The 56,601-nt window shown below is 58.8% G+C and carries 51 protein-coding genes, 5 tRNA genes and 2 riboswitches (1 of these 58 only partly in view); of the genes, 32 read left to right on the top strand and 24 right to left on the bottom strand.

Annotation, left to right across the window (positions count from 1 at the left end; genetic code table 11):
- Window positions 1-527, bottom strand: partial view of an amino acid ABC transporter ATP-binding protein gene (locus HMPREF2708_RS05350; protein ID WP_070833588.1) — the 5' portion only. It extends 202 nt beyond the left edge of the window; only the first 527 of its 729 coding nucleotides appear in the window; the start codon lies at window positions 525-527; its stop codon lies off the left edge, out of view.
- A gap of 134 nt (window positions 528-661) precedes the next feature.
- Window positions 662-1,948 (bottom strand): MFS transporter, encoded by a 1,287-nt coding sequence (locus tag HMPREF2708_RS05345; RefSeq protein ID WP_070833225.1) that lies wholly within the window; start codon window positions 1,946-1,948, stop codon window positions 662-664.
- Between the two features lie 259 nt (window positions 1,949-2,207).
- On the opposite strand from HMPREF2708_RS05345, the gene HMPREF2708_RS05340 reads away from it, so the two are divergent.
- The 4 genes from HMPREF2708_RS05340 (at window position 2,208) to HMPREF2708_RS05325 (ending at window position 7,557) form a co-directional block, all read left to right on the top strand.
- On the top strand, window positions 2,208-2,657 hold the full coding sequence (locus HMPREF2708_RS05340; protein WP_070833222.1) for a MarR family winged helix-turn-helix transcriptional regulator: 450 nt from the start codon (window positions 2,208-2,210) through the stop codon (window positions 2,655-2,657).
- A gap of 34 nt (window positions 2,658-2,691) precedes the next feature.
- The gene (purB, locus tag HMPREF2708_RS05335) at window positions 2,692-4,122 is read left to right on the top strand and encodes an adenylosuccinate lyase (protein ID WP_070833218.1); all 1,431 of its coding nucleotides are present in this window, start codon (window positions 2,692-2,694) and stop codon (window positions 4,120-4,122) included.
- Between the two features lie 190 nt (window positions 4,123-4,312).
- Complete coding sequence (locus tag HMPREF2708_RS05330) at window positions 4,313-5,242, top strand: alpha/beta fold hydrolase (RefSeq protein ID WP_070833215.1); 930 nt, start codon at window positions 4,313-4,315, stop codon at window positions 5,240-5,242.
- A gap of 335 nt (window positions 5,243-5,577) precedes the next feature.
- On the top strand, window positions 5,578-7,557 hold the full coding sequence (locus HMPREF2708_RS05325) for a vWA domain-containing protein (RefSeq protein WP_070833212.1): 1,980 nt from the start codon (window positions 5,578-5,580) through the stop codon (window positions 7,555-7,557).
- A 2-nt stretch (window positions 7,558-7,559) separates the two neighbouring features.
- Here the strand turns inward: HMPREF2708_RS05325 and HMPREF2708_RS05320 are convergent, their stop codons facing one another.
- The 6 genes from HMPREF2708_RS05320 to HMPREF2708_RS05295 all read right to left on the bottom strand — a co-directional run bounded on the left by HMPREF2708_RS05320 (window position 7,560) and on the right by HMPREF2708_RS05295 (window position 13,924).
- A complete protein-coding gene (locus tag HMPREF2708_RS05320; protein ID WP_070833209.1) occupies window positions 7,560-8,273 on the bottom strand; it encodes a VOC family protein in 714 nt (237 codons plus the stop codon).
- Between the two features lie 74 nt (window positions 8,274-8,347).
- A complete protein-coding gene (gene nrdF, locus HMPREF2708_RS05315; protein ID WP_080971523.1) occupies window positions 8,348-9,352 on the bottom strand; it encodes a class 1b ribonucleoside-diphosphate reductase subunit beta in 1,005 nt (334 codons plus the stop codon).
- Complete coding sequence (gene nrdI, locus HMPREF2708_RS05310; protein ID WP_083321880.1) at window positions 9,349-9,813, bottom strand: class Ib ribonucleoside-diphosphate reductase assembly flavoprotein NrdI; 465 nt, start codon at window positions 9,811-9,813, stop codon at window positions 9,349-9,351. The genes nrdF and nrdI overlap by 4 nt, the downstream gene beginning before the upstream one ends.
- A gap of 347 nt (window positions 9,814-10,160) precedes the next feature.
- Complete coding sequence (locus HMPREF2708_RS05305; RefSeq protein WP_070833206.1) at window positions 10,161-11,123, bottom strand: MaoC/PaaZ C-terminal domain-containing protein; 963 nt, start codon at window positions 11,121-11,123, stop codon at window positions 10,161-10,163.
- Window positions 11,124-11,176: 53 nt separating this feature from the next.
- A complete protein-coding gene (locus HMPREF2708_RS05300) occupies window positions 11,177-12,535 on the bottom strand; it encodes a 3-oxoacyl-ACP reductase (RefSeq protein WP_070833203.1) in 1,359 nt (452 codons plus the stop codon).
- 66 nt (window positions 12,536-12,601) lie between these two features.
- Window positions 12,602-13,924: an acetyl-CoA C-acetyltransferase gene (locus tag HMPREF2708_RS05295; RefSeq protein WP_016421400.1), complete on the bottom strand. Its 1,323-nt coding sequence runs from the start codon at window positions 13,922-13,924 to the stop codon at window positions 12,602-12,604.
- A 296-nt stretch (window positions 13,925-14,220) separates the two neighbouring features.
- On the opposite strand from HMPREF2708_RS05295, the gene HMPREF2708_RS05290 reads away from it, so the two are divergent.
- The 5 genes from HMPREF2708_RS05290 to HMPREF2708_RS05270 all read left to right on the top strand — a co-directional run bounded on the left by HMPREF2708_RS05290 (window position 14,221) and on the right by HMPREF2708_RS05270 (window position 19,495).
- Window positions 14,221-15,114: a phosphoribosylaminoimidazolesuccinocarboxamide synthase gene (locus HMPREF2708_RS05290; protein WP_038626496.1), complete on the top strand. Its 894-nt coding sequence runs from the start codon at window positions 14,221-14,223 to the stop codon at window positions 15,112-15,114.
- A gap of 5 nt (window positions 15,115-15,119) precedes the next feature.
- Window positions 15,120-17,339, top strand: a complete 2,220-nt coding sequence (locus tag HMPREF2708_RS05285) for a S9 family peptidase (protein WP_371326296.1) — start codon at window positions 15,120-15,122, stop codon at window positions 17,337-17,339.
- A 4-nt stretch (window positions 17,340-17,343) separates the two neighbouring features.
- Window positions 17,344-18,015 carry a 5,6-dimethylbenzimidazole synthase gene (bluB, locus tag HMPREF2708_RS05280; RefSeq protein ID WP_070833201.1) on the top strand — a complete coding sequence of 224 codons (672 nt, stop codon included), beginning with the start codon at window positions 17,344-17,346 and terminating at the stop codon, window positions 18,013-18,015.
- Between the two features lie 132 nt (window positions 18,016-18,147).
- Complete coding sequence (locus tag HMPREF2708_RS05275; protein ID WP_244262049.1) at window positions 18,148-18,957, top strand: polysaccharide deacetylase family protein; 810 nt, start codon at window positions 18,148-18,150, stop codon at window positions 18,955-18,957.
- 46 nt (window positions 18,958-19,003) lie between these two features.
- On the top strand, window positions 19,004-19,495 hold the full coding sequence (locus HMPREF2708_RS05270) for a glutathione peroxidase (protein ID WP_070833198.1): 492 nt from the start codon (window positions 19,004-19,006) through the stop codon (window positions 19,493-19,495).
- 6 nt (window positions 19,496-19,501) lie between these two features.
- Here the strand turns inward: HMPREF2708_RS05270 and HMPREF2708_RS05265 are convergent, their stop codons facing one another.
- Window positions 19,502-20,515, bottom strand: coding sequence for a hypothetical protein (locus HMPREF2708_RS05265; RefSeq protein WP_070833195.1), 1,014 nt, complete (start codon window positions 20,513-20,515; stop codon window positions 19,502-19,504).
- 119 nt (window positions 20,516-20,634) lie between these two features.
- Here HMPREF2708_RS05265 and HMPREF2708_RS05260 point away from each other — a divergent pair, with 119 nt between their 5' ends.
- Window positions 20,635-21,342, top strand: a complete 708-nt coding sequence (locus HMPREF2708_RS05260; RefSeq protein ID WP_005511551.1) for a hypothetical protein — start codon at window positions 20,635-20,637, stop codon at window positions 21,340-21,342.
- Here HMPREF2708_RS05260 and HMPREF2708_RS05255 read toward each other — a convergent pair.
- Window positions 21,339-22,346 carry an acyl-CoA thioesterase gene (locus tag HMPREF2708_RS05255; RefSeq protein ID WP_005511604.1) on the bottom strand — a complete coding sequence of 336 codons (1,008 nt, stop codon included), beginning with the start codon at window positions 22,344-22,346 and terminating at the stop codon, window positions 21,339-21,341. The genes HMPREF2708_RS05260 and HMPREF2708_RS05255 overlap by 4 nt on opposite strands.
- A gap of 29 nt (window positions 22,347-22,375) precedes the next feature.
- On the opposite strand from HMPREF2708_RS05255, the gene HMPREF2708_RS05250 reads away from it, so the two are divergent.
- From HMPREF2708_RS05250 to purM, 3 genes are all read left to right on the top strand, one after another.
- Entirely contained in the window at window positions 22,376-22,816 is a 441-nt protein-coding gene (locus HMPREF2708_RS05250; protein ID WP_070833192.1) for a sterol carrier family protein, read from the top strand.
- Between the two features lie 50 nt (window positions 22,817-22,866).
- The gene (purF, locus tag HMPREF2708_RS05245) at window positions 22,867-24,435 is read left to right on the top strand and encodes an amidophosphoribosyltransferase (protein WP_005511603.1); all 1,569 of its coding nucleotides are present in this window, start codon (window positions 22,867-22,869) and stop codon (window positions 24,433-24,435) included.
- 158 nt (window positions 24,436-24,593) lie between these two features.
- Window positions 24,594-25,658 (top strand): phosphoribosylformylglycinamidine cyclo-ligase, encoded by a 1,065-nt coding sequence (purM, locus tag HMPREF2708_RS05240; protein WP_070833189.1) that lies wholly within the window; start codon window positions 24,594-24,596, stop codon window positions 25,656-25,658.
- A 381-nt stretch (window positions 25,659-26,039) separates the two neighbouring features.
- On the opposite strand, the gene HMPREF2708_RS05235 is transcribed toward purM, so the two are convergent.
- Both HMPREF2708_RS05235 and HMPREF2708_RS05230 read right to left on the bottom strand, forming a co-directional pair.
- Window positions 26,040-26,222, bottom strand: a complete 183-nt coding sequence (locus HMPREF2708_RS05235; RefSeq protein ID WP_005511943.1) for a DUF3073 domain-containing protein — start codon at window positions 26,220-26,222, stop codon at window positions 26,040-26,042.
- Window positions 26,223-26,482: 260 nt separating this feature from the next.
- The gene (locus HMPREF2708_RS05230; protein WP_246840346.1) at window positions 26,483-27,664 is read right to left on the bottom strand and encodes a CAF17-like 4Fe-4S cluster assembly/insertion protein YgfZ; all 1,182 of its coding nucleotides are present in this window, start codon (window positions 27,662-27,664) and stop codon (window positions 26,483-26,485) included.
- Between the two features lie 53 nt (window positions 27,665-27,717).
- Here HMPREF2708_RS05230 and HMPREF2708_RS05225 point away from each other — a divergent pair, with 53 nt between their 5' ends.
- Complete coding sequence (locus tag HMPREF2708_RS05225) at window positions 27,718-28,605, top strand: aminodeoxychorismate lyase (protein WP_070833186.1); 888 nt, start codon at window positions 27,718-27,720, stop codon at window positions 28,603-28,605.
- 92 nt (window positions 28,606-28,697) lie between these two features.
- On the opposite strand, the gene HMPREF2708_RS05220 is transcribed toward HMPREF2708_RS05225, so the two are convergent.
- Together HMPREF2708_RS05220 and HMPREF2708_RS05215 are read right to left on the bottom strand one after the other, a co-directional pair.
- Window positions 28,698-29,378: a heme-binding beta-barrel domain-containing protein gene (locus tag HMPREF2708_RS05220; protein WP_005511936.1), complete on the bottom strand. Its 681-nt coding sequence runs from the start codon at window positions 29,376-29,378 to the stop codon at window positions 28,698-28,700.
- A 101-nt stretch (window positions 29,379-29,479) separates the two neighbouring features.
- Window positions 29,480-30,337 (bottom strand): LmeA family phospholipid-binding protein, encoded by an 858-nt coding sequence (locus HMPREF2708_RS05215; protein WP_070833182.1) that lies wholly within the window; start codon window positions 30,335-30,337, stop codon window positions 29,480-29,482.
- Window positions 30,338-30,418: 81 nt separating this feature from the next.
- Here HMPREF2708_RS05215 and mshD point away from each other — a divergent pair, with 81 nt between their 5' ends.
- The 5 genes from mshD (at window position 30,419) to pstB (ending at window position 35,804) form a co-directional block, all read left to right on the top strand.
- Entirely contained in the window at window positions 30,419-31,327 is a 909-nt protein-coding gene (gene mshD / locus HMPREF2708_RS05210) for a mycothiol synthase (RefSeq protein WP_070833179.1), read from the top strand.
- Between the two features lie 348 nt (window positions 31,328-31,675).
- Window positions 31,676-32,728: a phosphate ABC transporter substrate-binding protein PstS gene (pstS, locus tag HMPREF2708_RS05205; RefSeq protein ID WP_070833176.1), complete on the top strand. Its 1,053-nt coding sequence runs from the start codon at window positions 31,676-31,678 to the stop codon at window positions 32,726-32,728.
- A gap of 236 nt (window positions 32,729-32,964) precedes the next feature.
- Entirely contained in the window at window positions 32,965-34,008 is a 1,044-nt protein-coding gene (gene pstC / locus HMPREF2708_RS05200; RefSeq protein ID WP_049181149.1) for a phosphate ABC transporter permease subunit PstC, read from the top strand.
- A 77-nt stretch (window positions 34,009-34,085) separates the two neighbouring features.
- Entirely contained in the window at window positions 34,086-34,979 is an 894-nt protein-coding gene (gene pstA / locus HMPREF2708_RS05195; protein WP_070833173.1) for a phosphate ABC transporter permease PstA, read from the top strand.
- A 48-nt stretch (window positions 34,980-35,027) separates the two neighbouring features.
- The gene (gene pstB, locus HMPREF2708_RS05190) at window positions 35,028-35,804 is read left to right on the top strand and encodes a phosphate ABC transporter ATP-binding protein PstB (RefSeq protein ID WP_070833170.1); all 777 of its coding nucleotides are present in this window, start codon (window positions 35,028-35,030) and stop codon (window positions 35,802-35,804) included.
- A 466-nt stretch (window positions 35,805-36,270) separates the two neighbouring features.
- Here pstB and phoU read toward each other — a convergent pair whose 3' ends face one another.
- The 6 genes from phoU to HMPREF2708_RS05160 form a co-directional block, all read right to left on the bottom strand.
- Window positions 36,271-37,008 carry a phosphate signaling complex protein PhoU gene (gene phoU / locus HMPREF2708_RS05185; RefSeq protein ID WP_081913963.1) on the bottom strand — a complete coding sequence of 246 codons (738 nt, stop codon included), beginning with the start codon at window positions 37,006-37,008 and terminating at the stop codon, window positions 36,271-36,273.
- Between the two features lie 90 nt (window positions 37,009-37,098).
- On the bottom strand, window positions 37,099-38,256 hold the full coding sequence (dusB, locus tag HMPREF2708_RS05180; protein ID WP_070833586.1) for a tRNA dihydrouridine synthase DusB: 1,158 nt from the start codon (window positions 38,254-38,256) through the stop codon (window positions 37,099-37,101).
- Window positions 38,257-38,387: 131 nt separating this feature from the next.
- Window positions 38,388-40,175 (bottom strand): thiol reductant ABC exporter subunit CydC, encoded by a 1,788-nt coding sequence (gene cydC / locus HMPREF2708_RS05175; RefSeq protein ID WP_070833166.1) that lies wholly within the window; start codon window positions 40,173-40,175, stop codon window positions 38,388-38,390.
- Window positions 40,172-41,722 carry an ABC transporter ATP-binding protein/permease gene (locus HMPREF2708_RS05170; RefSeq protein WP_082150648.1) on the bottom strand — a complete coding sequence of 517 codons (1,551 nt, stop codon included), beginning with the start codon at window positions 41,720-41,722 and terminating at the stop codon, window positions 40,172-40,174. Before HMPREF2708_RS05170 ends, cydC begins: the two co-directional genes overlap by 4 nt.
- A 32-nt stretch (window positions 41,723-41,754) precedes the next feature.
- A complete protein-coding gene (gene cydB / locus HMPREF2708_RS05165; protein WP_048759453.1) occupies window positions 41,755-42,768 on the bottom strand; it encodes a cytochrome d ubiquinol oxidase subunit II in 1,014 nt (337 codons plus the stop codon).
- A gap of 19 nt (window positions 42,769-42,787) precedes the next feature.
- A complete protein-coding gene (locus HMPREF2708_RS05160; RefSeq protein WP_070833163.1) occupies window positions 42,788-44,377 on the bottom strand; it encodes a cytochrome ubiquinol oxidase subunit I in 1,590 nt (529 codons plus the stop codon).
- A 202-nt stretch (window positions 44,378-44,579) separates the two neighbouring features.
- Between HMPREF2708_RS05160 and HMPREF2708_RS05155 the strand changes: the two genes are divergently transcribed.
- A tRNA-Lys gene (locus HMPREF2708_RS05155) sits at window positions 44,580-44,652 on the top strand.
- Between the two features lie 249 nt (window positions 44,653-44,901).
- Here HMPREF2708_RS05155 and HMPREF2708_RS05150 read toward each other — a convergent pair.
- Window positions 44,902-45,432 carry an NUDIX hydrolase gene (locus HMPREF2708_RS05150; RefSeq protein ID WP_070833160.1) on the bottom strand — a complete coding sequence of 177 codons (531 nt, stop codon included), beginning with the start codon at window positions 45,430-45,432 and terminating at the stop codon, window positions 44,902-44,904.
- A 200-nt stretch (window positions 45,433-45,632) separates the two neighbouring features.
- On the opposite strand from HMPREF2708_RS05150, the gene HMPREF2708_RS05145 reads away from it, so the two are divergent.
- The 6 genes from HMPREF2708_RS05145 to HMPREF2708_RS05120 all read left to right on the top strand — a co-directional run bounded on the left by HMPREF2708_RS05145 (window position 45,633) and on the right by HMPREF2708_RS05120 (window position 47,484).
- Window positions 45,633-45,708: transfer RNA gene (locus HMPREF2708_RS05145), tRNA-Glu, on the top strand.
- 14 nt (window positions 45,709-45,722) lie between these two features.
- Window positions 45,723-45,796 (top strand) — tRNA-Asp (locus HMPREF2708_RS05140).
- Between the two features lie 513 nt (window positions 45,797-46,309).
- Window positions 46,310-46,386 (top strand) — tRNA-Asp (locus tag HMPREF2708_RS05135).
- 19 nt (window positions 46,387-46,405) lie between these two features.
- Window positions 46,406-46,478: transfer RNA gene (locus HMPREF2708_RS05130), tRNA-Phe, on the top strand.
- A 161-nt stretch (window positions 46,479-46,639) separates the two neighbouring features.
- The gene (locus HMPREF2708_RS05125; RefSeq protein WP_070833585.1) at window positions 46,640-47,095 is read left to right on the top strand and encodes a hypothetical protein; all 456 of its coding nucleotides are present in this window, start codon (window positions 46,640-46,642) and stop codon (window positions 47,093-47,095) included.
- Between the two features lie 107 nt (window positions 47,096-47,202).
- Window positions 47,203-47,484 (top strand): GNAT family N-acetyltransferase, encoded by a 282-nt coding sequence (locus tag HMPREF2708_RS05120; protein ID WP_042388192.1) that lies wholly within the window; start codon window positions 47,203-47,205, stop codon window positions 47,482-47,484.
- Between the two features lie 102 nt (window positions 47,485-47,586).
- Here HMPREF2708_RS05120 and epsC read toward each other — a convergent pair whose 3' ends face one another.
- On the bottom strand, window positions 47,587-48,180 hold the full coding sequence (gene epsC, locus HMPREF2708_RS05115; protein ID WP_005511963.1) for a serine O-acetyltransferase EpsC: 594 nt from the start codon (window positions 48,178-48,180) through the stop codon (window positions 47,587-47,589).
- Window positions 48,181-48,295: 115 nt separating this feature from the next.
- Window positions 48,296-49,228: a cysteine synthase A gene (cysK, locus tag HMPREF2708_RS05110; RefSeq protein ID WP_070833157.1), complete on the bottom strand. Its 933-nt coding sequence runs from the start codon at window positions 49,226-49,228 to the stop codon at window positions 48,296-48,298.
- 303 nt (window positions 49,229-49,531) lie between these two features.
- A riboswitch (cobalamin riboswitch) is annotated at window positions 49,532-49,800 on the top strand.
- Between the two features lie 66 nt (window positions 49,801-49,866).
- Between cysK and HMPREF2708_RS05105 the strand changes: the two genes are divergently transcribed.
- The 5 genes from HMPREF2708_RS05105 to ramA all read left to right on the top strand — a co-directional run bounded on the left by HMPREF2708_RS05105 (window position 49,867) and on the right by ramA (window position 54,387).
- A complete protein-coding gene (locus HMPREF2708_RS05105) occupies window positions 49,867-50,649 on the top strand; it encodes an energy-coupling factor ABC transporter permease (protein WP_070833154.1) in 783 nt (260 codons plus the stop codon).
- Between the two features lie 38 nt (window positions 50,650-50,687).
- Window positions 50,688-51,062 (top strand): energy-coupling factor ABC transporter substrate-binding protein, encoded by a 375-nt coding sequence (locus tag HMPREF2708_RS05100; RefSeq protein ID WP_070833151.1) that lies wholly within the window; start codon window positions 50,688-50,690, stop codon window positions 51,060-51,062.
- Complete coding sequence (gene cbiQ / locus HMPREF2708_RS05095; protein WP_070833149.1) at window positions 51,059-51,796, top strand: cobalt ECF transporter T component CbiQ; 738 nt, start codon at window positions 51,059-51,061, stop codon at window positions 51,794-51,796. The genes HMPREF2708_RS05100 and cbiQ overlap by 4 nt, the downstream gene beginning before the upstream one ends.
- 35 nt (window positions 51,797-51,831) lie before the next feature.
- Entirely contained in the window at window positions 51,832-52,623 is a 792-nt protein-coding gene (locus HMPREF2708_RS05090) for an energy-coupling factor ABC transporter ATP-binding protein (RefSeq protein ID WP_371326295.1), read from the top strand.
- Window positions 52,624-52,817: 194 nt separating this feature from the next.
- Window positions 52,818-53,075: riboswitch (cobalamin riboswitch) on the bottom strand.
- Between the two features lie 475 nt (window positions 53,076-53,550).
- Window positions 53,551-54,387: an acetate metabolism transcriptional regulator RamA gene (gene ramA, locus HMPREF2708_RS05085; RefSeq protein WP_005511953.1), complete on the top strand. Its 837-nt coding sequence runs from the start codon at window positions 53,551-53,553 to the stop codon at window positions 54,385-54,387.
- 93 nt (window positions 54,388-54,480) lie between these two features.
- Here the strand turns inward: ramA and HMPREF2708_RS05080 are convergent, their stop codons facing one another.
- Window positions 54,481-55,101, bottom strand: a complete 621-nt coding sequence (locus tag HMPREF2708_RS05080) for a cob(I)yrinic acid a,c-diamide adenosyltransferase (protein WP_070833142.1) — start codon at window positions 55,099-55,101, stop codon at window positions 54,481-54,483.
- Between the two features lie 47 nt (window positions 55,102-55,148).
- On the opposite strand from HMPREF2708_RS05080, the gene murA reads away from it, so the two are divergent.
- The gene (gene murA / locus HMPREF2708_RS05075; protein WP_246840345.1) at window positions 55,149-56,411 is read left to right on the top strand and encodes a UDP-N-acetylglucosamine 1-carboxyvinyltransferase; all 1,263 of its coding nucleotides are present in this window, start codon (window positions 55,149-55,151) and stop codon (window positions 56,409-56,411) included.
- Window positions 56,412-56,601: the final 190 nt, after the last annotated feature.

Below are 56,601 nucleotides of genomic sequence, written 5' to 3'. Positions count from 1 at the left end.
AGGACCTCGTTAATCATTTCCGGGTCGAGCGCGGAGGTGGGCTCGTCGAAAAGCATGACCTTCGGGTCCATGGCCAGGGCGCGGGCGATGGCGACGCGCTGCTGCTGACCGCCGGAGAGCTGTGCCGGGTACTTGTCGGCCTGTTCCGCAATGCCGACACGGGCGAGCAGCTTGTCAGCACGTTCGCGCGCCTCGGCTTTGGAGATCTTGCGGACCTTCAGCGGGGCCAGCGTGACGTTGTCCCGAATGGTCATGTGGCTGAAGAGGTTGAACTGCTGGAAAACCATGCCAACCTCGGCACGCAGACGGGTGAGTTCCTTGCCCTCTTCTGGGAGAAGCTTGCCGTTGATGCGAATTTCGCCGCTGTCAATGGTTTCCAGGCGGTTGATGGTTCGGCACAGTGTGGATTTACCAGAGCCGGAGGGGCCGAGGATAACTACGACCTGACCAGCTGGGATTTCCAGGTTGATATCACGCAAAGCGTGGTAGTCGCCGTAGTACTTATTCACCCCGGCAATCGAAATCATGCTCTGTGGTGTGGAGGATTCAGTCATGAGGAAAGTATAGGTGACTCACCGCACATAACTGTTATCGGTGTTCCTTGCCCGATATTCACCTGTAAAAAGTGACGGCACACTTATTAATAGTGACTGCACACCAATTAGTTCTGAATATCCACGCGATGGCGTTGTGCAACGGGCTTGCGGCCATGCACGAACCAGTAGAAAACGGCCGCGAGAACCACCACAACCGCCAGGCCTGCGTACATCTTGTCAAAGCCAATCGTGGCAGCTACCGAGCCCAACACGATTGGGCCGAGGCCGATGCCTGCGTCGACAAGCAAGAGCAGCGTCGAGATGCCCGTGCCCAACTTGTGCGCCGGCGCCAGGTGCACGGAGATGGTCTGGCACGCCGGCATCAGCGTGCCGTAGCCCAGGCCGCAAAGCGCGCCAGCGGCGATGACGTGCCAGTCAGTGGTTGCGAAAGCCAGAACAAGCAGTGAGATGGTGAAGCACACCAGGCCGATGGCAATTACCGGGTTGTCGCCGCGGCGATCCTGTAGGCGTCCCAGCGAGAAGCGTGCTGCCATCATCGCCACCGCATAGGCGATGAAGAAGAAGCTGGCGCCCCTAGTCAGGCCGCCCAGCTGCGAGTATCGGTTCAAAAACGTAATCACGCCCGCATACGCCAGGCCGATGAGCAGCATGAATAGGCCAATCGGTACCACTCTCGGCGTCATGATGTCATCGAAGGAAAATGTGCGCTTCGTCTCGCTTGCCGACGAATCCTCGGTGGCCTCGGCCTTGGTTGCCGCAGTGGTGGGCCCGTTGTGTTGTGGCAGACCGAGTGCCAGCACCAGTCCGACAACGGATAGGCCGAGGGCTGTGGCAAAGAGGACGCTGTAGCCGACCGAGCCAATAAGGGCTAGGCCGAGAGCTGGGCCAATCGCAGTGGCCAGGGTGGTGCCGAGCGAGATATAGCCAGTTCCTTCTGCGCGGCGCGAAGCCGGAATAGCGGTCTGGGCGGCGGCCATCACGGCGGTGGAAGCTAATGCGTAGGTCAGGCCGTGGATGATGCGGATTGCAATCAGGACCGGCAGGGATGCGGCCCAAATGTAGGCGGCACAGGCTGCCACGATGACAGCGAGCGAGCCAAGCATGATTCTGCGACCACCGAAGGTGTCCACCAAGTAGCCGGAAAAGAGACGCGCGATGGTGGCGCCGACCACGAAAGAACTGGCAGCGAAGCCACCGGCGGCATCTGAGGCGGAGAAGCGCTGGACGGCGTAGAGCGCCATGACTGTGATTGAAAGGTAGAACACCAGGTACATGCTGAAGTTAATCAGCCAGCTGATGATGAACGCGGGGGAGAAGAGCTTGTCTTGCCCGTGCTGCTCGTCCTGCTCGTTCTGTCTGCGCCTCTTCTGCGTGGTCGTATGCGTTGTCATGCTGAAAATACGGTCTCTTTTCTCGTTTGAAAACGATTGTGGAATTAGTGCTGTGGCAAAACTGCTTTCCGGCATTTGTATCGTGCAAAAATGCAGTTAGGGGTCGAATTATAACAATTGGTTTGTATGATGCAAACGCACTTTTTCGGCCTTGACCCCATCCGCGGCGCGCTAGAATAGGAGCTGTTCAGCAAACAGATACATCTCACAGGCTCATTAAAGGGCCAACATATAGGCGACAAGAGGATTGACTGCCATCGTGCGAAACGACGACCTAGCCGCGCTCGTTTACGAGAACATGCTGCTATCCCGGGTGAGCTCCAGCGGCTATCGACCACATCGCAAGGACATCCTGTTAGATCGCTCCGCCGCAGCACTACTGGCACGGCTGGAAGTGCAGCCGGATATGACAGTCGCCGAGCTTTCCGATGCGCTGGGGCTGGACATTTCTACGGTGCACCGCCAGCTGGCCGCCGCCATGCGGCAGGGGTATATCGCGAAGAGGTCTGCGCCGTCGTCAAGCGCGAAGGTGCATAGCGCGACCGACAAGGGGCTAGAGCTGCTGCACCGGGAAATCGAGGCGCGTAAGAAAACCGTCGATGACATTACGCATGACTGGGAGGACTCGGAGCTCACGGAGTTCGTGCGATTGATGCGCAAATTCAACGAAGGCGTGGAAGAAATGCGTGGTCATCCATGGCCTAGATAACCGCGGATGCCGTGGTCATGGAATACTTGAGGGCGTGGCTGAGAAAAAGAAGATTGCAAACGTCCTTGCTAACCGATATGCCTCTGCGACTCTGGCGGAGTTGTGGAGCCCTGAGTACAAGATCATTCTCGAGCGCAAGCTCTGGATCGCAGTTCTGAAAGCTCAGGTCGCCCGCGGAATTGAGGTTCCGGACGGCACTGTCGAGGCGTATGAGAAGGTCATCGACCAGGTTGACCTCGACTCCATTGCCGCCCGTGAGCGTATTACTCGCCACGATGTGAAGGCCCGCATTGAAGAGTTCTGTGAACTGGCTGGCACCGAGCACATTCACAAGGGAATGACCTCGCGTGACCTGACCGAAAACGTCGAGCAGCTGCAGGTTCTGCAGTCGCTGAAGGTCGTGCGAGACAAGGCCGTTGCCGTTGCCGCCCGCACTGCCGAGAAAGCCTCCGAGTACCAGTCGCTGGTCATGGCAGGTCGTTCCCACAACGTCGCCGCGCAGGCAACGACTCTGGGCAAGCGCTTCGCCTCCGCTGCGGACGAGATGCTGCTGGGTATCGAGCGCGTAGAAGACCTGATCTCCCGCTACCCGTTGCGCGGTATCAAGGGCCCGATGGGCACCGCCCAGGACATGCTGGATCTGCTTGACGGTGACGAGTCCGCACTGGCCTCCCTGGAAAACGAAATCGCTGAAGGCCTCGGCTTCGACCGCGTCTTTGACTCCGTCGGTCAGGTTTACCCGCGCACCCTCGACTTCGACGCTCTGTCCGCGCTGGTCGAGCTCGGTGCAGGGCCGGCATCGCTAGCCACCACCATCCGCCTGATGGCCGGTAATGAGACCGTCACCGAGGGCTTCAAGGAAGGCCAGGTCGGCTCATCCGCCATGCCGCACAAGATGAACGCCCGCTCCTGTGAGCGCGTCCACGGTTTCCAGGTCATTCTGCGTGGCTACATGACCATGCTCTCCGAGTACGCCGGTACTCAGTGGAACGAAGGCGACGTTTCCTGCTCCGTGGTCCGCCGCGTTGCGCTGCCGGACGCCTTCTTCGCCATGGACGGCATGTTTGAAACCTTCCTCACCGTCCTGTCCGAGTTCGGTGCATTCCCGGCCATGATTGACCGTGAGCTGGAGCGCTACCTGCCGTTCCTCGCCTCCACCAAGATTCTCATGGCAGCTGTCCGCGCTGGTATGGGTCGCGAGGAAGCCCACGAGATTATCAAGGAGCACGCCGTCTCCACCGCATTGGATATGCGCGAAAAGGGCGCCGAGCAGAATCTCACCGAACGTCTCGCTGCAGATGAGCGTTTCCCGCTGGATGCCGCAGGGCTTGCCGACGCTCTGGCAGACCGCCACGCTTTCATCGGTGCCGCAGAATCTCAGGTTGACCGCGTAGTTGCGCGTGTGCAGACCGTCGTGGACAAGTACCCAGAGGCCGCGGCCTACAAGCCGGGCGAGATTCTGTAGCTTCACGTGCGTCACGCGCGAATCGCGTAGCGCGAAACGCGAAACGCGCAAACGTAAGTACCTTTGAAAAACTCTGTCACGTTGGTGGCAGAGTTTTTCTTCGTTTGTTGGCGAAACCACCAGTGAGCAGCCAAGTTCCTCGGTACGATGAGCGATAAGTATCGAAACCTCTACGCGAAAGGTGCCCGACGTGACATCGGCTGTTAGGACTTCGCTTTCTCGCCCAGGTGCCACATTGAATGTGCTGCGCTGGGTCCCAGAAAATGACAAGGGCGCGCCCATTACTCCTAAGGGAGTGGTGCAGATTGTCCACGGCATGGTCGAGTACGCCAACCGCTACGCTAAATTCGCCGAGTACCTCGTATCCCAGGGCTATGCCGTCGTCGCGCATGACCATCGCGGCCACGGTATGACCAAGACGGATGCTGGCATCCCGGGCTACTTCGCTGACTACGGTGGCTGGAATCTAATTCTCGAAGACCTCCACGCAGTGCGCCAGTACGTTGATGCAGAATTCCCAGGCAGCAAGCACTATATTCTCGGCCACTCCATGGGGTCGCTTCTGACTCGTAACTACATCGCCAAGTACGGCGAGGGGCTTACCGGCGTCATTATCATGGGCACCGTGTCGTGGCCAGGAGCTAAGGGCGATGCGGGAATGAAGGTTGCAAACCTGCTGGCTAAGATTCGTCCTACCGCGCCGGGCAAGCTGCTCAACACTCTCACCTTTGCTGATTACAACAAGGGCTTTGAGCGCCGCACTAAGTTTGATTGGCTCACCCGCGACCACAAGATTGTCGATGCTTATATTGCGGACGACAAGTGCGGTTTCGTTCCCACCAATGCCTTTTTCCGCGACCTTCTCGTCGGCACGCACTACGCGAATTCGTCTGAAGCCTATGAGAAAGCGCCTGATGATCTGCCACTTTTCGTGGTTTCCGGTGCCGTTGATCCGGCGGGTGGCGCTGCCTGCGTGACTGAGGTCGTGGGCAAATACCTGAACGCGGGGAAGAAGGACGTGCGCTTTAAGGTCTACCCGGATGGTCGCCATGAGATTCTCAACGAGTTGAATAAGGAAGAGGTCTACGCCGATATTTTGGCGTGGTTGGAGTCCCACTAAGGGGAGCTGGTTAATAGGCGAAAAGTGTGCCCGCTCGGCGTGTCGACCGGCGCGTCGGCGGGTGGGCGCCTTCGATACTTACCTCAATGCGAGTTACTGACCGCGTTTATGTCAGCGACGGCGGGTCGATCCGAGTTACTGACTGCGTTTATGTCAAAAATGGCCCGAAAAATGGCCTGAAAGTGTCATAGACTCGCACAGTTTCACATTTGCAGCCCGTATTCACGTGTGGAGTCCGTAATTTTTGGTGTCTGCCCAGTCATTATCTTGAGAGTCAGACACACCTTTTGTCGGGTAACGTTCTTTTCACGCTGGAAGAAAAGGAACCGACCCACATGATCAGAACAAGACAACTCTCGGCGGTCGTGCTCACCATTTCCATGTTGCTGGTGCTCGTAGGCTCTTTTGCGGGAATCACAGCAGGGCGTGCACAGGCGCAAGAGGCTGCGAGTACTATCTCGCCAACCATGGTGATCCTGGATGCTTCAGGGTCAATGCTTGCCGACGATGCGGGTGGCCAAACCCGAATGGAGGCAGCGAAGGACGCGACGAGTAAGTTCGCGGGATCTGTGTCAGAGGATTCCGAAATTGGGTTCATGGTCTACGGCACGGAAGTCGGCAATTCGCCGGAGGAGCGGGAAGCTGGCTGTCAGGACATCACCACGCTGCTGCCCGTGCAGGCTGGCAACTCGGCGAAGATTCCTGCTGAAGTAGGAAAGATCCAAGCCTCCGGCCACACCCCGATGGGGCCTGCGCTGCGTCAGGCTGCCGATGAGTTGCCGAAAGAAGGGCAACGTTCGATTGTGTTGGTCTCCGATGGTGAGGACACCTGTGCTCCGCCACCGGTGTGCGAGGTAGCCAAAGAACTCAAGCAGCAGGGCATTGATCTGGTCATCAACACAGTTGGTTTCCTCGTTGATGCGGGCGCACGTGCTGAACTGGAGTGCATTGCTGAGGCCACAGGCGGCGAGTACCTAGACGCCCAGGACTCCGATTCGCTGACTGAGTCCATGAAGACGCTGGCGACCCGCACCGCACGCACCGCGCAATCCAGCGCGCAAGAGATACAGGGCGGCGACGCTCCTACGAGCGCTACCCAGGTGCCTGCCGACGTGGAAACGTTCTCGACCAAGCTGCGGGAAAAGACTCCTGAGTCCGAGCGCAGCATCAGTAATCAGGAAGGCGACGGTGCTGAGTACTTCTCCGTCCCGGTTGCTGAGGGAGAGCGGCTTGCAATTAGTGCGGCCACCGTGCCGGGAGCGTCGTCAGGCGCGACTTTGATGGACCTAGATGTCCGCGACTTCGCGCTCACTATGCATTTGGACGACAGCAGTTGCTTCCTTGCCAATGATTTCGGCAATGGCATCATCGACTCCAATGGCCCCTTTTTCGCATCGATAACAACCAAGCAGTCCGGAGGAGCGGAGGGGGACTGTAAGTCGGGCAATATGGTGTTCTCCGTGGCTCGAAAGGGCGGCCCCTTCGAAGGTCAGGACATTCCTGCAGAAGTGACTATTAAGCGTTTCGCCAACGAAAACCTGACCGATGTGCCGGAGGCGTTCCCGTCCGACAAGGAGAGCTTGAACCCTCCGCCCGCGACACCGGAAGCAGATCAGGCTAAGAAGGTCACCCCAGGTTCGTGGTTCGATGACGCCACGGAACTTAATGCAGACAACATCAGCAGCGTCACGGCCGACATTGTTCCTGGTGAGACGCACGTGTACAAGATCAAGTCCGAGTATGGGCAGCAGCTCCGCGGCGCCGTCAAACTCATTGACGCCCCAGAAGCGGACAAGCTTGCACAGATCTCCGGCCTGGATATCAAGACGCTGAACTCGGCACGCCAGCTCGCCGGTAGCGAGGAAACCCGTCCTGTAAATGAACACCAGATCGGCGAAGAGACAACATTTGGTAACTCGGCCCGGATTAACTACCGCAATCGGATCGGCGAAGATGGTGAAAAGTCGGGCGACTACGAGGCTGAAAGAGCCTGGTTGGATGGCGACCAGTACATCGTTGTCTTCTTCAACAACAGTTGGGGCGCCGGTAAATCCCACGATGTCGCGGATGTTCAAAACGTCCCGGTGACTTACCAGCTGACCACGGAGTTGGTCGGCGAGAAAATCCCGGGCCCAGCTTTTGAACAGGTAGCGCACAAGTCGCCAAGTAGCGAAACCCCGACTAGTAGCCAGCAGAATCCGAAGGCCACCGAAGAAAACGAGGATGACGGCTCCTCGAAGATGATGTGGTTCTCTATGGGGGCGGTGCTTCTGGTCTTGGTCGTCGGCGCGACAATCGCGTTGACCCGTAAGTAACGCTAGAGCGTCCAGTACACGCCGAATCGGTCAGGCTGAGGCTGGACTCCGGGCTTGACGACGGCTTCCGTGCCCTCGGCAACCTCAGCGCCTGTCAGGCCAAGTGCTTGGCAGGCGCTTTCGACCTCTTCGGCAGAATCGCTGGAGAGGCGCATCGCCACACCGTCGCCGAAGGTGAAATTGTGCATGCCCGGCGAGTCGAGCGTCATGAAATTCCCTGACCCGAAAAGCTGGTTGTATACCTCGGTGGCCGCGGCAGCCTGTGGTTCGTCGCCTGTCCACATGAAGTAGGGAATAACGGCGGGATTCGCTGTCTCTGTGGCAGCGTCCGTGCTTGCAGCCCCGCCGGGTGGTGGATCAACCATCAGTTGCCAGTTGACCCCATTACCGTCGACCAACCAGCCAAAGAGCGGCGAGAAATCGTAGCTGGTCAGCGGCATGAGTGCGGCACCGCCGCTAATAGTTTCATCACCCGCCATCAGATGCTCCCACAGTCTGCGCAGCTGGTTTTCCTGCCCCGGGGCAAAGCGCACCATAAAAGACACAGCAGGGGTTAGCTGGCGTTCCGCATCTTCAATGAGCTCAAAGTCCATACCGCCGATGGTGAGCGAGGTGGAATTGGACTTGATGTTGGAGTGAAAACCTTCGGCGTAAAACCGCGCAGCGGCGCGGGGGTCGTCGTTAAGCGCGATCATGGCCGAGATGGAAACAGTCATGAAAATGAGCCTAACGACGAGCGCCTAACCGTGCGAATGCTCCTCTCTTAGTATGAGTGACGAAGGAAGCGGTTTTAGAAATCCCAGTCTTCATCTGCGGTGTCTTCGGCTTTTCCGATGACATATGCGGAGCCGGAACCGGAGAAAAAGTCGTGGTTTTCATCTGACCCCGGGGTGAGGGCGGCGAGAATTTCGGGCTTGAAGGCGGTCTCTTCATGGTTAAACCGCTGCGGGTATCCCAAGTTCATGAGCGCTTTGTTGGCGTTGTATCGAATGAAGTTGGCAACGTCGTCGTAAAGCCCGAGTGGTTGGTATAGGGCTTCGGAGTACCTCAGTTCGAGCTGGTATAGATCGTCGAGAAGCTCGAAGACGAAAGCCTTCATCTGCGTTTGCGTGGCGGTGTCGTAGGTTTCTACGCCTCGCTGGAATTTGTAGCCGGAGTAATAGCCGTGAACAGCTTTGTCACGCAGAATCAGGCGCACCATGTCGGCGGTATTGGTCAGGATGCCACGTGATGCGAAGTGCAGCGGGAGGTAGAAACCGGCGTAGAGCGAGAAGGACGAAAGAAGCGTTGCTGCCGCCTTTCGCTTGAGTGGAACGTCGCCGTAATAGTGTTTGAGCACAGCTTTTGACCGAGCCTGCAGGATGTCATTGGCGACTGCCCATTGGTAGGCAGCGTCGATGTCAGGGGTATTGGACAACGTAGAAAATACTGAAGAATAGGACTTTGCATGCACTGCTTGCATGAAAGCAATATTCGTGTAGACGGCCTCTTCATGTTCGGTGCGGGCATCTTGAATTTGGGAAATCTCCCCGACAGACGCCTGGACTGTGTCGAGCATGGTCAGTCCGGTGAAGACCTTCATGGTCAGCTCGCGTTCTAAATCGGTGAGACGTCGCCAGTCTGCAAGGTCATTGGACAGCGGAACTTTTTCGGGCAGCCAAAAATTTGCTGTTAGGCGATTCCACACTTCGAGATCTTTGTCATCCTGCACTCGGTTCCAGTTGATCGGCCGAAGGCGGGCAGCTGGGTCCTTTCGAAAAGACGGTGGCGTAGTTGAATAGCTGTAGATGTTCAAGAAGTAGCGCTCCTCCAGAATTTTTCCAGGCCCTCTTTGACGTTCTCCACATCGTGGTCTGTCCCCAGTAATTCGTAGTGGTATAGCTCCGGGACCTGGCATTTTGCAGAAATGATGGCTCCGGCTATGCAAAAGTCGGTGCCGAAATTTGTGTTGCCCGAGGTGATGACACCGCGGATGAAACTCCTGTTGGTTTCGTCGTTGAGAAAAGCGATGACTTGTTTAGGTACCGCGCGGCGCCGACATCCGCCACCATAAGTCGGTGTGATCAGGACAAATGGGCTGCAAACGCGAATCATTCCGTCTTTTCGCGGATGTAACGGGATGCGTGCTGCTGGTTGAGCCAGCTTTTGGACGAACCGGTGAGTGTTTTCAGAAGCACTGGAGAAGTACACGATTCGGGGTGACTCCTCCGGTGGGAGTTCCGTGAAAGTCAGCGGCGTCTTCGATGGTGAAGACACTCAATTACCTCCTATGTTCAATGAATTGAACATAAAATAGGGGAGTGAATGGAATGTCAACAAGGTGTTGCCTACATGCGGTTGAAAAGTGCTTAGTCACGCAATTGCGAAGTAAAGCCGCGACTCTGCATTAACGGCGGAAAAACCCAGCAGCTGATCTTCAAGGCGGGAAAGCGGCGGGGTTGCCGGCCGGGGGGGAGGAGGCGGTGTCTCTCGGAGGGGGCTTCAGTCGTGTCCTGGGCAAAAGCACAACAGGGAAAATAAAACCGCCGCGCTTTGGAAAGGTCCAGTCGATGAGGAGACTGGTTTTCCAAAGCGCGGCGTTTTCTACAGCGCGTTCGCATCAACTACTTCAGCGGACGAACACTTCCGGTGAAGTGCGGACGCTTCTTCTTGCGATCCCACGCGACGATGTTGACTGCACGGCCGATGTTGGAGCTGCCCTCAGTCAGGTTGTGAGCAGCACCTGCACCGTCGCCGGTGTGGGTGAGTGCGACATTGATGGTCGTCGGCAGAACGACCGGCGCACCGAAGGAAATCTGGAACTCGTACGACTGACCTGGCAGAACCTGTGCCTCAGCCAACGCGCGGGAGGCGGTGTACATGCCGTGTGCAATCGCTGCCGGCATGCCCAGAGCCTTCGCGGAGACAGAGGTGATGTGAATCGGGTTCCAGTCACCGGAAACCTTGGCCCACTTGCGGCCAGTGTTGCCAGCCAGCTTCCACTGAGCAGTGGGGAAGGGGACCTTGAACTGCTCGCGCTTGATGGTCTCGGCGCCGGACTTGATGGCCTCGCGCTGTGCCTGGACCTCTTCGAAGCCCTCGGCATCCTTCAGGCGAACGCCCTTGGCCAGGTACACCGACTGCTCCTCGACCAAGGTGGCGCCGGATGTGGACGATACAACGGTCGACTCCAGAACAACCTCAGTGCCCGAGCGGTGAGCGCGGAATGCGGCAACCTTCACCGAGATATCAACCTTGCCACCGAGTGTGACAGGCGAGATTTCGCGGTAGGTGTTCTCGGTGTGGACCAGGCCCATCATCGGCAGCGGGAAGTCATCCGCAGCCATCAGTTCCATCTGAATGGGCATAATCAGGGCGTGGATGTGGCCGAAGAAAGCCTGCTCAGACTTCGGGGCGCCAACGACGTCGCGGAAGTCCTGGTCGCGGTCAGCGTCGACAGTGACGCCCTTGACCACTAGCTCATCGACCTTGATTTCGGTGGAGTTCGGGCGCTTCTTCGCCGAACCGGCAGCTGCCTTGGCGTAGAGCGGAACCAGATTGGGAATGGCATCCAGGGTCTTTGCCATAAGTTTTCCTCTTTCCTCCTTATCCGGAGCCTATGCGGAAGCCGTGGCTTCGCTTAGGCACCGACGATGTTCTGACCACAGACGCGCAGGACGTGGCCATTGACGCCGAGAGCGCGGTCGGAGACCAAGAAGGCGATTGCCTGGGCGACATCGCCCGGCTGGCCGCCCTGCTGCAGCGAGTTCACGCGTCGAGCAACCTGGCGGTTGACGAACGGAATAGCCGCTGTCATGTCGGTCTCGATGAAGCCCGGAGCAACAGCGTTGATGTTGCCGCCGCGCTTAGCGAATTCCTCAGCGTAAGCCTCAACCATTGCGATAACACCGGCCTTGGAGGTGGCGTAGTTGGTCTGACCGCGGTTACCGGCGATACCGGAGGTGGAAGCCATGGTGGCAATACGCGGAGCCTTCTCGAAGGCCTTGTGATTCAGCAGCTGTTCGTTCATCTTCAACTGAGACTCGATATTGACGGCGATGACCGAGCCCCACTTGGCGTCGTCCATGTTGGCGAACATCTTGTCGCGGGTGATACCTGCGTTGTGGATGACGATGTCCAGGCGGCCGTAGCGGGCCACAGCAGCATCGGCAATGGCGTTGCCGGCGTTGTCGGCAGTGATGTCCTGCTGCAGAGCCAGGCCACCGAGCTCGTTGGCAACCTTGGACAGCGCCTCGCCAGCCTGCGGAACGTCGATGACGATGACCTCTGCGCCGTCAGCCTTGAGCTGACGAGCGATAGCGGCGCCGATACCACGGGCGGAACCGGTGACAGCGGCAACCTTGCCAGCCAGCGGCTTATCCCAGTCAGCTGGGATCTCACCAGCGTCGGAGGAGACGCGGAGGAACTGGCCGTCGATGAAGGCCGAGCGGCCGGAGAGGAAGAAGTGCAGGGAGGAAATCACGGACGGTGCGGTGACTGAGACACCCGGAGCAACGAGGATGCCGTTAGCGGTGGAGCCGCCACGAACCTCGTGGCCGAGGGAGCGGATCAGGCCCTCGATACCACCGGCGACAGCGTTCTCAGCAATCTCGGCCGGAGTTGCGTTGTGGTGCGCATCCTTGGCGCGGGAGACGGTGACGATGCGGCCGCCCTTGTCCAGCTTGCGCATGTGCTTTGCAGCAGCGAGCACTGGGCCCTGCAGCTCTGCCGGGCGCTTAGCCTCGGTGGCGACGAGGACAATGGCACCAATCTTGTCGTCAGCGGCGTTGCCACGACGAACTTGCAGGCCCCACTCTGTCAGCTGAGCTGCAACTGCGTCTGCATCTGCACCCTCGCCGGTGACGAGCACCTTGTCGTTGTTCAGCAGCGGACCGCCCGGCTTGTGGCGGCGCAGGAACGGTGGCTGTGGCAGGCCAGCGGCCTTAGCCAGTCCAGTGAGCGGACCACCGTTGACGAGTTCCTGGTACTTATCGGCCATGGAAAATTCTCCTTGTCAGTAAACCTTGTAAATAAAAGTAAAAGTGTCTTTATCGGTGGTGCGCTTTTAGACGCGAGCCTCGAGAACTGCGACAACACCCTGGCCGCCTGCGGCACAGACGGAGATCAGGCCGCGAGTGGTCTTGCCGGTCTCGTCTGCCTTCTGGCGCAGCATCTTGGCGAGGGCTGCCACAATGCGGCCGCCGGTAGCGGCGAATGGGTGGCCGGCTGCCAGGGAAGAGCCCTTGACATTGAGCTTCTCGCGCGGAATGGAGCCCAGCGGGCCTTCCAATCCGAGCTTGGTGCGGCAGAACTCCTCGTCCTCCCATGCTTTCATGGTGGACAGGACGGTGCCGGCGAAAGCCTCGTGGATCTCGAAGAAGTCGAAGTCGTCGAAGGTCCAGCCGTTGCGGGCCAGCAGGCGCGGGGTGGCGTAAGCCGGAGCCATCAGCAGACCCTCATCACCGTGGACAAAGTCAACTGCGGCTGCCTCGGAATCGACGACGTCGGCAAGCACCGGCAGACCGCGCTCAGCGGCCCACTCCGGGGTGGAGACGAGGACGGCGGAGGCGCCGTCGGTAAGCGGAGTGGAGTTACCGGCGGTCATGGTCGGCTCTGCTTCCAGGCCGCGGCCGAAGACTGGCTTGAGCTTGGCCAGCTTCTCCGGGGTGGAGTCCGGGCGCATGTTGGTGTCACGGGAAACACCCTTGTACGGGGTGACGAGGTCAGTAAAGAAGCCCTCGTCGTAAGCGTTTGCCATGTTTTGGTGGGAAGCGGCGGCGAGCTCATCCTGCTCAGCTCGGGTAACGCCCCACTTGGCGGTGGTGATGGCCTGGTGTTCACCCATGGACAGGCCAGTGCGCGGCTCGCCGGTCGACGGAGTATCCGGAGCCAGGTCGGACGGACGGGCCTTCAGGAAGACCTTTGCCATGTCCAGAGTGGACTTCTGGCGGCTGGCCTCCAGCAGGATCTTGCGCAGACGGTCGTTGACAGCAATCGGAGCGTCGGAGGTGGTGTCCACACCGCCGGCGATAGCGGAGTCAATCTGGCCCAGCTTAATCATGTTGGAGACAGAGTTGAGAGCCTCCATGCCGGTGGCACATGCCATCTGAATGTCGAAAGCCGGGGTGTCCGGCGCCAGTGCGGAGCCGAGGACACACTCGCGGGTGAGGTTAAAGTCACGGGAGTGCTTCAGCACAGCGCCGGCGGAGACTGCGCCGAGGCGTTCGCCGCCGATACCGAAGCGGGCGACGAGACCGTCGATTGCAGCGGTCAGCATGTCCTGGTTCGACTCGTTAGCGTATTCCTTATTAGAACGAGCGAACGGAATGCGGTTACCGCCGACGACGACTGCGCGGCGCAGAGAGTTATTGTTGGCCTGAGCTGCCATGTGATTGTTCCCTTCAAAATCCTTGAAGTGTGACGTGAATTACTAAATTTAGACAATACTGGTATCGGTGTTTTCTGTCACGTTTTTAGAAATATTTTTGCCCAGTCATCTACCGAGCGGGGGCGGTGAGGGATAAACACCGTCGTTTACCTGTGAAAAATTCGATGGGCAGCAGTCCGGAATCTCAAAATTTTTCCCGCTTGACGACGGTAATTGCGTCAATCCCCACTAGTTGGGGTGGTGGCCGGAGGTATCAATAGAGTGCAAAGGCGTATAGGGGTTTAGACTTTATCGCCATGCGACCTGAACTTTCCTCGTATAACCATCTTTCCGCGGGCAAGGTCCGGGAAATCTACGAGATTGACCCTGAGACTCTACTGCTTGTGGTCAGTGACCGTATTTCTGCCTTCGACCACATTCTGGAGACCCCGATTCCTGACAAGGGTCGAGTGCTCACCGCGATGAGCGTGTTCTTCTTCGACGAGATCGACTTTCCGAACCATATGGCTGGCCCGGCTGACGATGAGCGCATTCCGGAAGAGTGCCTCGGCCGTGCGCTGGTGTGCAAGAAGCTGGACATGCTGCCATTCGAGTGTGTCGCACGTGGCTACCTAACCGGCTCGGGTCTCGTCGAGTACAAGGAAAACGGCACTGTCTGCGGCATTGAGCTGCCAGAGGGCCTCGTCGAGGGCTCCAAGTTGCCAGAACCGATTTTCACCCCGGCCACCAAGGCCGAACTGGGCGAGCACGACGAGAATGTCTCCTTCGACGCCGTTGTGGAGTCCCTGGGGCAGAAGCGTGCCGAAGAACTGCGCGATGCCACCCTGCGTATCTACACCCAGGCTGCTGAACTGGCTGCTAAGCGCGGCATCATCCTGGCCGACACTAAGTTCGAGTTCGGTCTCGACTCCGACGGCAACCTGGTGCTGGCCGACGAGGTTCTCACCCCGGACTCCTCCCGCTACTGGCCAGCCGACTCCTACCAGGAGGGTTCGGTTAACCCGAGCTTCGACAAGCAGTACGTCCGAAACTGGCTGACCTGCTCCAAGTCCGGCTGGAAGAAGGACGAGGGCACTCCGCCGCCGGCGCTGCCGGGTAGTGTTGTGGAAGCAACTCGCGAGCGGTACGTCGAGGCCTACGAACGACTGTCGGGCCGCCGCTTCTCGGACTGGATAGGAGAACCTGCGTGAGCGAAGTGACCTTGGACTCGGCATCCGTCGGCAAGCCTGCAAAAAAGGATTTGCCCGCACCCCGTGCACAACGGAAGCCGGTGACTCGGTCCTTCCACGGAAGGGACTTCACCGATAACTTCGAGTGGCTCCGCGATAAGGAAAACCCCGAGGTTATCGAATACCTAGAGGCTGAAAATGCCTATACGGAGGCTTTTACCTCCGATCTTGATGGCACCGCGGACGCGATTTTTAAGGAAATCAAGTCGCGTGTGCAGGAGACCGACATGTCGGTCCCAACTCGCCTTAATGGCTGGTGGTACTACTCACGCACGCAGGAGGGCAAGTCTTACGGGATGAGCTGTCGCGTGCGCGCGGAGGCCGGTGACGGTCTTGCCGCGTGGACGCCACCGACCATTGCGGACGACTCCCCGGCACCAGGAGAACAGGTCATCCTGGATGCCAACGAGCTGGCCGAAGGCCACGACTTCTTCGCCCTCGGCGCAGCGAGCGTCTCCGCGGACGGCAATCTGCTGGCCTACTCCACCGACGTCACAGGCGACGAGCGCTACACGCTGCGTGTAAAGGATTTGCGCACGGGCGAACTGCTTGACGACGAAATTGCGGGCATCGCCGCAGGTGCTACCTGGGTTGGCTCGGAATGGATCTTCTATCAGAAGGTCGACGAAGCCTGGCGGCCGGATTCCGTGTGGCGTCACCGCGTGGGCACCTCCACCGAGGATGACGTCTGTGTCTTCCATGAGCCCGATGAGGCCTACTGGGTCGGAGTCGGTACGGTACGCAGCGAAAAGTACCTGATTATTGAGAGCTCCTCGAAGATTACCTCCGAGGTTTGGTACCTGGACGCCAGTGACCCGACCAGTGAGTTCACCTGCGTGCGCCCGCGCGAGTCCGGTGTTGAATACGACATCGACCACGCCGTCATCAGGGGCCAGGATATGTGGCTGATTACACACAATATGACTGGCTCGAACTTCGCACTGGCCATGATGCCGGTGGGGTCTTTCGACAGTATTTCGGATCTCACTGAGCTGGTTGCTCACCGCGATGACGTCCGTGTCGAGGGCGTTGACTGCTTCGCTGGGCACATCGCGTTTGGATACCGTCGCGGCGGTATTGGTCGTGTGGCGCTGGCGGTATTGGCGCAGGACGAGGATGGTGCTGGCCCCGCTGAGACGGGCGATGCTGCCGACCCAGTGCCAGCCTCCGCTGTGAACTTCGTCGAGCTCGAATTCGACGAAGAGCTCTACTCCGCAGGCACTACCGGCAACGCTGAATGGGACACCCCGGTGTTGCGCTACGCCTACGGCTCCTTCACCACGCCGTCGCAGCTCTGGCAGATTGATATTGCCTCGGGCAAGCGGGTGCTGCTCAAGGAGCAGAAGATTCGCGGGGAGTTTAATCGCGGTGACTACGTCGCCAAGCGTGAATGGGTGAGTGCAAGCGATGGCGCCCAGATTCCGGTGTCGATTATTCACCGCGCGGATTTGGATTTGGATGCGCCGAATCCGACGCTGCTCTACGGCTACGGTTCCTATGAAGCCTCGATGGATCCGGGCTTTTCCATCGCCCGGCTGTCGCTGCTGGATCGTGGGATGATTTTTGTCATTGCACACGTCCGCGGTGGCGGCGAGATGGGCCGTGGCTGGTGGGAGAACGGTCGCGCAACCACGAAGAAGAACACATTCACTGACTTCGTCGCCGTCGCTGACTACCTGCTGGATTCTGGTTGGACCACGCGCGAGCAGTTGGTAGCGCTCGGCGGTTCAGCGGGTGGCATGCTGATGGGTGTGGTCGCAAACATTGCTGGCGATAGGTTCGCGGGCATTCAGGCTGTGGTCCCGTTTGTCGACTGCCTGACGTCCATGCTGATGCCAGAGCTGCCGCTGACTGTGGTGGAGTGGGATGAGTGGGGTGATCCGTACCACGACCCGGAGGTCTACGACTACATGGCCTCCTACGCGCCGTACGAGAATATCTCGGCCGATGTGAAGTACCCGAAGATTCTCGCGATTACTAGTTTGAACGACACTCGCGTGCTCTACGTGGAGCCGGCAAAGTGGATCGCCAAGCTGCGTGAGGTTGTCGGCGGCGAGCCGGGCCAGTTCCTGCTCAAGACCGAGATGTCCGCTGGTCACGGTGGTGTTTCCGGCCGTTACGAACGCTGGCGTCAGACTGCCTTCGAGTACGCCTGGATTGTCCACACTGCTGGTGCGGTGGAGTAACAGCATGGATATGCGTACCCTGCTGTCCGCGCAGGGTTTTGACACCGATTCGCTTTCCGACGATCAGTTGGCCGTCTACCACACGCTTTTTCGGCGGCGGGATGTCCGCCGCGAATTCGCCGGCGAAGTGTTGGACAGGGAGCGATTGATGCGCGTGTTGGCGGCCGCTCACGCCGCTCCTTCGGTGGGTCTGTCCCAACCATGGGACTTTCACATCATTCAGGATTCGGCTCGCCTGCAGCAGTTTGCCGACCACGTAGCCGGACGCCGCGCTGAATTCGCAGCCAAACTCGAAGGCGAGCGGCGCGAGACTTTCAATCCGATTCAGATTGAAGGAATTGTGGACTCGGGAACGGGCATCGTCGTCACCTATGATCCGACCCGTGGCGGCAAGAACATTCTCGGCCGCGACACCGTCGATGACACCGGGCTCATGTCAGTCGCGCTGGCTATTCAGAATTTGTGGCTGGCCGCTACGGCAGAGGGACTCGGCGTCGGCTGGGTCAGTTTCTACCATGAGGATTTCCTGGCCGACTTTGTCGGTGTCGAGGCGCCCGTGCGCCCGGTGGCCTGGCTGTGCATTGGTCCAGTAACGCACCTGGCAGCGGAGCGTGACTTGGAGAAGTTCGGTTGGCGCAAGGGCTTGGCGCTCGATGAGGTTGTGCACTGGGGATAATCCGTGCAGCAGACGCACAATTACGCTCACGCTGTTCCCTATATGCCCCTTACTTGAAAGGCCTCTGAGTATTCTCCAAGCTTTGTCCTCTCCGTTACCAAAAATTTACATACGCCTGTTTTTGTTGAATCCATGGCAGGCAGTGGGGTGCAAGAACAGATTCGGACGACCGACCAGGTCGTTCGTCCAGCGGGCAAAGAGCTCGTAACTGTTGACGGTGGTGTGGTCGGTTCGCCGCTTTTGGTGTCGGTGTCGGGTTTGCGCGATGGCACATTGCTCGATGTCGCTCGTTTCGTGGCAGCGATGGAACAGCGCGATATTACGCCGTCTCTGCTGGTAGCGCCGCATGCGGGTAAGAACTGGTCGTTGCGGGAAGCTCCGGCGGTGCTGGATTGGCTCCGCCGTCGTAGCGATGACGGCATCGAGATTGTTCTCGCGGGGTTCGATCAGTCGGTTCGAGGTCGAGGCGCGGAATTTGCGTCGTTAAGCGAACATGAAGCGCGCTTGCGCCTGACTGCCGCAACGCGCCAGATGCGTGCGATGGGTTTTGAAACGGATGTGTTTGCGCCGCCGAAGTGGACCATGTCGCCAGAGACCATGAACGTGCTGCCGGAGCTGGGCTTCCGTGTTGCAGCGGACCGAAATGGGGTCCGCGACCTGACCACTGGTGCTGTTGATCCAACTCGCGTGCTGGCTATCGGCGAGGGCTTCGGCGGCGCCGGTTGGTGGCGCCGTGCGGTGCGCTCCTCGGTGCAGCGCTCGCTGGGGAAGGGCCGCGCAGTGCGCATCTCCGTTAACGCTTCGAAACTGCGGGAGCACAAGCTGCGCCAGGATGTTGTCGACATCATTGACCAGGCGGTCGATGGGGGTGCGCAGCCGGTCAACCACTCTTCGGTGCCGCTGGGCCGCGAGCTGTTTGAAGGCATGGAGCAGGTCGGCTAGTCGTCACCTCTGACGGCTATCGTGGGACTGCCCTAGTGTGGGGTTTATGAGCAATCTCTTCGACATCCCCGTGACCACCATCGACGGCAACGAAGCAACGATGAGCGACTGGGCAGGCCACGTTCTGCTTATCGTCAACACCGCCTCGGAGTGCGGTTTCACGGATCAGTACGACGATCTGCAAGGACTTTTCGACGAACTCGCACCCCGCGGCTTCTTCGTCCTCGGCTTCCCCTGCAACCAGTTCGGTGGGCAAGAGCCCGGCAGTGCCGAGGAAATCAAGCAGTTCTGCCAGCGCGAATTCGGCGTTACCTTCCCGCTCTTCCAAAAGACGGAGGTCAACGGCGACAGCGCTCACCCACTGTACAAGCTGCTGAAGGAAACCCCGGACGCCGACGGCGAGGCCGGGGACGTGAAGTGGAACTTCGAAAAGTTCGTTATCTCGCCCGAAGGGGAGGTCATCGGCCGTTTCCGCTCCAATGTCTCGCCTGACGACGACGCTCTGCGCGACCTCATCGAGGAAAATCTGCCTATTTAAACTTGGCTATTTGGTGGCGTCCAGCGGTGCTTGCTCGAAGTAGCCCGTGGCGCCGTAGCCCACGATGCCACCTCGGTTGCGCAGGGTCATGCTAGCTAGACCGACCTTGCCAACCTCATCGCCACCGATGGTGACCCAGTCGCCCTGAACCGCGACAACCATGTTGGCGTGCACCCCAAGGCCTGCGGGGTAGCGGTAGAAAATTATGTCACCCACCTGAGGAGAGAAGTCCTTGTCGGTGACGAAAGCATCATGTGCCTTGTAGGCATCCATGAGCTGTTCGACATCCGTAACCAGCCATGGGTTCTCGGTTGTGACAGTGCTGTTCTGCTCTGTTCTTTTCTGCGCAGTGTTGTACTGCTCTGTGCTGTTGTTGTCGGTAGCACTATTGGCAGCCGAATTCTCGGGCGTATCAAAGACCGGAACACCCGCGGACGCGAGCAGGAATGACAAGAATGGTGCAGTCCAGGAACCGGAGCAGTCGACCGTGTCTCCGAATGCGTCAAGGTTTGGATTCAGCTTCGATGTCTGGTTCGCAGCCGCGTGTGCAGAACCCGGCCTGGTGGCAGCAGCGGCGGCGACGGCATCTGCATCAGCGGTTGGGTCTGCGTCTGAATTCGGGTGCTCGCCGACCTTGGGGATAACGCTGCGGATGTCGGCATCGGTAGCGCCACACGCCAGGCCGAAGTAAACCTCAGGGGAGGGCTGCTCCTCGTACTGATAGCGCGCAACATCCTTCAGAGCTTGCTGATAGTAGGGGCGGTCTGCCTCGGTGCGGGGGAACGTGCCACCACGCCAAGCCAGAACATTGATAGGACCGAAGAGCGTGAACCACCCGGCGAAGAGGAATATCGCCGTCAGTACCAGGATGGACACAGGCGGGATAGTGGCGCGAACACGTTGCAGCATGCTCGGTGAGGATGCGTTCTCCTGGCCGTCGTCAAGCGATGGTGAGGAAGACTCAGACCGTGCTGCGTGAGGCTGCTGTGCGGGCACAGGCGCGGGTGAATCGGTGGTCATATCTTCCCAGGATAGTAGGCGGCGCTGCGGTCGTCCTTGGCGAGTGTGCCTGAAACCGTACGTAATGGCATCGCCCGTGGCTCCTGCTGTGGAAGGAGCGTGCAGTTAAACTGTGGTTCATGACTTCATCCGACATGCGTAACGAGGCCGAGCGAGACCCTCGTGAGGATCTGCCGAGCTTCCTGCGTGAGCCGGACAAAATAGACAAGATTCTCTATGCATCGCTGATGCTTGTTGCCGTGTACGGCTTTGCAATCATTCCGTTTCGCGCGGTTTTGTTGCTCAAGTACACGTTTTTGCATACGTGGCTGACAGGCTCGAATCTGTCGGTGCTGATTCTCGCGTCGGAAAACGAGGACCGGCCGCTCTTCCTCTTCGCTGTTGTAGTGATTGCGGCGCTGTCGACCATCAAGTTCATGCCGTTCTTCTATTGGATGGGCAAGAAGTGGGGGCCGGAATTCATCACGATGAGTTTCGGCGGACACCCACCGCGATGGTTTAAGAAGATGGAGAACTTCATCTATGAACGCATCGGGCTGAGTGTACTGGCATCGTTTGTGCCGTTCTCGCCGATTCCGGCCACGATTGTGGTGGCAATTGGCGGTATTGCGAAGGCACGCGGCTGGGTAGTGGGCGTGTACCTCTTCCTCTGCGCCGCGATGCTCAAGTGCTTCTACCTGTACTTGGGGCTGACCTTCGGCCCGAGTATCCAGGGCTCCCTGCAGACGATTGACAGGTACGTCACCTACATCACCTTCGCGCTGATTGGCTGGATGTTCCTATCCATTTGGTGGAAGAACAAGAAGTCGAGCGGCCAGGTGGCTTAATCCTCTTCGTGCTCAATCAGAGGCAGCGGGCTGTACTTGTCGCGCAACGCTTTCAGCGAGAGATCGTGGGCGTGCAGACGCTTGTCCTCATCCGTGGTCGGCTGGAAGTGCGGCACCGGCTGCGGGTTGAAATCGTCGTCAATTGCGACATAAGTCATGGTCGAGTGCAGAGCCTTGCGCAGCCCGCCGACACCCTTGCGAGGCTCGCAGCAGTAGACCTGCACCGACAGGTGCATCGAGGTCGTGCCGGTGCGCAGGATGCGCGCACGCACCTCAACCAGGTCGCCAATGTGAATCGGATTGTAGAAGCGAATGCCACCGGCGTACACGGAAATAGTCTGGCGTCCCGCCCAGTTCGTGGTAACTGCCGTCGCAGCCTCATCAATCCACTCCATGGCGGTACCACCGTGGACGTTACCGCCCCAGTTGACATCCGTTGGCTTAGCCAGGAAGCGGGTGGTCAATTCGGGTGCAGAGGAATCCGCAGAGTACGTTTGCGCGCGCATGCTTGCCTCGATGTCGCGGCGGAGCTCAAAACGGGAAAGAGCGGCCTTTTCAACACGCTCTTCTTCCTCCGTTTGCGGGACCCACTTCGGAACCGGAGTCGACTTACCGTTTTCATCCATGGCCACGAAAATCACCAGGCAGTCAGCTGCGCGGGTGAACTTGCCCTCGCGCGGATCTGCCGACAGCACTTCGTTGACGATGTGCATAGAACTGCGACCGGTATGCGCAATCTTGGAGCGCACCTCAACAATGTGGCCGCTGGGAATCGGGCGAGTGAAGTGAATGTGACCGAAGTACGCAGTCACGCAGTAGCGTCCCGACCAGCCGGTCGCACAGGCGTAAGCGGCCTTGTCAATCCACTGCAACACACGGCCGCCGTGGACGGAATTGGTTCCGGCCATAATGACATCGGTCGGCGACGCCATAAAACGGAGTACAAGAGATGGTGACGCTGGAGCGTGCACCTGTTCAGCTTTTTCAGTTGACTGCGTATCCATATATGAAAGCATAACTCTAGGATGAGGTTATGGTATCCAAAATCTCGCCTTTCGACGTTCGCAGCGCTCTTTCCACCGCCGCACCCTGGGCGGCGCAACGTCTTCTCGGCCGCGAACTGCTATCTGGCCAAGAGGCTGCCTCCTTCACCGGGCCGGATAGGGTGCAGAGGCCGTCGCTAAGCCGTGCGAGCCTCGCCAAAGCGGTACGCCTGTCCGTTCGGATGCTCGCCCAAGAGGCGCCGGGGCATAGCGTCGAGGTGCGCGTGCCGCCCTTCGTCGCGGTCCAGTGCATTGAGGGGCCCAGGCACACACGCGGTACGCCGCCCAATGTCGTGGAGATGTCGCCGGAGATTTGGCTGGGACTCGCGTGCGGAATGATCACGTTAGAGCAGGTGCAGGCGCACATCGATATGTCGGGCACGCGCGCGGCGGAAATCGGGAATCATCTGCCGGTGGCGCGCATTTCTTAAAACCCGTGGGGGGATGCTGAATTGGTGCCCAGGCGGGTGGGGCTATTAGTGTGAATGTCGTGGCCGATACCAACATTTCAGGTGCACCAAAGACCAAACTTTTGCCAATTTCGCCTTACGACGATCTGGGGGAGACATCCCCGCGCGAAGAATGTGGCGTTTTTGGCGTTTGGGCACCTGGCGAAGACGTGTCCAAACTCACCTACTATGGCCTGTTTGCCCTGCAACATCGCGGTCAGGAAGCCGCCGGTATCGCAGTCGGCGACGGCGACCAAATTCTCGTATTCAAGGACCTGGGCCTTGTTTCCCAGGTCTTTGATGAGCAGACGCTCGACGCTCTGAAGGGGCACGTAGCGGTGGGGCACACGCGCTACACCACCGCTGGAGCTCCTGCGTGGGAGAATGCACAGCCGATGTTCCAGATGGCCTCCGACGGCACGGACATCGCGCTGGGGCACAACGGCAACCTGACCAACCACCTCACGCTGTTCCATGAGGCGGTGGAAAAAGGCCTGATGCGCGACGAGGGCGAGCTGCCCAGTGACTCCGCAATCATGACCACTTTGCTTGCCGACGAAACCGGCAAGATTGACCACCCCGAAGATTACGGCTGCAGCACCAATGTAGAAGCGGCCGCGATGGCACTGCTGCCACGCCTGAAGGGCGCTTTCTGTCTTACTTTCACCGATGGCGAGACGCTGTACGCCGCGCGTGACCCATACGGTGTGCGCCCGCTGTGCCTGGGCCGCCTGTCCGGTGGCTGGGTAGTCGCATCCGAGACTTGCGCGCTGGATATCGTCGGTGCATCGTTCGTCCGCGAAATCGAGCCAGGCGAGATGGTGGCCATTGATGCTTCCGGTGTGCGTTCGCAGCGTTTTGCCGAGACCACCCACGCTGGATGCATTTTTGAGTACGTCTACCTGGCGCGCCCGGACTCCAACATCCGTGGTCGCTCCGTCAACGCTGTACGTCTTGAGCTGGGCCGCCAGTTGGCCCGTGAGTTCCCGGCTGACGGTGACCTGGTGATGCCGGTTCCGGAATCCGGTACCCCGGCCGCTGTTGGCTACGCCCAGGAATCGGGCATTCCGTTTGGTCAGGGGCTGACCAAAAACGGTTACGTGGGCCGTACCTTCATTCAGCCTTCGCAGACGATTCGTCAGTTGGGCATTCGACTGAAGCTGAACCCGCTGAAGGAAGTTATCGCCGGTAAGCGCTTGGTCGTGGTCGATGACTCCATCGTCCGCGGTAACACTCAGCGTGCCCTGATTCGCATGCTGCGTGAGGCTGGTGCGAAGGAAGTGCACGTGCGCATCGCCGCACCGCCGGTGAAATGGCCGTGCTTCTACGGCATTGACTTCGCCTCTCCGGGCGAGCTGTTGGCCAACGGTGTGGATGAAAATGACATCGTCGCCGGTATCGCAACGGCGATTGGCGCCGACAGCCTGGGATTTGTCTCCATCGATGGCATGGTTGCCGCTTCCGAGCAGGCAAAGACCGAAGTCTGTTGTGCCTGCTTCGATGGCAAGTACCCGCTGGGTCTGCCGGAGGGCAATCCGAATGCGGCAGCTGTGGAGAGGATGCAGGCAGCCCAGGCTGCCAAAGCCGCAACGAGCAATTAGCCTCGAAACCTCCTTAGAATGAACTACGAGAACTGAACCGAGAACGAAGCGCAAGCGGTGCTGTGGATTGCAGCCGTTGCTTTGTTCCCGGTCCGCCAATACTCCCGGATACGGCAGTAACGCCGCCCGGGGGAGAAAGTTTAAAGCGAGAGCCTCTAATGACCGAGAACGTTTCTGGTGCTTCCTACGCTGCAGCCGGCGTCGACATCGAAGCCGGCGACCGCGCCGTTGAACTATTCGCCCCGATTGCCAAGAAGGCCACTCGCCCAGAGGTCCGTGGCGGGCTCGGCGGTTTTGCCGGCCTGTTTGCACTAGGCAACTACGAAAAGCCGCTGCTGGCCGCATCCTCCGATGGTGTGGGGACCAAGTTGGCCGTGGCGCAGGCCGTCGGCAAGCACGACACCATTGGCCTGGACCTGGTCGCCATGGTCGTCGATGACCTGGTTGTGTGCGGCGCTGAGCCGCTGTTCCTGCAGGACTACATCGCAATTGGCAAGGTCGTGCCGGAGCACGTCGCCGAGATCGTTTCCGGCATCGCCGAGGGATGCGGCCAGGCGGGTTGCGCCCTCCTGGGCGGCGAGACTGCAGAGCACCCGGGTGTGATGGAACCAGACGAGTACGATGTCTCCGCTACCGGCGTCGGTGTCGTGGAAGAGGACAAGCTTCTCGGCCCGGACCGCGTGCGTGAGGGCGATGTCATTATCGCCATGGAGTCCTCTGGACTTCACTCCAACGGCTACTCGCTGGCTCGCTACGTTCTCCTGGAGAAGGCCGGTCTGGAGCTCGACGGTTACGTCGAGGACTTCGGGCGTACCCTCGGTGAGGAGCTGCTGGAGCCAACCAAGATTTATGCGAAGGACTGCCTGGCTCTCATGAACGAGGCAGAGGTTCGCACTTTCTGCCACGTCACCGGTGGCGGATTGGCTGGCAACATGGTTCGCATCATGCCGGAAGGCCTGACCGCTGACATGAGCCGCGCAACATGGACCCCGGGCCCGATCTTCAAGACCATTGCTGAGCTCGGCAACGTCTCCCGAGAGGAGATGGAGAAGACCTTCAACATGGGTGTTGGCATGGTTGCGATTGTTTCCGCAGAAGACCGCGATCGTGCACTGGCTCTGCTGACTGCCCGCCACATCAACGCTTGGGAGCTGGGTACTGTCCGCAAGAGCGAGGCCGGCGAGGATGGGGCTGTTTTGCGCGGCAGCCACCCGCGCTTCTAAGCGTCGGCCTACAGCCGGTCGGGCGGCCGGGGACTGGAGCCTCGGTCTGCAGCCGGGTGGGGACTGGAGCCGGGTGGGGACTGGAGCCGGGGGCTACTGCCGAGCCGTCAACATCCGGGTTGAGCAGCTGAGATCCCAAAAACCATGGGCTGCAAATGTGAAACTGTGCGAGTTTATGACACTTTCGAGCCGTTTTTCAGGCTATTTTTGTCATAAACGCAGTCAGTAACTCGGATTGGGCCGCCGCGGGCGAGCATAATCGGCCGAACATAAACGCAGTCACTAAGCAAAAACAAGCACCCACCAACGGAATCGTTGGTGGGTGCTTGTTTTATTGAAATAGAAACGCTTTGCGGAAAATACGACAGCGGTTAGCTTGCGCTAGCTGTCGCGACCAGCGCCTGAGGCCCATTCCTCCCAGTCAGAGTAATAGTCGTCTCGATCGGACTCGTTCGACTTGCCGACGAGTTCCCGCTGCAGACGCTCCAAATCCATTTCTGGTGAATCGTACTTGAGCTGACGGGCAACCTTCGCCTGCTTTGCTTTCGCACGGCCGCGACCCATGGCCTGACCCCCTTGTGTAATCCGTGGGACGGCACGGGGATACGGCCGACCCACTTATGTCTTATTGCGTTAATTCCTGTAAGACACCATAGCCGATTTTTAGACGAAGGGGTTACGCGGGGAGGCCCATAGTGGGTTGTGTCCTCGCGCTCAGACAACTCAATATGTGCTGTGACCTGGGGGAATTACCTTTCTGAAAAAGAATGGAAAAAGTTATTTTTTCACCACTCTGTCTGGCGGCTTTACCTATTTCCCGTTACTTATTTCCCACGCAGGCGGTTGATGGCCGCACGACCCGGCGGCAGCTGCTCGACGCGGTCGATGGAGGAAGGGTCGACGGCCACGGCACAGTCACCCACCACAAGGCCCTCGCGTTCCTGAGCCGAGCGCTTAAGCAGAGCCAATGCAATCGGGCCGTAATCGGCATGTTGCACGACGGTGCCTACGCGTCCCACGGCGCGCTTGCCCATCATCACTGGATCGTCGGTTTCCGGCAGAGTGGCTGAGCCGTCGAGCTGCAGCATCACCAAAACTCGTGGGGAGCGACCAACATTGTGGACTCGAGACACAGTCTCTTGGCCGCGATAGCAGCCCTTGTCCAAGTGCACGGCCGCCGTGTCGAATTCAGAGGCAATCCAGCGCGGAGCCTCATGCGGAATCATCTTCTCATCTACATCGATTCCCAGCTCCGGCCGCAAGGAGACTACGCGTTCGGCCTCCCAGCCCATCAGGCCAACTGGGGAGGCGCCAGCGGCCACCAGCGCGTCCCAAGCACCGACTAAATCCTGTCGGCGCACGAGCACATCCACACGTCCGCCGCGTGGCCAAGGCAGGTGCCGGACGTAGGAATGCCCCACCGTCGTAGCCTTGCCCACCTGCGGGAATGCGAGGCCGGCAGACACCAGTACCTCAGGGGCATTCGGCCCCATGACGGAAATAACCGCCCGTTCTGCCTCAGCAATTTCCACCTTGGACCAGAACACCATCATGTTCAGGTACTTCAACAGGGAGTCGAAGCCAACTGGGGGCACGTCGATAAGCACGGAATCGTCCAAAACAGTCAGCGTCATGTGGTGGAGAACATGACCGTTGGCATCCAGGTTCAGTGCTTCAGTGACAGTGCCGGGGGTGGCATCGTCGACCTTCTGTGAAAAAAGTGTGTTGAGGTAGGTCAGGCGATCCTCGCCAGTAACCTCAATAACGCGGTAGTACGAGCGATCTACTACTCCGCAGTCCTCCTGTAGATGACGTTGCTCTACCAGTGGACGGCCGTAGTGCCATGCCACGCTAGCTTGCCCTGTGGTTTGCTCAACGTTTTTCGCTGAGGTTCCGTCTGAGGCGTTCTCTGAGTCCTTCTCTAAACCTTCCGTCTGTCCGCCCAATTCGAGGGCAGCGGCACCAGCCACGTGAGACATCAAAGGACTTACATACTCAACACTCACTCCCTCATGTTAACCAGAAATCCCCAAATTAAGCATGGATTAAGCTTGTGTGTATGACGGATTCGCTTTCTTCTCTAGTGCTTATCGACGTCTTCGCAGACGGTGGCCCGATTGCTGTCGAAGCAGGACAGCCGTTCCTCTACGCGGACGATCTCGGAGCTATTCGCGGCGACGGAGTTTTTGAAACACTACTGGTCAGGGGTGGTCATACCTGTAATACTGACCGGCACGAGAAGCGGTTCGCATCGTCAGCGCTAATGCTGGATTTGCCAACCCCGGACCTGGAGCAATGGCGGGCGGCTACCGACGTTGCACTACAGGAGTTGCGCGATAGGTCAATTGAGGGGGACGCGACGTTGCGGTGGGTTTACTCGCGTGGTCGCGATTCCACTGGAAGGCCGACTGGCTACGTTTTGGCAAGCTCCGCGGAAAAGGTGGCGGAAAATCGCCTGAAGCCGGTATCGGTCATGCTTGCAGATCGTGGTTTCTCGCTCGACCTTGGCTCCCGTGCACCGTGGGCGCTCATCGGCGCGAAAACGTTGTCATACGCAGCTAATATGGCCGCATTGCGCTATGCCAAGTCCAAGGGTTTTGACGATGTCATCTTCACCTCCGCAGAGGGAAAGCTTCTGGAAGGCCCGACATCGACCATCATCGTTCAGCGCGGCAATGAGCTGCTGACCCCCAACCCCGGTGAAGGAGTGCTGCCGGGCACGACTCAGGCAGCGCTGTTTGAAACAGCTGCCAACTGCGGCTGGAAAGTCACCCCGACGGTCCTGGTGCCCGGGGACCTATTCACCGCCGATGCGGTATGGCTGGTGTCGTCGGTGCGCATCGCGGTCGTGGTTAAGTCCATCGATGGTGAGCCCATTCGGCAGCCGGATGTAGCCGCGGAAAAGGAATTCCGCGACCTGTGTGACGAGGCGCTGGCGACGCAGTAGGGCTTGTCGCAGTAGGGCACCAAGCCGTAGTGCGCAAAGTAATAGGGCCCCGCAGCCAGGCCACACAACGCCCGTCGTAAAGCGGGGAGAACCTAGCCCGCGTAGCGCTTGAGCTGCGCGGACATACGGGGAGCGAATTCCTCATCCCGCAGGCGCTCGTCCACCCAGCCGAGATCGTTGTTCGGCATCAAACCGTAGAGGCGCTTGCCCGGGCCAAGTGATGCTGGACCGGTAGCAGTGACCATTGTGGAGGCAGCCTGCAGCTCCCATGCGCGCTCGGAGACCGGCTTGCCGTAGTAAATCTCAGTGACGCCGGTGGAATGGACGCAGATGAACTCAATCTCGTCATCGTTGTTGATGCGCCAAAATCCCGTTTCGCGCTGGTCAGGGCCGGTTGGTTTGCCTTCTTCATCCAGCTTCCAGATGCGCGACTCATACTTCAGGTAGTTCTCGCCATCATGGCTGAAGATAACCTGCTGGCCGAAGTTGTACTCACCGTCGACGACGGTGTTTGCCTGCCCCTCACCGCGCCACACGCCGACCAGCGGCAGTAGTGCCAGCAGGCCGTCATGAATATTCGGGCCGAAACGCAGGTTAGCGGTCTCGTCGGGAATCGGGAGCCCTTCAAGCTCAGTGATGTTGCGCGTAGCGGTGCTCTTGGCCTGCTCGGCCGCGCGGTTGATGGCCTCGTTGCCGTCGAGGCGAGGGGCTTCCGCAGCTGCAGGCTCCTGTGCAGCGGCGTCTGTCTGGTTGCTGCCATTGTTCTCGGTCATGCTTCACACTCTACCGCTGAAGCTCTTGTGGCCATGTATGGGCTGTTGGCGCATGGTGCCAACGCTGCAACGACGTTTAACGGCGATGCTTGACGACGGCCTTAGCGACGCACCCGACAGTTCTTCTCCGGCAGCTTTTCCGTGGATTTCGCCGATGCTTCGGCATCCTGCTGGGACGTCGGCGGCATGAAGTTCGTTGGCGACACGGTGCACTGAATCTGTTCGCCTTCGATGGTGACCGAACCGCCCGATACGTACACGCGGGTTGCTGGCATACCCATTGGTATTTCCGAATCTCGCAGTGTCAACCTGAAAGTATCCAGAATGTGCTGAGCGTCGACCTCGGAGAGCTCAGGTTTGCTGTGGATCTTAGAATCTGTTGGGGACGGGGGTGCAGAAATAATCTCCATCGGCGTGATGATCACGTCGCGGCTGACAATGCGCAATTTTGCCGAAACCTGGGTTTTTCCCTGCCATCCGGCTGGCGTGGCCTCGAAAATAGCCTCGGTTTCCCAGCCGCCGGTGGGGGAGGAGTCTTTCAGGCTCTGGATGCTCAAGTCCGTCAGTCCTAGCTTGTTGCCCAGAGAGACACCGTCGAGCGAGAGCTTGGTGAAGTACTGCTTCGTCGGTGACTCTGGGAAATTGCCACTGAGCACTGACGATGCCGGAATCTTAACGTTGGAGGCACCGTACTCCAGAGATACTAAGCCGAAGTCGGGTACCTCTACATCGCGGATGCGCGAAGTCACGGAGCTCCACTTACCCGTAACAAAAGAGGACAAGTAAGCTTGTCCGCCAATGGCGACGTATGGGGTCATCTCCAGCTGCGCAGTCTCTTGAATATGCTCGGAGAGCTTGTACTCCGCATGGCTGGCGAAGCCCATGTCGGTGGCGATCACCAGCGCGGCAACGGCGAGGATGGAGCCACCAATCTTCTTCTGTCGTCGGGAAATGGACACACTCTATTAGTACCCCATCGCTTTTGGCCCAGAGGACATCGGGGAAGTGTTGAATCCGCTGCTGTGTATAGGGTGGGGCGTATGAACGTAACCGAACTGCTTGACGTAGACACCACCGTCGCCAGTACGCTACTGCAGCGCGCCCACTCCACCGACGGCGTGGAGGCGTTCGGCGAGGCTTTCGTCCGAGGGCTTGACGACGACTCTTTCGGGCATCGACACTTTGCGATTATCGAGAACGACCGTTACTTGGGCCTGGCAGCCGTTGCGCCAGATGCTATGGAGATGGTTGTTGATCCGGAGTTTCGCAGGCAAGGAGTGGGAGCGAAGCTGCTTGCGCACATCGATGCTGAAGTCGGTGAGCGTCTGCCTATCTGGGCTCACGGTGATGTCGCCGGTGCCAGCCGTTTGGCAGAGTTGACGGGACGCAAGGTCGTCCGCGAGCTGTTGCAGATGTCCGTTTCGGGCTCAGCGTTGGAGAAGGCGGCGGGGGACGTCGATAAGCGTGATGATGTTGAAGCCCTGACCCTGACTGCGGCACGTGCGAAGTGGGGTGCGGCAGCGGTAGATCGAGCGTGGTTGGCAGTGAATAACGAGGCGTTTGACTGGCATCCGGAGCAGGGTGGTTGGTCACAGCCACAACTCGATCGCGCTCGGGAAGTGCAGTGGTTCGACCCGGAGGGCGTGTTCTTTGCTGCGGATGTAGCCGGGGCGCGCGACAGTGCAGAGGAGATTTGCGGTTTCCACTGGACGAAGTGGCACGCTGAGGAGCCTGTGCCAACTGGTGAGGTCTATGTGATTGGACTGAGCTCGAAGGCGCGCGGACGTGGTCTGGGGCGATGGTTGACCAATGTTGGGCTTTCCCATCTCCGGAGCCGGGGAGCGGAAAAGGTAATTCTCTATGTCGAAGGCGACAATGCGCCGGCAGTGCGCACTTACCGTGCGGTCGGCTTTGAAGTGGCTCGCCGTGATGTGATGTACGGCGCGTAAATGTGACGGTTCGGTTTATTGGAGGCGAGTTGTTGGGGAAGGGGTGAGTTATTGGAGAGGGGGAGCTTAGGTTTGTCTCAGTTTTAGGTGGTTTTCCTCTGTCGCGGGGGCAATGATATTTGTGATTTTGGGGAGATGCTGTCCAATCCTCAGTGTTTCAGGGGCGCATTTTAGGGCCTCTTACAGGGAAAATGAGGATATATAAAGAATTACTTGCGCCGTTCACCAATTGTTAATGTTCTGAAAAGGTTCCGGTTACTATCGGTAGATAGGTTCAGCGCAGTGGACCGGAGTGTGGCGGTTCCACGAGAACTGTTTCACTCATTGTGTAAACCCGGAGGATTTACTGTGCTGAAGAAGAACCGTGCGGCATCCGTCATTGGCCTGGCCGCTGTTGCAAGTCTCACCCTGGCCGCTTGTGCTGAAGGGCCAACGCTGCAGGGCGAGGGCGCTACCTCGCAGCAGCGTGCAATGGACCTGTTCGCCACCAAGTTTGAAGAGGCCGGCTCGACCCTGTCGTACAACGCATCTGGCTCTGGTTCCGGTCAAACTCAGTTCATTGCCGGCACCGTTGCTTTCGCTGGCTCCGACTCTCCGCTGAAGGAGAAGGATGGCAAGGACCAGGTTGCAGAGGCTAAGAAGCGCTGCGATGGTAACGATGCATGGCACCTGCCGATGGTTATCGGTCCGGTTGCCGTTGCCTACAACCTCGAGGGCGTTGATGTCACTCTGACTCCGGCTCTGGTTGCTGAAATCTTCGACGGCAAGATCACCAAGTGGAACGACCCGAAGATTGCTGAGGTCAACAAGGACGCGAAGCTGCCGGAGAAGGACATCAAGGTTGTCTACCGCTCTGAGGAGTCCGGTACTACTGATAACTTCATGAAGTTCCTGAGCGCAGCTGCTCCGGAGCAGTGGAAGCACGAGGCTTCCAAGTCCTTCCCGACTGCTACTGGACAGGGCGCTAACGGCTCGGCTGGTGTTGTCGACGAGGTTTCCAACATCGACGGTGCTATCACCTACGTTGAGGCTGGTTTCGCTAAGGACAAGGACCTGGGCATTGCCAAGATGGACTTTGGTCATGGCCCGGTTGAGCTGAACAACGACACCGTCGGTAAGGCTCTGGATTCCGTCACGTTCAAGACTGAGGGTCACGACATGGTTGTTGACACCGACTCTCTGTTCGCAATGGATGAGAATGGCGCTTACCCGCTGATTCTGACCACCTACGAAATCGTCTGCTCCGCTGGTTACGACGAGGAGACTCGTGACCTGGTTAAGAGCTTCCTGAAGGTTGTTCTGGAAGAGGGCCAGGGCCCAGAGCTCGAAGAGCGGGGTTACATCCCGGTTCAGGGTGAGTTCAAGGACAAGTTGTCCGCAGCGGTTGACGCTATCAAGTAATTCGTTGCGCGCAACGCGGGTGAAAGCAGAGTTGGCTCTGTTGTTGCCCGGTTGGCGCGAGGATTACTTCAGCCGGCCACGCAGATTTGAGCTGTAGGCCGAAAACCTGACGTAGACCGGTTGGCTTTATATATCGACACCTCAGTTGATTGGGTACCGCTCGTAGAGGGGTACTGAGGCCAATCGGTCTTCATGTGCGTTGAAGCACAAATCACTTCTACTTAGGAAATGAGATCATGAGTTCCTCGACTCCCATTGAAGGGAAGCAGGAGGCTGTAGACAGCAGTCTGTTGCAGTCCTCAGCACCGCAGGTGGATTCCTCCGGCGACGAGAGCTCGGAAGAGCAAGCCATTCAGTCCGGCGTTGTTCGTCCTGGTGACCGAATCTTCAAGATTCTGGCGGTAGGATCTTCCGCATTGGTGACTGCTGCCATCATCGCAATTGCAGTGTTCCTGCTCCTGCGCGCAGTTCCGGCAATGTCCCGTAACGAAGCGAACTTCTTCACCTACACCGAACGATGGAACCTGGCGGATACCTCCGCCATGTACTTCGGTATTCCGAACATGTTTCTGGTGACCGTCGCGGTTTCCATCCTGGCGCTGATTCTGGCGATGCCGGTTGCGCTGGGTATTGCCATCTTCCTGACTGCCTATGCTCCAAAGAAGATGGTCAAGCCGCTGGGCTACCTCGTGGATTTGCTGGCCGCAGTGCCGTCGATTGTTTACGGTCTGTGGGGTTTTATGGCTCTCGGTCCGGCATTGGCCGGTCTGTACGGGTGGTTGGCTAAGACACTGGGCTTTATCCCGATGTTTGCCCTGTACCCAAACTCGCCGGCCTTCGAGACTGGTCGAAACCTCTTCACCGGCGGCATTGTGCTGGCAATTATGATTCTGCCGGTTATCGCGGCTACCACCCGCGAGGTCTTTGTTCAGACCCCGCGTGGTCACATTGAGGCATCGCTGGCTCTCGGTGCGACCCGTTGGGAGATGGTCAAGCTGGCCATTCTGCCATTCGGTCGTTCTGGCTTTATCTCCGGCTCGATGCTGGGTCTGGGACGTGCCCTCGGTGAGACGATGGCTCTGTACCTCGTAATCTCTCCGTCTTCGGCATTCCGTGGTTCGCTTTTCGACGGTGGTACCACCTTCGCAACCGCAATTGCTAATGCTGCACCGGAGTTCAATGACAACCTCAAGGCCGGCGCATACATGTCCGCAGGTTTGGTGCTGTTCTTGCTGACCTTCGTGGTCAACTCCGCAGCCCGAATCATTGCGAAGAAGTAGCAAGGTCGTAGGAAAAGAAACGAGAAGTAACAATGACTAGTTCAACTACTGATTCTTCGCCTCACGGCCCCGCAGACATGGTCCCCACCACGGAGTCGGCATTCACCCAGATTAAGGGTTCCCGCAAGGTAGCGGACAACGTCTCCACGGTCCTCATTTACTTCTGCATGGCTCTTGCCCTGATCCCGCTGGTGTGGGTTCTCTTTGAGCTTGTCGTCCGAGGTACCCCGTCACTGCTGAGTGGTGAGTGGTGGACTGCTTCCCAGCGCGGTGTCACCCTTGGTGCATCTGCCGGTGGTGTTGCTCACGCAATCGTCGGTACCTTGGTTCAGGCTCTGGTCACAACTCTCATGACCGTGCCATTCGGTATCTTCGTCGCTATCTACTTGGTCGAGTACGCAGGTAACTCCCGCTTGGGCAAGGTCACCACCTTCATGGTCGACATCCTCTCCGGTGTGCCGTCGATTGTTGCGTCGCTGTTCATCTACTCGATGTGGGTGGTCATGTTCGGCATGAGCCGCTCCGGTTTCGCCGTGTCGCTGGCACTGGTTCTGCTGATGCTGCCAATCGTTGTCCGCAACACCGAGGAAATGCTGCGTATCGTTCCGCACGAGTTGCGTGAAGCCTCTTACGCTCTGGGTGTTCCGAAGTGGAAGACCATTTTGAAGATCGTGCTTCCGACCGCACTGTCGGGCATCGTCACCGGCATCATGCTGGCCGTCGCCCGCGTCATGGGTGAGTCCGCGCCGATGCTGATTCTGGTTGCGACCTCGCGAATCATCACCTACAACCCGTTCGGCCAGTCGCAGTCCTCGCTGCCACTGTTCATGCTGGACATGTACAAGGCCGGTAATACCGGTGCGGCATTTGACAAGATGTGGGGCGCAGCGCTCACGCTGGTTCTCATCATTGCCCTCATCAATATCCTGGCGCGCTTCGTATCCGCCAAGTTCTCCGTCAAGAGCAGTTAATGCTGGGCGCCTAACGTCCGCTATTTCAAGGAAGGTTTTTGAAAGACCATGGCTAAGCGCCTAGACCTTAACGATGTCAACATCTACTACGGCGATTTCCACGCTGTGCAGAACGTCGACCTGCACGTCCCGCCGCGTTCCGTTACCGCATTCATTGGCCCGTCCGGCTGTGGTAAGTCCACCGTGCTCCGTTCGCTGAACCGTATGCACGAGGTCATCCCGGGTGCCTACGTCACTGGCGAGGTGCTTCTCGACGGCGAAAACATCTATGGCCCGAAGATCGACCCGGTCTCCGTTCGTAACACCATCGGTATGGTGTTCCAGCGTCCGAACCCGTTCCCGACCATGTCCATCGAGGACAATGTCGTGGCTGGCCTGAAGTTGGCCGGTGTTAAGAACAAGGCTCGTCTCCAGGAGGTTGCCGAGAAGTCCCTGCGCGGCGCCAACCTCTGGGATGAGGTCAAGGACCGCCTGGACAAGCCGGGCGGTGGCCTCTCCGGTGGTCAGCAGCAGCGTCTGTGCATCGCACGCGCAATTGCAGTTGAGCCGGAAGTTCTGCTGATGGACGAGCCGTGTTCCGCACTGGACCCGATTTCCACCCTGGCAATCGAGGACCTGATTCACGAGCTGAAGGGAGAATTCACCATCGTCATCGTGACCCACAACATGCAGCAGGCAGCTCGTGTGTCCGATCAGACCGCATTCTTCTCCCTCGAGGCAACCGGTAAGCCGGGTCGCCTGGTCGAGGTTGGCCCGACCAAGAAGATCTTCGAGAATCCGGACAAGAAGGAAACCGAGGACTACATCTCCGGTCGCTTCGGCTAAACGCTTTGCGTATGCCTTAATAGCCAAAATAACCAAAAAGTAAGAGCCCAGTACCTCACGCGTGTGCACGCGAGGTACGGGGCTCTTTTTGTTGTTGTTGCGGTTTATGAGATTGCTATGTCGCGCACATGTTTTGCCACCTGATTGTCTAACCGCGGAGGTGCTTTGGGCCGGGGCAAACAGTTTTTGTGGCGGAATCAAACAGTTACTGACTAAGTTTATGTCAGATGAATAGCGTTTACTCGCAGTAAAGTGTCATAAACCTAGTCACTTTCTCGGGGTGGGGCGGTGTTTGGCTGAGGCGGTGTTTGGCTGGGGCGGTGTTTAGCCTGGTGTGACTTAAAAACGGCTCCACTCCGGCCTGAAACCCGCCGAGCAGTCCAACACCCAGCCCAGCTCAGCAACCCAACACCCGCCCCAGCTCAGCAACCCAACACCCAGCCCAGCAGCCTGCAACTTCACGAACCTACATCCGCAAGTGGCGCTCCAAGGCCTGCAGGCGTTGGTTAAAGCTGCGCTGGTCGCGCTCGTCCTCAAGCTTGTCCAGGTAGACATCGCGCTTGTAACCGGTGGCCAGGTAAACAATCCGGGCCGCAACCTCGACGGCGTGATCCGCGTAGCGCTCGTAGAAGCGACTCAGCAGGGTGACATCCACCGTCTGCGCAGGGGTGTGCGGCCAATTATCGTCGTTGGTCAGCGTAAACAGGTGCTGGTGGATGTCGTCGATGCTGTCATCGGTCTTATCTAAGGCCAATGCCTGGTCAACGTTGTAGTCGATGAGCACCTGACGGGTTTCGTGCGTCATCTGCTCAGATACCGCGGCCATCTCGCGGAAGAATCCCTCCACGGGCTCCGGCAGTGCCTTGTTCGGGTGGCGACGCCGGGCAACGTTGGCAATATGCACACTCAACGCGCCCATGCGGGAGATGTCTTCGACAATGTAGAGACCACTGACAATCTGCCGGAGGTCACCAGCTACAGGAGCTTCGCGTGCCAACAGTTCAAAGGCTCGCTGCTCCGCATCCTGGCGCAGGTCCTCGAGAGAATCAATCTGGGAAAGAACGGTTTCAGCCGAGACTAAATCAGCCTCAAAGAGGGCCTTGTTCGCAAGCTTGTGCATGGATCCAACTCGGTCACACATCACAATCAGGCTGTGGGCCAAGTTGTCCATTTGTTCTCGGTAGACAGTGCGCATGCGTTCCATAGTAGGCAATCCTCAACAAGGTCGCGCGTTAGTGGGGAGCTCCCAATTACCCCTCGTAAAGTTATGTAAACACTCGCTCAGAACCGAAGCTTAGCCACCGGAGTGCATAATCTCCGCGCCTTCAGGCACGGTGTCGTCCTCCGGGTCGTCCAGCCAGCCCTCCGGCAAGACCACCTTTGCAGGGGATCCCTGTCGGCCGCGGGCGCCGTCGGCGTCCTCCGGGCGGGCGTGGGCGCTGGGGCCGTCGTAAAGCGGCGTGAGAATCTCGTCGAGCGTTGCTAGCGAATCGACACGAGCGAGGGACTTGCGCACCTCACTGCCGGCGGGGTATCCGCGCAGGTACCAGGCGATGTGCTTGCGCAGGTCGCGGCAGCCCTTACGCTCGCCCTCGTGCTCCACGAGTAGTTCCGCGTGACGACGGATAATCCCCGCGACCTCACCAAATGTTGGTGCCGGCGGCACTTCTTTGCCACGCAGCTCGGCGGACAACTGCGCGAATAGCCACGGGCGACCAAGGCAGCCGCGACCGACGACGACACCGTCGCAGCCGGTCTCGTCGAGCATCTTGCGGGCATCGGTGGAGGCGAAGATGTCGCCGTTGCCAAGCACCGGGATATTGCTGAAGCCGGAGTCGACCATGTGCTCCTTCAACCGCGCAATCTGCGACCAGTCGGCGTGACCGGAGTAGCGCTGCGCCGCGGTGCGGGCGTGCAGAGCCACAGCCTGGGCACCCATCTCGGCGGCAATGCGGCCGGCATCGAGGTGCGTGTGGTGCTCGTCGTCGATACCGACGCGGAACTTCACGGTCACCGGGATGTCGGTGCCCTCCGTGGCCTTGACGGCAGCGGCGACGATGTTGCCGAAGAGGCGGCGCTTATACGGCAGTGCTGAGCCGCCGCCCTTGCGGGTGACCTTAGGTACCGGGCAGCCGAAGTTCATATCGATGTGGTCGGCGAGGTTTTCGTCGACAATCATCTTCGCGGCCTCGTAGGTCCACTTCGGGTCAGTGGTGTAGAGCTGCAGGCTGCGCGGGTTTTCGTCGGGCGCGAAGGTGGTCATGTGCATGGTCTTCTCGTTGCGCTCGACCAGTGCTCGCGTGGTGACCATCTCGCAAACATAGAGGCCGGAGACCGTGCCTGTACGCTGCAGCTCCTGCTCGCGGCACAGCGTGCGGAATGCCACGTTGGTGACACTGGCCATCGGAGCGAGTACCACGGGGGAGGCGAGCTCAAAGGGGCCGATGTGCATGTGCGCGGACGTGGCATCGGCGGGCTTGGCGGCGCTGAGTGGACTCGTGGAGGTATCTAACACGTACAGTATTGTGTCACGCTGAACTGCCGTTTTCGAATCTGTTTTGGCAGGCTGATTGGATCGGTCGGTTAGCGCTGCGTGCGCGGATGCCTGACGACGACCACCGTTCGGCGGCCCCTCCCGCCGGGGAGCTCGGTGGTGTTGCGGAGAAGCTCCAGGATGCGGTTCGAGTCCTCGTCGAGGTGCTCGGTGGGTTCGTCGAGAAGCAGAATCGGCGCTGTGCTGACCAGCGCGCGGGTGAGGATGAGCCTGCGACGCTGACCACCCGAGAGACTGTCCGCGCCGCTGTCCAGAATCGTGTCCAGGCCGGCGGGTGCGGCGTTGACCCATTCGCGCAAGCCTACGGCATCCAGTACGGAGTAGATGACATCATCGCTGACCTGCGGGTTGCCAATGGAGATGTTGTCCCGCACCGTGGTGGCGAAAATGTGCTCGTCCTCGGCGATAAAGCGCACCAGGTCGCATGGGTGAATACTTTCGTGAGCCTTCCCGGCACTTGCTTCACTGCGCCACAGCTCACGGCCGTCTCCGTCGGCGACAACAACCGTGCCCGCAACTGGCGGCATCAGCCCGGCGATGGTTTTCAGCAACGTAGTTTTTCCGCTTCCCGACGGCGCCGTGATTTCCCGATATCTGCCAAAGGTGACCTCGAAGTTTTGCATCGGCAATTGAGCTGGCTGGGATGCTGCGGCATGCGCTGGCTGGGCAGCGGTCCCGTCCGTGATGTTCGAACTGTGGTCGTCGGGGTAGCCCACAATCAAGTCTTTTACCTGTAGCGTGGGCTGGAGTGTCAGCTGGCTTTGGGGCCGCATGGACGTGGGCGCTGGTGTGCCCTTTTCAGCCGGTGTATTCACCGCAGCAATATCTGCCTCAGCTGAGTCGCCTGTATTCGAGGCGAGCATCAGCAATGCTTCGCGCGATTGCGCCAGCGTCTGCGCCGCAGCTGGTAACGGGCCAACTGACTCAAAAGCAGCCAGCGGCACCAGAACCAGAACCGTCAGCCACTCGGGGGAGTGCACCAAACTGACCCCGGCGCCCCCAGAGCCCCCGGTGCCCGCGGCAGAGGCCGTCACCAACCACGAGGCGACGACCACGGTGAGGACAGCCGTCAGCACGCTGGCCGCGGTGCTCAGCGCTGAGGCACGGGCATTTGCCCGGCCAGTGGCGTCATCGATGGCCGCAACCTTCTTACTGGAGGCCGAGGCGGCAGAGACTGCCTCATCCAATTGACCGTGGATATGCAGACCCGCGGCGTCGGAAAGCAGCGTCTCGACGGCACCGGCATGCGCTTGCAGCGCGACCGTGCGACGCTTACTCGAGTGCGCAGTGGCACGATATGTCAGGTAGGGCGCAACCCCGCCTGCGAGAAACAGCCCCACTGCCAGGAGAACCGCAGTGGTGGGGGAGAGCAGCGCTACGAAGATAATGGCGATGAGCGAGGTCATAAGCGCCACAAGCGCGGGCACGATTGAGCGCACGACGACATCGGCAAGCGCGTCAATATTCGTGCCCAGCGCCGTGACAATATCGGAACGCTCACGCAGCGCCAGCGTGCGATCGCCCACGAAATGCTCCCACAGTTTCACCCGGGAGCGCTCGGCGGTACGCAACGCTACATCATGGGAGACCAGCCGGTCGAGGTATCGGAACGCAGCTCGCGAAATACCCAGCGCGCGCACAGATGTAACCGCCAGAGTGATGTCCATCAGCGGCGGCTTCTGCCAGGAACGCGTAATCAGCCACGCCGACACCACGGTCAGGCTCAGTGCGGACAGCAGCGTGATGGTGCCCGCCAACACTGGCCACACCAGGTCGCGGGGGCTCACCAGTCGACGAAGCGCTTGCAGGATAGTCATCGCGACTGCACCTCCACCACGTCGTCGGCCGCCGCAATCAGTAGCGGATCATGGCTGGTGGCAATCACCGTGGCTCCGCGTCGGGCACGTGTGCGCAGGATTCTAATCACGGACTGCGCACTGTCGGCATCCAAGTGGGCCGTCGGTTCATCGAGGAGGACGAGGTCGCGGGTGTCGTCGGCAAGCTCGCGCCGAAGCGCCTCCCGCTGACGTTGCCCGAGCGAGCGCCGCGAATTATCGCCGACCGCCGCCGCGTCCAGGATGGGCCGCTGGGGCAGCCACGCGATGCGCTGCAGCAGGTCCTGACCGTGGAGCATGCGCTTGCCGTCGCGGATAGTTACGGAACCCTCCAGGTCCTCGTGCACAATTTCGGCGACCGCGAGTAGCGCTGTCGTCTTGCCCACGCCGTTCGGTCCTGCCAGCACGGTTACCGCGCCGGGCCGCGCGATGGCGCTTAGATTACTGGGCCGCACGCCGTCTCGCCCCGGTGCAGAAAGGTGCTCGAACACGACCGTGGGGGCACTGGGAGCACTGCTTGACGACGTCCCTTCGGTCGCCCCCTCCACAGCTTCAGAGGTGGTGTCTGTGGAGTTCGGAGTCTGGTTGGCGTCCTTGGCCAGCAGTTCCGTGACCTCGGTGGCAGCGACGACACCGTCCTGAGCTGCGTGGAACTTCTGACCAACCTGGCGCACGGGGCCATAGATTTCCGGGGCGATGATGAGCACTGCCAGGCCAGTGGCCAGTGTCATGTGGCCTCCCAGGAGCCGGAATCCGATGCCGACGGCGATGAGGGCAATTGACAGGGTCGTGAGGAATTCCAGAACCGACGCGGACAGGAAGGCGATGCGCAGGACCTCCATGGTGGACTTCCGGTGGCGGGTCGACAGACGCTTGATTTCCTCGCTGGGGGCATCGGCCATGGTGTGTGCTTTGAGAGTCGGCAGGCCTACGACGAGGTCGAGAATCTGGCCGCGCACTGTACCGATATCGGCCAGGCGGCGTTCTGTGCGCCCCTCAGTGAGGCGGCCCACCAGCCACATGAACAGCGGAATTAGAGGCAGCGTAACAACCGCGATGGCAAACGACGGGAGGTCCAACCACGCGACCGCGGCCAGGGCCATCGGGGTAGCCAGTGCTGCGGCCACCAGCGCGGGGAGGAATTCCGCCACGTAGACGGCCACGCCATCGAGCCCGACCGAAAGCAGCGCGCGCCAGTGTGCGGTGTCGACCGTGCGGGGGTCGCGCAGAGCTAGGGCTCGCAGCGCACGGCTGCGCAGGTCTGTTGCCACACGTGCGCCAGCTGATTGGCCGAAGCGCACCAGGGCGTAGGAGCAGGCCACCCGAACTAGCACGGACGCGGTTGCTACCAGCGCAAACACTGTCCAGTTCGGAGTCGCCTCGCCCAGAACCTGCGCTGTAATAGTGCCAATGGCCAGCCCCAACGCGATTGTGGCACCTGTGCTCGCGGCAGTCAGTGCACCCGCGAAAATGACCCAACGCCACGCTGGGGCTGACAGCTTGAAGAGTTTCGGATCGACAGGAGCCACTTTTTAGAAACTAACCTCCAACGGACAGACGGCTACGAGACCTTACGCTCAGCCATCAGTCGCTTGCGGAATACCCAGTATGTCCACGCCTGGTAGGCAATCACCAGTGGGGTAATCACCAGCGCGGTCCAGGTCATGATTTTCAGCGTGTAGGGGTTAGAGGCGGAATTCCAGATATCGAGGGAGACGCCGTCGGCAAGCGTCGTCGGCATCAGATACGGGTACATAGCGCCGAAGACAACGGTCGTGACGGCAATAACGGCGATGGCGGTGGCGGTGAAAGCGATGCCGTCGCGGTTGGCCACGGTTGCGGAGATGGAAATGACCAAACCTGCTACTGCGATGACCACAACAGCCCACAGCCAGGTCTTTCCATAGACCAGCTGTGTCCAGATGAGGAACGCGCCACCGAAAATCAGCGCCGACAGGGCGGGAATTCGAGCCGCATTGCCGACCTCGTCGCGTAGCTTGCCGGCGGTCTTCAGCCGCAGGAAAGTCACCGCGTGAAGCGCAAACACAGCCGCAAACGCGATGCCACCAACCAGGGCGTACGGGTTCAGCAACCCCAGCAGGGCACTAAAACCGGAGTCCAGGTTCTTGTCGGCGTTCAGCGGTACACCACGCACCAGGTTGGCCACGGCCACGCCCCACAGAATCGGCGGCAGCCAGGAGCCGAAGATAATCGCCCGGTCACACCAGGCGCGCCAGCCCTCATCGTTGACCTTGGAGCGCCATTCCAGCCCGACAATACGGACAATTAGCGCCACCAGGATCAGGAAGAGCGGCAGGTAGAAGCCGGAAAACATGGATGCATACCACTCTGGAAACGCTGCGAAAAGCGCGCCACCTGCGGTAATTAGCCACACTTCGTTGCCGTCCCACACCGGCCCGATAGTGCCGAGCATCGCTTTGCGACGCGGTTCATCGCGGCCAATGAACGGCAACAGCATTCCGACGCCGAAGTCAAAGCCCTCGAGCAAGAAGTAGCCAGCGAAGAGGAACGCGATCAGGATAAACCACAAAACGGGAAGATCTAATCCGAACATGTCAGAGGTACATCCTTATCTACTTTGTGTCCTCAGTCGCGGAGACTTCGGAGTCGGGGCCGGCAGCGGACTGGGCATGGACCTTGTTGAATCGAACCGGGGACGAGACGATTGCGCCCAGATCGGTAGCGATTGGCGACGATGGACCCGCGTGCTCGGGGTCATTGCCGATGGCGTTGATTGCCTCAGCGGATTCGGTTGGCGGTCCGGCAATAACTGCGCGGCGAATCAACCAGAACCACACCACTGCCAAAATCAGGTAGAGCAGGGTAAAGCCCGCCAGAGTGATAAGCACCGTCGCCGGTGCATGGTCGGACACACCCATATCGACGGTCATGCGCAGCAGTTCCGTGCGCGGATCTCCGATGTGATCCGGGTTGGGGTGCACAATCCAAGGCTGACGGCCCATTTCCGTAAAGATCCAGCCAGCGCTACTGGCCAGGAACGGGAACGGAATTGCAAGGATGCTGCAAGTAGCGAAAATGCGGGCTCGCTTGCCCGTCGGCACGCGCCCCTTGCGAGTAAACAGCCAGGCGAAAAACGCGATGGCCAGCGAACCGACCATCAGGCCAATCATGGCGCGGAAAGACCAATACGTGACGAACAAGTTCGGGGAATAATTTCCCGGGCCGAAGAGCGCCTCAGCCTTTTCCTGCAGATCCTGCACGCCCTGGAGCGTGACGCCACTGAACTTTCCTTGCGCCAGGAACGGCAGCACCCACGGTACCTCGATAAGGTGCAGCACTGAATCACAATTGTTGTGCGTGCCGACGGTCAGAACCGAGAACATCGGATCCGTCTGCGTGTGGCACAGGGACTCGGCCGAAGCCATCTTCATCGGCTGCTGCTCGAACATGAGCTTGGCTTGGATATCGCCGGTGATAAACACGGCCAGTGAGCTGAGCACAGTAGTCCAGAGCCCGACCTTCATAGTCTTGCGGAACGTGCGCTCGTGGACATTATCGCGCTGACCACCGCGGCGGCTCTGAACCAACCACCAGCCGCTGACGCCGACAACAAGCGTGCCGGCGGTGAGGAAAGAGCTGGCCACGGCATGCGGAAAAGCTGCCAAGGCGGTGGAGTTGGTCAACAGCGCGCCCAAGTCCGTCAACTCAGCGCGGCCGGTTTCTGGGTTGTAAACCGCACCTACAGGGTGCTGCATGAACGAATTGGCGACAATGATGAAGTACGCCGAGATATTCACCGCAATGGCAACAATCCAAATCGAGAGCGTGTGCATCCAGGTGGGGATACGACCCCAGCCGAAAATCCACAGGCCCAGGAAAGTGGATTCCAGGAAAAACGCGATGAGACCTTCCAGTGCCAGTGGACCGCCGAAGACATCACCAATCATGCGGGAGTACTCCGACCAGTTCATACCGAACTGGAATTCCTGGACGATGCCCGTGGCCACACCCATGGCGAAGTTAATGATGAAGATGGTGCCGAAAAACCGTGTCGCGCGGTACCAAACATCGTTTTTCGTCGTGGCCCACAGCGTCTGCATGAGTGCGACCAGCGGGGCAAGGCCAATCGTGAGCGGGACAAAAATGAAGTGGTAGACGGTGGTTATGCCAAATTGCCAACGAGATATATCGACGACATCCATGTTTCCTCGACTGAATAAGTAGACATAAAAGATGCGTGTACTCCGTTTGGGTTTACCGAAGTTTGCATCAAGTGTCCGCAGTATTCCTGCTTACTAGTTCAGTCGGATAGGAGAAACAAAAAGTTCCTGGGTGTGAACTAGTCGACTCTCGAGGGGCAATTATTAAAAACAAGCGCGCAATTGCTAGGCTATTTTCTTGCGCGGGCCTTTAGCTCAGTTGGTAGAGCTACGGACTTTTAATCCGCAGGTCGCGGGTTCGAGCCCCGCAGGGCCCACGAAAGCCCCTGGTAGGTGGACTTTCATAGTTCGACTACCGGGGGCTGTTCCCTTTTTGTTCCCTGTTCAGGGCGTTTTTTCGCAGTAACTTGCCCGGGGTGTATTAGTCGCCCGAGTGCCCGGGGAAAGGGGCGCATATTGGGCACGCATTGGGGCACAAATTCAGCGAGATACGAGAAAAAAGCTCGAAAATTTCCGGAGGGCGGCGCGCTAAGCCAACGTTTTACGACGTCACCCGCTGCGGCATGCTACTTCTCTCGCTTGTGGTAGCCCATGCGCGGCTTAAAGCCCGCCGGGTGCTTGAGCTGCGCGACAGCATCGGCGACGATCAGGCGGAAGCGCGGCTTCATAGGTGGCATCTGTGAAATCTGGAACCATCCGACTTCGGTCGATTCGTCATCAGCGACATATGGGATATCATCGCCGACAACGCTGCAGCGCATGGCGACATCCACATATGAGGTGACATCGCCATTTGGGTACTCGACAGGGCCAACGGCACCAGTGCCGAGCAGTGCTTCGACCGTGACATCGAGTCCCGTTTCTTCCTTTACCTCGCGCACAGCTGCGTCGTGAGGCTGTTCGTTCGGGTCGATGATTCCGGTGACCGGAGTCCATTCGCCATTATCTGAGCGACGAACCAGCAAGACCTCGGGCAGGGCGTACATTGGTGCATTCGGCGGAACATCGCGAATGACGATAGCCGTGACGCCGGGGAGCCAGAGCGGAGCGTGGCCCACTTTTTCGCGGAGCTGAACAATGAAATCCGGAGTTGCCATAGTGATGAGCTTATCCGAGCACCAGTAGTGCTCTTGGAAATAGTAAGAAATTCCAGTTCAGCCGTGGATTTTGGGAAAAGGGTACTTATCCTCTATAGTTCTTTACGTTGCCAAGAGCGCGCGCAAATGCAACGTGAATGTATTGCAGTTGCACGCAGATTTGCCATATGGTGGCACACTCTCTTGCAGCGTTAAGTCGGGCTCCCATCGTCTAGAGGCCTAGGACTCCGCCCTTTCACGGCGGCAACACGGGTTCGAATCCCGTTGGGAGTACCACTAAAAAACACAATGGCCCTGTGGCGCAGTTGGTTAGCGCGCCGCCCTGTCACGGCGGAGGTCGCGGGTTCAAGTCCCGTCAGGGTCGCAATTCTAAACACCAGTTCCGGTTGGAGCTGGTGTTTTTGCTTTTGGTTAGTGGTGTGCTGGGTGTCGGTGGGGGCAAAAAGTGTGTCTGATTCTCAAGATAGTGACTGGTCAGCCTCCAACTGCGGCAGCTCCACAACCCAGGGTTAAGTAGCAAAACTGATCGCCCGAAAAATTACGGGCTGCAAATGTGAAACTGTGCGAGTTTATGACACTTTCAGGCCATTTTTCGGGCCATTTTTGACATAAACGCAGTCAGTAACTCGCATTAAGGACTAAGTGGCAAAAAGGGCCCACCCGGCGACATGCGGAGCGGACATTCTTTTGTCTATTAACCCGTCGCTGCCACCGGGGCGCCACAGTCTAGGTTGCCCCGGGCCCCGGGGTTCAGATGTCAGTTTTCAACTTAAAATATCCGCCATGAACTGGCGATTTGCTTATGTTCAGCGCTGTTCTGTAGAGTAACAACTCGTGCGCAGCGCTGGTAATCCAGAAAGCTGAGCACGGCATTTAAGGCCCTGTGGCGCAGTTGGTTAGCGCGCCGCCCTGTCACGGCGGAGGTCGCGGGTTCAAGTCCCGTCAGGGTCGCCACTTGATTAATTTCAAGTCTGGCCAGATAGCTCAGTCGGTAGAGCGTCCGCCTGAAAAGTGGAAGGTCAGCGGTTCGATCCCGCTTCTGGCCACAATTAATCCCCAGTCCGGAAACGGACTGGGGATTTTTTGTTCTTCACCCTGGTGGGTTTTCGACGTGAGCGTCGTAAAGCAAAGTGCATTGAGCCGTGCGAAAACCTTAAAGTGGGGGAAATTAAACCGCGTACACACCCTAGCGGATAGGATGTTGTGCATGAGTAAGGAATTCGCCTCAGCAGGAACGCTGTCCCACGATAAGACGCTGCCGTGGGTCGTGCGCATCTTCGTCTACACGGATGCTGAGGGCAGCCAATCGGCTGCTGAGAAGGTTCGTGGGGCGCTCGCGGAACTGATTCCGGATCAGGAAGTCAATGTCTACGAGGATGTCATGCCCGATGTGGGGCGCACCTCTTCGCTCGCTGATTTGTGGGCGGAGGCCAACCCAGGCATGGATCCGGGGGATCGGAAGCGTTATCGCATCAGCGTGGTGGCTCCGGGGCTGTCTCACTGCGAAATGGCGGATTTGGCAGGCCCGCTCGCTGAGGCCGTCAGCCCGGGGTGGGCAGAGGGTGAGGCTGCGGCTAAGGTCGCGAAGGGCGATGTCCCGTGCCGTGTCGCTGTCGGGCGTGCCGACGAGCACCCGGGCGAACCCCCGCTAGTGCAGAATTAGCCAGGATTCGGAATTAATCCGAAGCGAGAGCTGTTATCTGGGTTACATCCTAAGAGTCGTTTGCAATGACGACGCTTCACAACCACGAGAGGGAAGTGATTCCGAAAATGGCACACACTATTTCACATGATGAGGCCGGTCAGCGCTACGTTCTCACCGTAGAGGGAGAAGAGGCCGGCTTTGCCGCTTACACCCCGGTGGAAGGTGCCCTGGATTTTGACCACACGGTAGTAGATGGCAAATTCCGTGGACAAGGCCTGTCCAAGCCACTTATTGCAGGCGCGCTGGATGATGTTCGGAAGAACAACCGCAAGATTCGCACCAGCTGCTCCGCTGTTGCCAACTTCGTCGAGAAAAACCCGGAATACCAGGATCTACTGGCTGACTAGTCGCTGAAGGGCAAAGAACGCACAAAGAAGCCGGCCGGCTGCTCACGATAGGAAGAGCAACCGGCCGGCTTCTTTATGCGTAGAGCTAGTTTTAGGGCAGGGCTAGATGAAGTCCCCGTCACCCTGGACGTACACCGCCGGATCGCATAACGGCTTGTGCTCTTCAGGCTTGGCAGGGCGTACGCGGCCCGGAATTCCTATCACGATGGAATCGGGTGGGCAGCTGTGAGTGACCACGGAGTTGGCGCCGATCGATGAGCCCGCACCAATTGTGATGGGGCCAAGGACTTTCGCGCCTGCCCCGACGGTGACGTTGTCCTCCAGAGTGGGGTGGCGTTTTACCTTCTCCAGTGAGCGGCCGCCGAGTGTCACGCCGTGGTAGAGCATGCAGCCGTCACCAATCTCCGCGGTTTCACCAATGACGATGCCCATACCGTGGTCGATGAAGAACCTTCGGCCAATTTGAGCGCCCGGGTGAATCTCAATACCAGTCAGCCAACGGGAAAACTGTGCGAGTACTCGTGCAATGCCCTTGAAAATCCCGCCTCGTTTCCAGAGGCGGTGCGAGAATCGGTGAATCCAGATTGCGTGTAGACCGGAGTAGACAATGGCATTTTCTACATCACTGCGCGCAGCTGGGTCATGCGCACGGGCATTGTCCAGATCCTCTTTGAGGATTCGGAAAAAGTCACTCATGGGCGTCAATTCTATCTGGTCGGAAGTATGGGCAATGCAAAAACCCGCTTGCCGACGGAAAGTGCCAGCTAGCGGGCTCTGCAGAGAAGGTTACGGGCGCTTATAGCGCTTGGTTTTAGTCGCGCAGGTCCTCGTACAGGATGGAGGAGACGTAGCGCTCGCCGAAGTCAGGGACAATCACGACGATGTTCTTGCCCTCAGCCTCTGGGCGAGCTGCAATCTCGAGAGCAGCCTTGATGTTTGCACCGGCGGAAATGCCGCCAAGGATGCCCTCGGCTGCAGCGACCTTGCGGGAGACCTCAATAGCGTCCTCGTTGGTAACCGCAATAATCTCGTCGAGAAGATCCTGATCGAGAACCTCTGGGACAAAGTTTGCGCCCAGGCCCTGAATCTTATGCGGGCCGGCAGTGCCCTCGGTCAGCAGCGGGGAGGCCTTCGGCTCAACGGCAACCAGCTTGATTTCCGAGTTGTGCTTCTTCAGCGTGCGACCAGCACCGGTAACGGTGCCTCCGGTGCCGACACCGGCCACGAAGTAATCAACCTTGCCGTCGGTAGCTTCCCAGATTTCTTCACCAGTGGTTGCCTCGTGGATAGCCGGGTTGGCCGGGTTGGCGAACTGGGAAGCCAGGATTGCATTGTCGGTGTTAGCCACGATTTCGTTGGCCTTATCGACAGCACCGCGCATGCCATCCGCGCCCGGGGTGAGTACAAGCTCAGCGCCGAATGCGCGCAGAACGACGCGGCGCTCCTGGCTCATGGTGTCCGGCATAGTGAGAATGACCTTGTAACCGCGGGCTGCGCCGACCATTGCTAGCGCGATACCGGTGTTGCCCGAGGTACCCTCGACGATGGTTCCGCCCGGCTTGAGCTCGCCAGAGCGCTCGGCGGCATCGATAATTGCGTTGCCGATGCGGTCCTTGACCGAGTTGGCAGGGTTGTAAAACTCCAGCTTGGCAATCACGTTGCCCGGCAGGCCCTCGGTAACACGGTTGAGCTTAACCAGCGGGGTGTTGCCGATCAGTTCAGTGACATCGTTATAAATAGTCATTAATCTTATCCATTCCGGAAATCACAGAGGACTTCCTAATGAGTTTTCGCGTGTAGCCGTAGTGTACGCCTGATCCTGCAATTAGTACAGACCAGTTCGTCTACTTCATGGATTGCGTAGGAAAGTGGAGGCTGCCAATTCCGGTGGCACCACCGTCACAGTCGCCGCGGCCGGCACCGTCGCAGTCGCACCGCTGATTTCGCAATGCTCCGGCTCTTGCCACGTTAACGCTATGTGATTGCCTTGCTCGTCCTCACCTCCATTGTGAGGGTAAAAAACATTAAGGTTTCTCAGAATCCACTATTCTGAGATGTGATTTACAGTGCACGGGAATGCCTTGTAAATAGGCAGCGGCCCTCGCCACTGTGATTGGGCGCGATTGCGGCCGTTATCTGCACAGCGGTTATATGCGATAACCGAAAACGCAGGCAATGGACCCGATGATTGCGGTGCTTCGTCGAAGCCACTCAGGGGGACTCAAACCTTTGGGGAAGGAGGCGAGGCATTAATAGAAGGGTGAAGCTTTCCTCAGCCCATCAGCCAGGAGACCGACTGTAAATCATCCAATTCGCGTCCGCGGATTGGCGGTCGAGCGGTGCTGTCGAGGTGAATAGCGCCGCAGAAAGAAGATTTACATCATGCATATTGCTGAGGGATTTCTCCCAGTTACTCATTGCATTGGGTGGGGTGTAGCTGCCGCTCCCTTTGTCATTCACGGCGCAGTTCAAGTCAAGCGCACTATGAAAGAGCATCCCGGTAGCGGCATGCTGCTCGGTGCTGCCGGTGCGTTTACTTTCGTGCTCTCCGCAATCAAGATTCCATCCGTGACGGGTTCCACTTCGCACCCGACAGGTACGGGTTTTGGTGCTGTAATCTTCAAACCTCCGGTGATGGCGCTGCTTGGCTCCATCGTGTTGCTCTTCCAAGCAATCTTGCTCGCTCACGGCGGCATTACGACGCTCGGTGCGAACATCTTCTCCATGGCAATCGTCGGCCCGTGGGTCGGCTACGCCTTCTACGTATTGACTCGAAAGCTCGGCGGAGGCCTGCTACCAGGTGTGTTTATGGCAGCGTTCTTCGCTGACCTCTCCACCTACGTCGTGACCTCCATGCAGCTCGCTCTTGCACACCCGGCAAGTCCGGGCGGTGTTGGCGGCGCGCTGGCTACATTCCTCGGCCTGTTCGCTATCACGCAGATTCCGCTGGCAATCATCGAGGCTCTGGTCACCGTCATTCTCATGCGCACCCTGCTGGCAGTGGCACACTCTGAGCTCCTCGATCTCGGCTTCCTGTCCCGCTTCGGCGATGCGCCAGCACCAGCGCTGGAGGCGAAAGCTGCAGACACCACGACCAACGCTGTTGCAGGGTCTGCCACTTCGCAGAATGCTTCAGCTGCATCCGTATCCGGCCAGAAGCAGTAGCCGTCGTCAAGCGAAAAGAAGCGAAAGAGAGCACGATTATGAATGCAAAAAACAACGCGCAGATTGTCGACGCACAGGCAGCTAGCCAACCGAAGAAGAACTCCGTGTGGGTCAGCGTCGGTCTCATTGTCCTGGTAGTCGTAATTGCCATGTTCCCGCTGTTCTTCAACTACGGCGGCGACGCCGAGGAGCCGTTCGCCGGCACTGATGCCACTGCTACGGAGACAATTCAGGAAATCGACCCGAACTACGAGCCGTGGTTCGAACCACTCGTCGGCGAACTGCCGGGTGAGGTCGAGTCGGGTCTGTTCGCGCTCCAGGCTGTTATCGGTGCTGGCGTCCTGTTCTACGTTATTGGCTTCTACCGAGGGAAAGCTGCTGCGCGTTCAGACAAGCGCGAGAAAGAGCAGTGAATGCGCTAGAAGCCGCAGCGGCGCGCAGCGCTTGGGCACGCCGCAACGTGGGCGAAAAGATCCTGCTGCTCGGTGGGCTGTTGATTCTGGCGGTTGCGCTTCCGCCAATTCCGTTTGCTCCGGGCATTGCGGTCATTGCTTGGTTTATTGCGTACATAGCCCGGGTGCCCCGCAAGCTGTATGTGGCAATGGTGTTGGCACCGGCGGCTTTTGTGCTCGTCGGCGCGTTTCCGCTTTTGGTAGCGCTTACTCCCGACGGTCTCGCGTGGTCGCCGGATGGTCCGCAGCGAATGGCGCAGGTTGTGATGCGTTCGTTTGCGGGTATCAGCTGCACGATGGTCTTTGCGCTGACCACTCCGATTTCGGAACTTATTGCGTGGCTCAATAAGCATGGCATGCCTCGGTACCTGACGTACCTCGCTGAAGTGATTTATCGGATGACTGGCGTGCTGATTCACTCCGCGCACTCAATGACAGAGGCTCAAGCGCGACGTCTTGGGCACTCCACGCGCCGGGCGATGATCCGGGATGTCGCGGCGCAGTCCGCCAGCCTCTTTGTTATCGCTTTTACTCGAGCCCGCAAGATGCAAGAGGGAATTGAGCTGCGTGCCGATCCGAGCGCAATGAAAGTACTGGTGATTTCGCGGCCGAGGCAGCCGAATTTCATCGCGATATCCAGTGCCTTACTTTTGTCGTTGATTGCGGCCTGGGCGCTGCTGAAATGGGGTGTTTAGGGATGTCGACCAGAAGGAAAAATAGCGCTAATCACGTGGATGGTGCCAGCGGCGCCATTGTGGAAGCGGCAGCAGTTACATACGCTTATGACGAAACCCGCGTCCTGAAAGGCGTGGAGCTGGCAATTTCGGGCGGCGAGCGCCTAGCGCTGTTGGGGGCAAACGGTTCGGGCAAGTCCACGCTGTTGCGTATGCTCGCGGGAGCGTCTAAGCCCAACAGTGGCGAGGTTCGCCTTGACGGCACCGCCTACAAGTACTCCCGGCCCGGCCGCAATACGGTCCGTCGCTCAGTGCAGATGGTCACACAGGATCCGGATGAGCAAATCTTCGCGGCCAGCGTGTTTGCAGACGTCTCTTTCGGTCCCGTCAACCTGGGGCTGGAGAACGAGGAAGTCGAGCGGCGCGTCCGGGAGGCCCTAGGCACCGCCGAAATCACTGATCTCGCCGAACGCGTTCCGCACCAGCTTTCCTATGGTCAGCGCAAGCGTGTCGCTCTCGCAGGCGCGCTGGCGATGCATCCGCGCGTGCTGCTTCTCGACGAGCCCTCCGCCGGCCTCGATCCGCAGGCGACCCGAAAGCTTGCACACACGCTCAATCAATTGCGTGATCAGGGCACAGCCGTCGTCGTCGCCACGCACGACATCGACTTCGCGTGGAATTTCGCCGATCGGGCAGCAGTGCTTGCCGACGGCAAACTGCGAGTTGGCTCCAAAGAGGAAATTTTGGCCGATCGACGGTTGGTGGAACATGCTCGATTGGCTTTGCCCTGGGCGCCCGTGGTCTCCAAGGCGATTGGGCGAGATGTGCTCCATCCAGAGGATGTTTAGGCGAGAGGCTTGGTTGGTGAATAGCTCATCGATATGTGCAGCTAAACCGCGCTAAAAATGAGAAAAACGCCCGCGGGCAGGGCGCAATGCCTATAAAGATAGGCCTAGAAATATAGGCGAAGCTGTCGCATTTCTTCGCTTCCATTTCACGTCACACCTGTCCGCGGGCGATCTCCGTGGCCGTGGCACTTTGCAGTGTCCTCGGCGCATCAGGCAGGTATTCGGACTTCCTGGCGTGACCGACAATAAGGGGATGACGACTGCCGCTTGCTTTGATGCTTACGTGCAGAACCTTATTATCAATTTTCCTACTTTTCGCCGCTTCCCAAGGTTGAAATAACCTCAGTGCCGTTGGCGAATTTTGTTCCAGATTACCGCTGCGGGACAGTTCCGGAATTGCACCGGATTCCCTCTTGCGTTTGCTGTGCACCACCTTCGGACAACCACGTGGAGGACGTGGCATTGAAAGTGGAACTCAACAAAACCTGTTGCATGAATAACAATAGCGCACCAAGATGAATCAGCGAAGGTGTTTTTCGAAAATGTCCACATTGGGGGTGAAATGTCGTTCATTACCCTCAGTTATTAGCATTTACGCAGTTTGCTGGCGGGAAAATAGCTACCCCCTGCCTTGTGTCTATTCGGCCACAGCGGGGCTAGTGGCAGGATTTATCCTGGTGTTTTCTTTGCGTACTTGTAGAGAAACCTAGTTGTTTCCTAAGATTGTGTGACGGATGCCTTAATGCAGGTGTACCCGTTCGGAGGGTACTATCTACTTTGTACGGTTTACAGCCCCCGAAAGGGTCAGGAGCCGCTGAGCGGTAGTTGACCATTTCGTAGGAGTGTAAGTCGGCGCGAAGTCACAGGCTGATGGTGCCTCTGTGGGTACCAGTGAAGCAATTTGCCCGTTACGCAGGAGGACGCGAGATGGATCCCCACCGCATTCTGGACGACAATGAGGTTATTAAGTCGTCCTTGGTCGCCCTAAAGAATGCGACTGGTATTCCGGTCACAATGTATGCGGAAGTCACCGATAACTCGAAGATGCAGATCAACAACTGGGTTGGCCTGCGTACTCCAGCCCTGCAGAATCTGACTGTGGAATCGGGTGCGGGTGTTGGCGGTCGCGTGTTGGCCACGCGCCGCCCGGTGGGGGTCAGTGACTACCTGCGCGCCAAGGTTATTACCCACGAGTATGACGACAAGATTCGTGATGAAGGCCTGCACTCGCTGGTCGCCGTGCCGGTAATTGTTTCGCGTCTTGTCCGTGGCGTGCTCTACGGTGGCGTGCACTCCTCGGTGCGTCTGGGGGACAAGGTTCTTGAAGAGGTCACAATGACCGCCCGCTGCCTGGAGCAGGACCTCGCTGTCGTCGACGCCTGCCGCAACATGGATCGCTCTGGCAACGGTAAGGGCGGCCGTATCATGAATGGCGCTGAGTGGGAGCAGGTTCGCTCCACGCACTCCAAGCTGCGCATGCTCGCTAACCGTGTGGACGATGAGAAGCTGCGCCAGGAGCTCGAGGTCCTCTGCGATCAGATGGTCACCCCGGTTCGCGTCAAGCAGACCACCAAGCTGTCGGCTCGTGAGCTCGATGTTCTCGCCTGTGTCGCCCTCGGTCACACCAACGTCGAGGCCGCAGAAGAAATGGGCATTGGCGCAGAGACGGTTAAGTCCTACCTCCGCTCCGTAATGCGCAAACTGGGTGCCCACACTCGCTACGAGGCCGTCAATGCAGCCCGTCGCATCGGCGCACTGCCGTAAACCGCTTGACGACGGGCACCTCGTCCAACCCCGCAGATGCTCTAGGTACTCTTAGCCGCCATGCGGCTAGCGTCGCGCTCCTAGCAAATTTGGCTAGCGAGCGCGGCGCTTTTTCGCATCGAGGGCCGCTTGGCGCTCATCTTCGCGTTCGCCACCGGGAACCCACTTGATGTCGTTGCCGGCATTGGCCACCCGCGAAAGAATGAACAGTAGGTCAGATAGTCGATTGAGGTACTTCGCCGGTAGGACTGAAGTAGTTTCGGGAAACTCGCGGCAGGCAGCCCATGCCGCACGCTCGGCCCGACGAGTAATCACCCGAGCCGTATGCAGCAGTGCCGCGGCTGGTGTGCCTCCAGGGAGGATGAAGGAATCCAGTTTCGGCAGTTGCTCATTGAACTGGTCACACCAGTGCTCGAGTCGCTCGATGTACTCCGGCTCGATACGCAATGGCGGGTACTTCGGGTTTTCTTCAATAGGTGTTGCCAGGTCGGCTCCGGCATCAAAGAGATCATTCTGCACGTAGCGGATGACGGCCGAGACTTCGTCGTCAAGCGTGCCAAGGCTGAGCGCCTGACCGAGTATGGCGTTGGCCTCCTCGCACGTGGCGTAGGCGATAAGGCGAGAATCATCCTTGGGAACGCGGCTGAAATCGGATAATCCAGTGGTGCCGTCGTCGCCGGTGCGAGTGTAAATGCGAGTTAGATGAACGCTCATAGTTTCAAGTCTAAGCGCGATATTGCGAAATGTGGTTGGCTGGGGGAGTGGGAAATGAGCGATTTCTGGTTAAAGGCGGAGCGACGCTAAACGGTCAGGTTCAGATTTCCGGGGCGAAGAACTCGGTTCTGAAACTGATGGGTGCGGCGCTTCTCGCCGAGGGCACGACAGTACTGACGAACTGCCCTGAAATTGACGACGTGCCATTGATGCAAAAGGTCCTCGAAGGCCTCGGTTGCTCCGTGACGCGTGAGGGCGACCGGATTGAAATCACGGTGCCCGAAGAACTCTCGCATCACGCTGACTTCGATGCCGTGCGCCAGTTCCGCGCTTCGGTTTGTGTGCTCGGGCCGCTGACGGCGCGTACCTGTAATGCGATTGTCGCACTGCCCGGTGGTGACGCAATTGGTTCCCGCCCGCTGGACATGCATCAGGCTGGCCTGGAGAAATTGGGTGCACGCACCTATATTCACCACGGTTGCGTGGTCGCTGAGGCGGGGCGACTCAAGGGGGCGAACATCAAGCTGGACTTCCCGTCCGTCGGCGCGACCGAGAATATTCTGACCGCGGCCGTACTAGCTGAAGGTACGACTGTGCTGGATAATGCCGCCCGTGAGCCCGAAATTGTCGACCTGTGCGAGATGCTCGTGGAGATGGGTGCCAAGATCTCGGGTGCGGGATCTAACACCATCACGGTTGAGGGCGTCGAGAAGCTGCACCCGACTGAGCACAAAGTCGTCGGCGACCGAATTATCGCAGGGACCTGGGCTTATGCTGCGGCGATGACCGGCGGTGACATTACGGTCGTTGGCATCAACCCTAAGTATCTGCACCTTCCTCTGGAAAAACTGAAGAACGCAGGCGCTCAGGTCGAGACCTATCCGCAGGGCTTCCGCGTGCGCATGGACAGGCGTCCGCAGGGTGTGAACTACCAAACGCTGCCATACCCAGGCTTTCCGACGGACATGCAGCCCATGGCCATTGCTCTGTCCGCGGTGTCCGAAGGGACGTCAGTGCTTACCGAGAACGTTTTTGAGTCGCGCTTCCGGTTTGTCGACGAGATGATTCGCCTCGGCACTGACGCGACTATCGATGGCCACCACGTGATGATTCGCGGAAAGGAAACGCTGAGTTCGGCACCTGTGTGGTCTTCGGACATTCGCGCTGGTGCCGGTCTGGTGCTGGCCGGGCTGTGCACCGAAGCGGGAGACGTCACCGAGGTGCACGATGTCTATCACATTGATCGCGGTTACCCGGGTTTCGTAGAGACACTAAACGCTCTCGGCGCTTCTGTTGAACGGGTTAGCTAGTGATAGTTGGCCACTGGTCGATGGCTAATGGCTAATGGCTAAGCGCACGGTGCTCGTTAAACGCACGGCGCGGAAAACTATCGCAAGTCTTCGGTTCTGGATGCTTTAGAATCGTTAGGAGAGATTCTCCAGTGGGGCTTGTGGTGGTTTTTGCTCTCTTACCTGCGGGTTCGCTTTATGTGTGAAGTGT

It is taken from the genome of Corynebacterium sp. HMSC073H12 (assembly GCF_001837775.1).
GTDB classification, from domain to species: Bacteria; Actinomycetota; Actinomycetes; order Mycobacteriales; family Mycobacteriaceae; genus Corynebacterium; species Corynebacterium amycolatum.
This window is presented reverse-complemented; position numbering and strand designations above follow the sequence as displayed.

Excerpts from the sequence above, each read along its gene's own strand:
- HMPREF2708_RS05295 (WP_016421400.1), bottom strand. The coding sequence starts at position 13,924 with ATGGCAGCTCAGGCCAACAATAACTCTCTGCGCCGCGCAGTCGTCGTC.
- HMPREF2708_RS05255 (WP_005511604.1), bottom strand. The coding sequence starts at position 22,346 with ATGGATACGCAGTCAACTGAAAAAGCTGAACAGGTGCACGCTCCAGCG.
- ramA (WP_005511953.1), top strand. The coding sequence starts at position 53,551 with ATGGATCCCCACCGCATTCTGGACGACAATGAGGTTATTAAGTCGTCC.
- HMPREF2708_RS05125 (WP_070833585.1), top strand. The coding sequence starts at position 46,640 with ATGAGTAAGGAATTCGCCTCAGCAGGAACGCTGTCCCACGATAAGACG.
- HMPREF2708_RS05320 (WP_070833209.1), bottom strand. The coding sequence starts at position 8,273 with ATGACTGTTTCCATCTCGGCCATGATCGCGCTTAACGACGACCCCCGC.
- HMPREF2708_RS05160 (WP_070833163.1), bottom strand. The coding sequence starts at position 44,377 with ATGGATGTCGTCGATATATCTCGTTGGCAATTTGGCATAACCACCGTC.
- cydB (WP_048759453.1), bottom strand. The coding sequence starts at position 42,768 with ATGTTCGGATTAGATCTTCCCGTTTTGTGGTTTATCCTGATCGCGTTC.
- HMPREF2708_RS05290 (WP_038626496.1), top strand. The coding sequence starts at position 14,221 with ATGCGACCTGAACTTTCCTCGTATAACCATCTTTCCGCGGGCAAGGTC.
- cydC (WP_070833166.1), bottom strand. The coding sequence starts at position 40,175 with ATGACTATCCTGCAAGCGCTTCGTCGACTGGTGAGCCCCCGCGACCTG.
- HMPREF2708_RS05305 (WP_070833206.1), bottom strand. The coding sequence starts at position 11,123 with ATGGCAAAGACCCTGGATGCCATTCCCAATCTGGTTCCGCTCTACGCC.
- dusB (WP_070833586.1), bottom strand. The coding sequence starts at position 38,256 with ATGCACATCGGCCCCTTTGAGCTCGCCTCCCCCGTGGTACTCGCTCCG.
- pstB (WP_070833170.1), top strand. The coding sequence starts at position 35,028 with ATGGCTAAGCGCCTAGACCTTAACGATGTCAACATCTACTACGGCGAT.
- HMPREF2708_RS05080 (WP_070833142.1), bottom strand. The coding sequence starts at position 55,101 with ATGAGCGTTCATCTAACTCGCATTTACACTCGCACCGGCGACGACGGC.
- HMPREF2708_RS05250 (WP_070833192.1), top strand. The coding sequence starts at position 22,376 with ATGGTATCCAAAATCTCGCCTTTCGACGTTCGCAGCGCTCTTTCCACC.
- pstC (WP_049181149.1), top strand. The coding sequence starts at position 32,965 with ATGAGTTCCTCGACTCCCATTGAAGGGAAGCAGGAGGCTGTAGACAGC.
- HMPREF2708_RS05345 (WP_070833225.1), bottom strand. The coding sequence starts at position 1,948 with ATGACAACGCATACGACCACGCAGAAGAGGCGCAGACAGAACGAGCAG.
- HMPREF2708_RS05120 (WP_042388192.1), top strand. The coding sequence starts at position 47,203 with ATGGCACACACTATTTCACATGATGAGGCCGGTCAGCGCTACGTTCTC.
- HMPREF2708_RS05235 (WP_005511943.1), bottom strand. The coding sequence starts at position 26,222 with ATGGGTCGCGGCCGTGCGAAAGCAAAGCAGGCGAAGGTTGCCCGTCAG.
- HMPREF2708_RS05260 (WP_005511551.1), top strand. The coding sequence starts at position 20,635 with ATGACTTCATCCGACATGCGTAACGAGGCCGAGCGAGACCCTCGTGAG.
- HMPREF2708_RS05275 (WP_244262049.1), top strand. The coding sequence starts at position 18,148 with ATGGCAGGCAGTGGGGTGCAAGAACAGATTCGGACGACCGACCAGGTC.
- bluB (WP_070833201.1), top strand. The coding sequence starts at position 17,344 with ATGGATATGCGTACCCTGCTGTCCGCGCAGGGTTTTGACACCGATTCG.
- HMPREF2708_RS05325 (WP_070833212.1), top strand. The coding sequence starts at position 5,578 with ATGATCAGAACAAGACAACTCTCGGCGGTCGTGCTCACCATTTCCATG.
- phoU (WP_081913963.1), bottom strand. The coding sequence starts at position 37,008 with ATGGAACGCATGCGCACTGTCTACCGAGAACAAATGGACAACTTGGCC.
- mshD (WP_070833179.1), top strand. The coding sequence starts at position 30,419 with ATGAACGTAACCGAACTGCTTGACGTAGACACCACCGTCGCCAGTACG.
- HMPREF2708_RS05265 (WP_070833195.1), bottom strand. The coding sequence starts at position 20,515 with ATGACCACCGATTCACCCGCGCCTGTGCCCGCACAGCAGCCTCACGCA.
- HMPREF2708_RS05105 (WP_070833154.1), top strand. The coding sequence starts at position 49,867 with ATGCATATTGCTGAGGGATTTCTCCCAGTTACTCATTGCATTGGGTGG.
- HMPREF2708_RS05220 (WP_005511936.1), bottom strand. The coding sequence starts at position 29,378 with ATGACCGAGAACAATGGCAGCAACCAGACAGACGCCGCTGCACAGGAG.
- HMPREF2708_RS05300 (WP_070833203.1), bottom strand. The coding sequence starts at position 12,535 with ATGGCCGATAAGTACCAGGAACTCGTCAACGGTGGTCCGCTCACTGGA.
- pstA (WP_070833173.1), top strand. The coding sequence starts at position 34,086 with ATGGTCCCCACCACGGAGTCGGCATTCACCCAGATTAAGGGTTCCCGC.
- purM (WP_070833189.1), top strand. The coding sequence starts at position 24,594 with ATGACCGAGAACGTTTCTGGTGCTTCCTACGCTGCAGCCGGCGTCGAC.
- HMPREF2708_RS05150 (WP_070833160.1), bottom strand. The coding sequence starts at position 45,432 with ATGGCAACTCCGGATTTCATTGTTCAGCTCCGCGAAAAAGTGGGCCAC.
- cysK (WP_070833157.1), bottom strand. The coding sequence starts at position 49,228 with ATGACTATTTATAACGATGTCACTGAACTGATCGGCAACACCCCGCTG.
- HMPREF2708_RS05225 (WP_070833186.1), top strand. The coding sequence starts at position 27,718 with ATGACGGATTCGCTTTCTTCTCTAGTGCTTATCGACGTCTTCGCAGAC.
- HMPREF2708_RS05270 (WP_070833198.1), top strand. The coding sequence starts at position 19,004 with ATGAGCAATCTCTTCGACATCCCCGTGACCACCATCGACGGCAACGAA.
- HMPREF2708_RS05100 (WP_070833151.1), top strand. The coding sequence starts at position 50,688 with ATGAATGCAAAAAACAACGCGCAGATTGTCGACGCACAGGCAGCTAGC.
- epsC (WP_005511963.1), bottom strand. The coding sequence starts at position 48,180 with ATGAGTGACTTTTTCCGAATCCTCAAAGAGGATCTGGACAATGCCCGT.